53 protein-coding genes (2 of these 53 cut by a window edge) are annotated in these 56,796 nt (G+C 64.4%); 24 read left to right on the top strand and 29 right to left on the bottom strand.

Annotation, left to right across the window (positions count from 1 at the left end; all coding sequences use genetic code 11):
* A protein-coding gene (locus H3H39_RS22185) for a DUF2946 family protein (RefSeq protein WP_182156555.1) crosses the window boundary here: on the top strand, positions 1 to 182 show its 3' portion. It extends 424 nt beyond the left edge of the window; 182 of the gene's 606 nt are visible here — the last part of the coding sequence; the start codon falls outside the window, past its left edge; the stop codon is at positions 180 to 182.
* On the opposite strand, the gene H3H39_RS22180 is transcribed toward H3H39_RS22185, so the two are convergent.
* Positions 152 to 1,732 carry a M48 family metallopeptidase gene (locus H3H39_RS22180; RefSeq protein ID WP_182156615.1) on the bottom strand — a complete coding sequence of 527 codons (1,581 nt, stop codon included), beginning with the start codon at positions 1,730 to 1,732 and terminating at the stop codon, positions 152 to 154. The two genes, H3H39_RS22185 and H3H39_RS22180, sit on opposite strands and share 31 nt — an antisense overlap.
* A 170-nt stretch (positions 1,733 to 1,902) precedes the next feature.
* On the opposite strand from H3H39_RS22180, the gene moaC reads away from it, so the two are divergent.
* Positions 1,903 to 2,409 (top strand): cyclic pyranopterin monophosphate synthase MoaC, encoded by a 507-nt coding sequence (gene moaC, locus H3H39_RS22175; protein WP_182156554.1) that lies wholly within the window; start codon positions 1,903 to 1,905, stop codon positions 2,407 to 2,409.
* Between the two features lie 141 nt (positions 2,410 to 2,550).
* Here moaC and H3H39_RS22170 read toward each other — a convergent pair whose 3' ends face one another.
* Genes H3H39_RS22170 through H3H39_RS22160 form a run of 3 tightly spaced genes read right to left on the bottom strand, consistent with a single transcriptional unit; the run spans position 2,551 to position 5,672 of the window.
* On the bottom strand, positions 2,551 to 4,005 hold the full coding sequence (locus H3H39_RS22170; RefSeq protein ID WP_182156553.1) for an ATPase domain-containing protein: 1,455 nt from the start codon (positions 4,003 to 4,005) through the stop codon (positions 2,551 to 2,553).
* On the bottom strand, positions 4,002 to 4,589 hold the full coding sequence (locus H3H39_RS22165) for a hypothetical protein (protein WP_182156552.1): 588 nt from the start codon (positions 4,587 to 4,589) through the stop codon (positions 4,002 to 4,004). Before H3H39_RS22165 ends, H3H39_RS22170 begins: the two co-directional genes overlap by 4 nt.
* An 18-nt stretch (positions 4,590 to 4,607) precedes the next feature.
* Positions 4,608 to 5,672, bottom strand: coding sequence for a sensor histidine kinase (locus tag H3H39_RS22160; protein WP_182156551.1), 1,065 nt, complete (start codon positions 5,670 to 5,672; stop codon positions 4,608 to 4,610).
* A gap of 380 nt (positions 5,673 to 6,052) precedes the next feature.
* Here H3H39_RS22160 and H3H39_RS22155 point away from each other — a divergent pair, with 380 nt between their 5' ends.
* On the top strand, positions 6,053 to 7,672 hold the full coding sequence (locus tag H3H39_RS22155) for a putative bifunctional diguanylate cyclase/phosphodiesterase (protein ID WP_182156550.1): 1,620 nt from the start codon (positions 6,053 to 6,055) through the stop codon (positions 7,670 to 7,672).
* Positions 7,673 to 7,833: 161 nt separating this feature from the next.
* Entirely contained in the window at positions 7,834 to 8,544 is a 711-nt protein-coding gene (locus H3H39_RS22150) for a flagellar brake protein (protein WP_182156549.1), read from the top strand.
* Positions 8,545 to 8,646: 102 nt separating this feature from the next.
* Here H3H39_RS22150 and H3H39_RS22145 read toward each other — a convergent pair whose 3' ends face one another.
* The 7 genes from H3H39_RS22145 to recA form a co-directional block, all read right to left on the bottom strand.
* A complete protein-coding gene (locus H3H39_RS22145; protein ID WP_182156548.1) occupies positions 8,647 to 9,111 on the bottom strand; it encodes a pilin in 465 nt (154 codons plus the stop codon).
* Positions 9,112 to 9,312: 201 nt separating this feature from the next.
* The gene (locus H3H39_RS22140) at positions 9,313 to 9,909 is read right to left on the bottom strand and encodes an FHA domain-containing protein (RefSeq protein ID WP_182156547.1); all 597 of its coding nucleotides are present in this window, start codon (positions 9,907 to 9,909) and stop codon (positions 9,313 to 9,315) included.
* Between the two features lie 95 nt (positions 9,910 to 10,004).
* Entirely contained in the window at positions 10,005 to 10,886 is an 882-nt protein-coding gene (gene sucD / locus H3H39_RS22135) for a succinate--CoA ligase subunit alpha (protein ID WP_182156546.1), read from the bottom strand.
* A 13-nt stretch (positions 10,887 to 10,899) separates the two neighbouring features.
* Positions 10,900 to 12,069, bottom strand: coding sequence for an ADP-forming succinate--CoA ligase subunit beta (gene sucC / locus H3H39_RS22130; RefSeq protein WP_182156545.1), 1,170 nt, complete (start codon positions 12,067 to 12,069; stop codon positions 10,900 to 10,902).
* Between the two features lie 94 nt (positions 12,070 to 12,163).
* Entirely contained in the window at positions 12,164 to 12,739 is a 576-nt protein-coding gene (locus H3H39_RS22125; protein WP_182156544.1) for a DUF2889 domain-containing protein, read from the bottom strand.
* A 276-nt stretch (positions 12,740 to 13,015) separates the two neighbouring features.
* Positions 13,016 to 13,474, bottom strand: coding sequence for a recombination regulator RecX (gene recX / locus H3H39_RS22120; RefSeq protein WP_182156543.1), 459 nt, complete (start codon positions 13,472 to 13,474; stop codon positions 13,016 to 13,018).
* A gap of 167 nt (positions 13,475 to 13,641) precedes the next feature.
* The gene (recA, locus tag H3H39_RS22115; RefSeq protein ID WP_182156542.1) at positions 13,642 to 14,739 is read right to left on the bottom strand and encodes a recombinase RecA; all 1,098 of its coding nucleotides are present in this window, start codon (positions 14,737 to 14,739) and stop codon (positions 13,642 to 13,644) included.
* A gap of 203 nt (positions 14,740 to 14,942) precedes the next feature.
* On the opposite strand from recA, the gene H3H39_RS22110 reads away from it, so the two are divergent.
* From H3H39_RS22110 to H3H39_RS22075, 8 genes are all read left to right on the top strand, one after another.
* Complete coding sequence (locus tag H3H39_RS22110) at positions 14,943 to 15,650, top strand: response regulator (RefSeq protein ID WP_182156541.1); 708 nt, start codon at positions 14,943 to 14,945, stop codon at positions 15,648 to 15,650.
* The gene (locus tag H3H39_RS22105; RefSeq protein ID WP_311196958.1) at positions 15,647 to 17,173 is read left to right on the top strand and encodes a sensor histidine kinase; all 1,527 of its coding nucleotides are present in this window, start codon (positions 15,647 to 15,649) and stop codon (positions 17,171 to 17,173) included. Before H3H39_RS22110 ends, H3H39_RS22105 begins: the two co-directional genes overlap by 4 nt.
* On the top strand, positions 17,166 to 17,435 hold the full coding sequence (locus tag H3H39_RS22100) for a DUF4212 domain-containing protein (protein ID WP_182156540.1): 270 nt from the start codon (positions 17,166 to 17,168) through the stop codon (positions 17,433 to 17,435). The genes H3H39_RS22105 and H3H39_RS22100 overlap by 8 nt, the downstream gene beginning before the upstream one ends.
* Complete coding sequence (locus H3H39_RS22095) at positions 17,432 to 19,468, top strand: sodium:solute symporter family protein (protein WP_182156539.1); 2,037 nt, start codon at positions 17,432 to 17,434, stop codon at positions 19,466 to 19,468. Before H3H39_RS22100 ends, H3H39_RS22095 begins: the two co-directional genes overlap by 4 nt.
* 75 nt (positions 19,469 to 19,543) lie before the next feature.
* Entirely contained in the window at positions 19,544 to 21,535 is a 1,992-nt protein-coding gene (locus H3H39_RS22090; RefSeq protein ID WP_182156538.1) for a S9 family peptidase, read from the top strand.
* A gap of 72 nt (positions 21,536 to 21,607) precedes the next feature.
* On the top strand, positions 21,608 to 22,822 hold the full coding sequence (locus H3H39_RS22085; protein ID WP_182156537.1) for a 6-phosphofructokinase: 1,215 nt from the start codon (positions 21,608 to 21,610) through the stop codon (positions 22,820 to 22,822).
* A 126-nt stretch (positions 22,823 to 22,948) separates the two neighbouring features.
* Positions 22,949 to 23,227, top strand: a complete 279-nt coding sequence (locus H3H39_RS22080; RefSeq protein ID WP_182156536.1) for a hypothetical protein — start codon at positions 22,949 to 22,951, stop codon at positions 23,225 to 23,227.
* Positions 23,228 to 23,231: 4 nt separating this feature from the next.
* Positions 23,232 to 23,507 (top strand): type II toxin-antitoxin system RelE/ParE family toxin, encoded by a 276-nt coding sequence (locus H3H39_RS22075; RefSeq protein WP_182156535.1) that lies wholly within the window; start codon positions 23,232 to 23,234, stop codon positions 23,505 to 23,507.
* 95 nt (positions 23,508 to 23,602) lie between these two features.
* Here H3H39_RS22075 and purM read toward each other — a convergent pair whose 3' ends face one another.
* Positions 23,603 to 24,646: a phosphoribosylformylglycinamidine cyclo-ligase gene (gene purM / locus H3H39_RS22070; RefSeq protein ID WP_182156534.1), complete on the bottom strand. Its 1,044-nt coding sequence runs from the start codon at positions 24,644 to 24,646 to the stop codon at positions 23,603 to 23,605.
* Between the two features lie 181 nt (positions 24,647 to 24,827).
* On the opposite strand from purM, the gene H3H39_RS22065 reads away from it, so the two are divergent.
* From H3H39_RS22065 to H3H39_RS22035, 7 genes are all read left to right on the top strand, one after another.
* Positions 24,828 to 25,910, top strand: coding sequence for an AI-2E family transporter (locus H3H39_RS22065; RefSeq protein WP_182156533.1), 1,083 nt, complete (start codon positions 24,828 to 24,830; stop codon positions 25,908 to 25,910).
* A 48-nt stretch (positions 25,911 to 25,958) separates the two neighbouring features.
* Entirely contained in the window at positions 25,959 to 26,627 is a 669-nt protein-coding gene (hda, locus tag H3H39_RS22060) for a DnaA regulatory inactivator Hda (protein ID WP_182156532.1), read from the top strand.
* Positions 26,627 to 27,298: a histidinol-phosphatase gene (locus tag H3H39_RS22055; protein WP_182156531.1), complete on the top strand. Its 672-nt coding sequence runs from the start codon at positions 26,627 to 26,629 to the stop codon at positions 27,296 to 27,298. The genes hda and H3H39_RS22055 overlap by 1 nt, the downstream gene beginning before the upstream one ends.
* Positions 27,291 to 28,694 (top strand): polynucleotide adenylyltransferase PcnB, encoded by a 1,404-nt coding sequence (gene pcnB / locus H3H39_RS22050; RefSeq protein WP_182156530.1) that lies wholly within the window; start codon positions 27,291 to 27,293, stop codon positions 28,692 to 28,694. The genes H3H39_RS22055 and pcnB overlap by 8 nt, the downstream gene beginning before the upstream one ends.
* Before the next feature lie 84 nt (positions 28,695 to 28,778).
* Positions 28,779 to 29,258 carry a 2-amino-4-hydroxy-6-hydroxymethyldihydropteridine diphosphokinase gene (gene folK / locus H3H39_RS22045; RefSeq protein ID WP_182156529.1) on the top strand — a complete coding sequence of 160 codons (480 nt, stop codon included), beginning with the start codon at positions 28,779 to 28,781 and terminating at the stop codon, positions 29,256 to 29,258.
* Positions 29,259 to 29,429: 171 nt separating this feature from the next.
* Positions 29,430 to 30,302 carry a 3-methyl-2-oxobutanoate hydroxymethyltransferase gene (gene panB, locus H3H39_RS22040; RefSeq protein ID WP_182156528.1) on the top strand — a complete coding sequence of 291 codons (873 nt, stop codon included), beginning with the start codon at positions 29,430 to 29,432 and terminating at the stop codon, positions 30,300 to 30,302.
* Between the two features lie 392 nt (positions 30,303 to 30,694).
* Positions 30,695 to 30,850: a hypothetical protein gene (locus H3H39_RS22035; RefSeq protein ID WP_182156527.1), complete on the top strand. Its 156-nt coding sequence runs from the start codon at positions 30,695 to 30,697 to the stop codon at positions 30,848 to 30,850.
* Positions 30,851 to 30,886: 36 nt separating this feature from the next.
* On the opposite strand, the gene H3H39_RS22030 is transcribed toward H3H39_RS22035, so the two are convergent.
* The 12 genes from H3H39_RS22030 to H3H39_RS21975 all read right to left on the bottom strand — a co-directional run bounded on the left by H3H39_RS22030 (position 30,887) and on the right by H3H39_RS21975 (position 46,024).
* Positions 30,887 to 32,254, bottom strand: a complete 1,368-nt coding sequence (locus H3H39_RS22030; RefSeq protein WP_182156526.1) for an aspartate aminotransferase family protein — start codon at positions 32,252 to 32,254, stop codon at positions 30,887 to 30,889.
* Positions 32,255 to 32,264: 10 nt separating this feature from the next.
* The gene (locus tag H3H39_RS22025) at positions 32,265 to 33,602 is read right to left on the bottom strand and encodes a glutamine synthetase family protein (RefSeq protein ID WP_182156525.1); all 1,338 of its coding nucleotides are present in this window, start codon (positions 33,600 to 33,602) and stop codon (positions 32,265 to 32,267) included.
* Between the two features lie 24 nt (positions 33,603 to 33,626).
* Entirely contained in the window at positions 33,627 to 34,961 is a 1,335-nt protein-coding gene (locus H3H39_RS22020; protein WP_182156524.1) for an NAD(P)/FAD-dependent oxidoreductase, read from the bottom strand.
* 4 nt (positions 34,962 to 34,965) lie between these two features.
* The gene (locus H3H39_RS22015; protein ID WP_182156523.1) at positions 34,966 to 36,453 is read right to left on the bottom strand and encodes an aldehyde dehydrogenase; all 1,488 of its coding nucleotides are present in this window, start codon (positions 36,451 to 36,453) and stop codon (positions 34,966 to 34,968) included.
* Between the two features lie 16 nt (positions 36,454 to 36,469).
* The gene (locus H3H39_RS22010; RefSeq protein WP_182156522.1) at positions 36,470 to 37,942 is read right to left on the bottom strand and encodes a DUF3138 family protein; all 1,473 of its coding nucleotides are present in this window, start codon (positions 37,940 to 37,942) and stop codon (positions 36,470 to 36,472) included.
* A gap of 35 nt (positions 37,943 to 37,977) precedes the next feature.
* Positions 37,978 to 38,829, bottom strand: coding sequence for an ABC transporter permease (locus H3H39_RS22005; protein ID WP_182156521.1), 852 nt, complete (start codon positions 38,827 to 38,829; stop codon positions 37,978 to 37,980).
* Positions 38,826 to 39,746 carry an ABC transporter permease subunit gene (locus H3H39_RS22000; RefSeq protein WP_182156520.1) on the bottom strand — a complete coding sequence of 307 codons (921 nt, stop codon included), beginning with the start codon at positions 39,744 to 39,746 and terminating at the stop codon, positions 38,826 to 38,828. Before H3H39_RS22000 ends, H3H39_RS22005 begins: the two co-directional genes overlap by 4 nt.
* A gap of 9 nt (positions 39,747 to 39,755) precedes the next feature.
* Positions 39,756 to 40,904 (bottom strand): ABC transporter ATP-binding protein, encoded by a 1,149-nt coding sequence (locus H3H39_RS21995; protein WP_182156519.1) that lies wholly within the window; start codon positions 40,902 to 40,904, stop codon positions 39,756 to 39,758.
* A gap of 84 nt (positions 40,905 to 40,988) precedes the next feature.
* A complete protein-coding gene (locus H3H39_RS21990) occupies positions 40,989 to 42,077 on the bottom strand; it encodes a polyamine ABC transporter substrate-binding protein (RefSeq protein WP_182156613.1) in 1,089 nt (362 codons plus the stop codon).
* A gap of 143 nt (positions 42,078 to 42,220) precedes the next feature.
* Complete coding sequence (locus tag H3H39_RS21985) at positions 42,221 to 43,675, bottom strand: aspartate aminotransferase family protein (protein WP_182156518.1); 1,455 nt, start codon at positions 43,673 to 43,675, stop codon at positions 42,221 to 42,223.
* A gap of 99 nt (positions 43,676 to 43,774) precedes the next feature.
* Positions 43,775 to 45,145 (bottom strand): glutamine synthetase family protein, encoded by a 1,371-nt coding sequence (locus H3H39_RS21980; RefSeq protein ID WP_182156517.1) that lies wholly within the window; start codon positions 45,143 to 45,145, stop codon positions 43,775 to 43,777.
* 114 nt (positions 45,146 to 45,259) lie between these two features.
* Positions 45,260 to 46,024, bottom strand: coding sequence for a gamma-glutamyl-gamma-aminobutyrate hydrolase family protein (locus tag H3H39_RS21975; RefSeq protein WP_182156516.1), 765 nt, complete (start codon positions 46,022 to 46,024; stop codon positions 45,260 to 45,262).
* Between the two features lie 246 nt (positions 46,025 to 46,270).
* Here H3H39_RS21975 and pdxR point away from each other — a divergent pair, with 246 nt between their 5' ends.
* The 3 genes from pdxR to gabD all read left to right on the top strand — a co-directional run bounded on the left by pdxR (position 46,271) and on the right by gabD (position 50,644).
* Positions 46,271 to 47,776: a MocR-like pyridoxine biosynthesis transcription factor PdxR gene (gene pdxR, locus H3H39_RS21970; protein ID WP_182156515.1), complete on the top strand. Its 1,506-nt coding sequence runs from the start codon at positions 46,271 to 46,273 to the stop codon at positions 47,774 to 47,776.
* A 129-nt stretch (positions 47,777 to 47,905) separates the two neighbouring features.
* Positions 47,906 to 49,180, top strand: a complete 1,275-nt coding sequence (locus H3H39_RS21965) for a 4-aminobutyrate--2-oxoglutarate transaminase (RefSeq protein WP_182156514.1) — start codon at positions 47,906 to 47,908, stop codon at positions 49,178 to 49,180.
* A gap of 9 nt (positions 49,181 to 49,189) precedes the next feature.
* Positions 49,190 to 50,644 (top strand): NADP-dependent succinate-semialdehyde dehydrogenase, encoded by a 1,455-nt coding sequence (gene gabD, locus H3H39_RS21960; RefSeq protein ID WP_182156513.1) that lies wholly within the window; start codon positions 49,190 to 49,192, stop codon positions 50,642 to 50,644.
* 72 nt (positions 50,645 to 50,716) lie between these two features.
* On the opposite strand, the gene H3H39_RS21955 is transcribed toward gabD, so the two are convergent.
* From H3H39_RS21955 to H3H39_RS21940, 4 genes are all read right to left on the bottom strand, one after another.
* Positions 50,717 to 51,562: an ABC transporter permease gene (locus tag H3H39_RS21955; protein ID WP_182156512.1), complete on the bottom strand. Its 846-nt coding sequence runs from the start codon at positions 51,560 to 51,562 to the stop codon at positions 50,717 to 50,719.
* A complete protein-coding gene (locus H3H39_RS21950; protein ID WP_182156511.1) occupies positions 51,559 to 52,485 on the bottom strand; it encodes an ABC transporter permease subunit in 927 nt (308 codons plus the stop codon). The genes H3H39_RS21955 and H3H39_RS21950 overlap by 4 nt, the downstream gene beginning before the upstream one ends.
* 12 nt (positions 52,486 to 52,497) lie before the next feature.
* Positions 52,498 to 53,646, bottom strand: a complete 1,149-nt coding sequence (locus H3H39_RS21945) for an ABC transporter ATP-binding protein (protein ID WP_182156510.1) — start codon at positions 53,644 to 53,646, stop codon at positions 52,498 to 52,500.
* Positions 53,647 to 53,760: 114 nt separating this feature from the next.
* Positions 53,761 to 55,131, bottom strand: a complete 1,371-nt coding sequence (locus tag H3H39_RS21940; protein WP_182156509.1) for a glutamine synthetase family protein — start codon at positions 55,129 to 55,131, stop codon at positions 53,761 to 53,763.
* A gap of 107 nt (positions 55,132 to 55,238) precedes the next feature.
* On the opposite strand from H3H39_RS21940, the gene H3H39_RS21935 reads away from it, so the two are divergent.
* Both H3H39_RS21935 and H3H39_RS21930 read left to right on the top strand, forming a co-directional pair.
* Entirely contained in the window at positions 55,239 to 55,526 is a 288-nt protein-coding gene (locus H3H39_RS21935) for a ribbon-helix-helix protein, CopG family (protein WP_182156508.1), read from the top strand.
* Between the two features lie 2 nt (positions 55,527 to 55,528).
* Entirely contained in the window at positions 55,529 to 55,825 is a 297-nt protein-coding gene (locus H3H39_RS21930; RefSeq protein WP_182156507.1) for a type II toxin-antitoxin system RelE/ParE family toxin, read from the top strand.
* A 94-nt stretch (positions 55,826 to 55,919) separates the two neighbouring features.
* On the opposite strand, the gene H3H39_RS21925 is transcribed toward H3H39_RS21930, so the two are convergent.
* Positions 55,920 to 56,796: the end of a nitrate reductase gene (locus H3H39_RS21925; RefSeq protein WP_182156506.1), read on the bottom strand. Its footprint extends 1,850 nt past the window's final position; only the last 877 of its 2,727 coding nucleotides appear in the window; its start codon lies off the right edge, out of view; it ends in the stop codon at positions 55,920 to 55,922.

Genomic DNA, 56,796 nt, shown 5'->3' with positions numbered 1-56,796 from the left:
AATGGCCAGACCACACGACCGACGACGACGCGCTGCTGGCCTGGCTGGAGCAGCCCGCCGACGCGGCCGGCACCGTCACCGGGCCCGCCTTGCGCGACCGTGGCCAGCTGCTGCCTGTGCAGCGTGTGGCGCGCGCGGCGCTGGCGCAGCGCTACGGCTTCGTACCCGTGCCTATGCCCTGACGGACCGCGGCCTTCGATTCCTTCTTGCCCTTCTCGCCCAGCTCCTCGCGCCGGCGCGCCTGCAGCTCGCGTTCGCGCGCATCGATCACGGCCTGTTCGTAGAACGAGGCGTCGGGCGCCTTGCGGGCGATACCCAACTGGTCCAGCGCCGACAGCACCCCGCCCTGCAACACATACGATTCGGCCAGCGCCATGTGCTGCAAGGCCAGCTTGCCCTGCTTCGCGTAGGTGCTGGCCAGCAAATCGTACAAGGCCGGCTCTTCGCGGTAGAGCTGGACCTGATCGCGCAGGTAGACGGCGGCCGGCTCCAGCTTGCCCGCCGCGATCATGGCTTGCGCGTACTGGCGCGCGATGCCGCGCGACAGCGGGAACTGCTGGTGCGCCGCGTCCGCCTCGGCCAGCGCTTGGGCGATCACGGCCGGGTTCTTGTCCTGCGCCAGCTTGATTTCCAGCGCCGTGCTGACAAAGATAACGTTCGGCGCCGTCGACGGCAGCGCGCCATACACACCGGCCGGCGGCGCTTTGCGCATGGCGCCGCGGGCCTCGTCCAGCAGGCGCTGGGCCGTGGCCGTATCCCCGCGCTTGAGGGCGACGAAGGCCAGGCCATACTTGGCCGCCGCCACCTGCTGGCGGTTCTCCTGCTGGAGCTGGGTGTCGAAGTAGTCGGTGGCGGCGGCCAGCCCTTGGGCCGACTCGTCCTGCAGCACGCGGGCGCGGGCCCGCACCAGCTGGAAGTCCAGGCTGTCGAGCCGCTGCTTGTAGGGCTGCTCGCGGATACGGGCCTGGATATCGGCGATGCGCTCGCTGGTGAGCGGGTGGGTTTGCAGGTAGGCCGGCGTCACGTCGCTGTAGTTGCGGGTGGCCGCCTGCAGGCGCTGGAAGAACGCCACCATGCCGCTGGTGTCGAAACCGGCCGCGCCCATGATCTGGAAGCCGATGCGGTCCGCCTCGCGCTCGGCGTCGCGGCTGAAATTGAGTTGACGCTGGATGGCCAGCCCCTGTCCGCCCATGAACACGCCGATGGCCGCGTCGCCACCGGCCTTGGACGCCAGCGCGGCCAGAATGATGGCGGCCAGCGGGATCAGCGCATCCTGGCGCTGCTGGCCCAGCGAGCGGGCGATGTGGCGCTGCACGACGTGGCCGATCTCGTGGCTCAGCACGGAGGCCAGTTCCGCCTCGCTCTGGGCCGCCAGCAGCAGGGCCGAGTGGACGGCGATGAAACCGCCCGGCAGCGCGAACGCGTTCAACTGGGGATCGCGCACGGCGAAGAAGTAATAGTCGAAGCTCGCTTCGCCGCGCGCGCCGGGACGCGCTTCCACCAGCGCATTGCCGAAACTGTTCAGGTATTCGAGGATGGGCGCGTCGTCCAGGAAATCGTGGTCGCGCCGGATATCGCGCATGATTTCCTCACCCAGTTTGCGCTCCATCAGCGGCGACAAGTCTTCCCGCTCGGTGTCGCCCAGATTGGGCAGGTTGGGGATTTTCGCCGGTGGCAAAGCCGTTTGCGCCATGCTCAAGGGCAGCACACACAACAGCGCGACGGCCAGCATGCGCAAGCGCGGCGCGCGGCGCGCCCGACGGTCCTGGGATGGGGGGGAGATTCGATCTGCGTTCACGGTGCTATCATACCCGCACTTGGCGTGCGCACGCAGCGGGCCAACCACCAATTCACCCTATCCGGGCCGCGCCGCGCGTGGCCACCAAACCAAGCATCCTATCCATGACGACCAGCAAAACTACGCCGCCCGCCGACGGGCTGACCCACTTCGACGCCACCGGCCAGGCCCACATGGTCGACGTGGGCGACAAGCAGGAAACCCACCGCATCGCCGTGGCCAGCGGCCACATCCGCATGAAGCCGGAGACGCTGGCCATCATCGTGTCGGGCAGCGCCAAGAAGGGCGACGTGCTGGGCATTGCCCGCATCGCCGCCATCATGGGCGCCAAGCGCACCAGCGACCTGGTGCCCCTGTGCCACCCGCTGGCCCTGACCCGGGTGGCGGTGGATTTCGAGACGGACGAGGCCACGTCGACCGTGCACTGCCGGGCCCAGGTGGAAACCTTCGGCAAGACGGGCGTGGAAATGGAGGCGCTGACGGCCGTGCAGGTCGGCCTGCTGACCGTGTACGACATGTGCAAAGCCGTCGACCGGGGCATGGTGATGGGCGAGATCCGCGTGATGGAAAAGCACGGCGGCAAGTCGGGCGACTGGAGCGTAACGAGCTAAGTCACTGATTTTCAATAAATTATTGCCAACGCGACCAAGCAGTCCGTCGCCCTCGTTCCCGGCGCGAGGTTCGACGTCAACGGCCTGGCCCCGCCAGGCGATGGGCTGTTGTGGGGAGGCGCGCAGTTGCGCCGTTCCCGTTCAGCTCCGCGTTGCTTGCTTCCCCACTTCCGGCTGGCCCGACAGTATTCCCTGGTAATCGCTGAGTGTCGCGCCGATGGTGATCTGGTCGGCGCCGATGTCGAAGAAGCGGATATCCTTGCTGTGGTCGCTGCCGCGTACCTTGACCACCGCCATGACACGCTTGAGTTGCCCCGCCAGTTCCACATAGCGGTGCATGACGATGGCGTCGGCCAGGAAGGCGTTGCCGTAAGTGCTGAAACGCAGCGCCGAATACTGGTCTTCCAGCTCGGCCGTCATCAGCACGGTGACGCCCATGCCCGTCAGCACAGCCACCAGCCGGTACAGCGATTCACGGAAGTCTTCGCGGAACACCGAGGCCAGCGTCAACTCGAAACCGGCCAGCGAATCGATCACCACGCGGGTGGCCTTGGTGCGCTCGATCAGGCAGACCAGGTCGTTCAGGATTTCGTCGAGCGACAGATCAAGCGTGCGGGTGTTGATCACGCCCACCATGCCGCTGGCGACCAGCGCGCTGAGCTGGCGGCTCAACAACTGGTTCGGGCTTTTCTCGAAGGCGGCGATCACGCCCCGTTCGCCTAGGCGTGCGCCTTCGGCCAGGAACTGGGTCGCCATCACGGTCTTGCCGGAGCCGGACGGCCCCACCACCAGCATCGAATAGCCGGCCGGCAGGCCGCCGCCCATCATCTCGTCCAGCGCCGGCACGCCGGTCGACAGGCGGGCTTCGCCGACGATGCTGATGTCCGCGCCGGCCTTGACCACGGCGCGCGAGAAGATCTCGATGCCGCTGTCGCCGATGCGAAAGGTATGCACGCCCAGGCTCTGGGCCTGGCCGCGCATCTTCACCACCTGGATCTTGCGCACCATGGCGTCGCGGTGCACCTGCTGGGACAGCCACATGATGCCGTCGGCCACGGTAAACACGGGGCTGGACTCGGCCTCCGGCGCCAGGTACTCGCCGATCAGGAAGGTGGTGGCCAGCCAGCTGGTCATCTGCATGCCCAGCTGCTGCACGAAGTGTTGCAGGCCGTCGGCCCGGCCATCGGTCGCGCCCGACTGCACCACGGAACGGAACGAATCGACGAACACCAGGCTGGGACTGAAGGCTTGCACTTCCGCCATGATGCGCGCCAGCACCCGGTCAAAGTCGCCGTCCAGCAGCTCGCTGGCCAGGTTGACGAACTTGATCGACTGGTTGATCTTGGCGGCATCAAAGAACGGGAACTGCTGCTGGTAGCGCAGCATCTTCAGGGGCGGTTCGCCCAGCACGGTAAAGAACAGCGCACGGCGCTCGGGGCTGGCCAGCGAGAACATGATCTGGTGTGCCATCGTCGTCTTGCCGCTGCCTGGCGTTCCCGCCAGCAGGTTGAACGAGTACTCCGGAATGCCGCCGCCCAGCAAGGCGTCCAGGCCAGGTACGCCGGTGGGCAGACGTCGTATGTCGACTTTTTTCATGCTTGAGACTCCGATACAGCGGGGTTTACCGTGTCATCCCCCCAAGCCGCACGCAGGATGCTGGACGTGACGAGTTCGCCGATGAGTAAGGTTAAGGTGTCGATGAAAGTGCACAGCAGTGCACTGCTGGCCTCTCCTGCGGCGGGCATGGATTGTTGCTGCAAGCGGTGCTGCAGCTGCGAGAAGGTCACATGCTCCTCGGCGGGATCGATCCCGGCCAGCCAAGGATAGGTCGCGCTGACCTGGTGCAGGCTGCGGGCGTACAGCGCATCGAAACCGCGCTCGCCGATGATGGCGGTGAGATGCTCGGCCAGCCCGCGCCACAGCACTGCGCTGGTCTCGGGCACGCGCGCAGGATCGCGCGACACCGCGATCCGGATCATCCTGTGCCAACGCTTTTCGATCAAGGCCATCATCCCGTTATGTTCGTCGATACCGCGCTTCGCATGCCGCTCGCGTTCGCCCGTTACCGCACCTGACGACGACGCACCGCCGGCATGGCGGTGCGCGCTGGCGCTACCGGCCAACTGTGCGCTATGGATGAGATAATATTTTGTCAAACCGCTGCCGCAGCGTACGCGCAATTAAATCTCCGGTCAAGCTCATGCATTTTGCACGAGCTGCATCGGCCGCAATCCCTTCGCATGGTGGGGCGGCCAATATACCTCCCCTCCCAAGGCGGCCGGTGACGGGGCCAGCGGCAGGTAGACACTGAATACGCTGCCCTTGCCGCTGCCCTCGCTGTACACCCTGACCGAGCCGCCATGCAACTCGGCGATCCGGCGCACCAGCGACAGTCCGATGCCCAGGCCGCCGACGGCCCGATGCAGCGGACGCGGACCCTGCGTAAATAAATCGAAGATCAGTGGCTGGAGCTCGGGCGCGATGCCGGCGCCGTCATCGCTGACGGTGACGATGGCATTGTTGCCTTCGGCCCTGACGCGGATGGCGATGTGGCCGTATTGCGGCGTGAATTTACTGGCGTTGAGCAGCAGATTGGACAGCGCCTGGGTCAGCCGTTCCAGATCGCCCTCCACGTACAACGGTTCCGCAGGCCCATCGAGCTGCAATCGCTGGCCGCGCTCGGTCAACAGGGACTGGCCGATCTCGACCGCCCCCTGGACCGCGTCCATCAGCGGCACGCGGCAGCGGGTGATGGTGATCTTGTCCATGCTGGCGCGCGATGCATCCATTAAGTCGTCCACCAGCCGCACCAGCAGCGCCACCTGGCGTTCGATGATGTCATGCAGGACGGTCAGGTCGGGATGGCGCGTGGCGATGTCGCCGATCAGGTGATTGGCCATGATGATCGGATGCAAGGGATTGCGCAACTCATGCGCCAGCATGGCGAAGAATTCCATCTGCTGCCGGTTCACCGCTTCGGCCGCCTGCTGCAGGTCGCGCGCACCGAAGATCGCCAGTACCAGTTGCTCGTTGGCCGCCTGCAACTGGGGCACCAGTTTGAGGTAGGCTTCATGGCGCGCCTTCAGGGCGTCATATCGTTCCGTCAGCTGCAGCAGATCGCTGATCGTGCGGCGCAGCTGGCGCACCTCCAGTTGGCGGAACGTCTGCCACCCAGCCGGCTCCGCGGCGGAACGGACCGTCGCGTCGGGCGCTACCGCCGCAGTGGGCGCGGGTGCCGGCCCATCGCGTGTCTCTTTATGCATGATATCTCACTGACCTCACGGCCAATCCATGAATCTCTACGCACCTCAACGATTGGTCTACCATCGCGCACGACAGCGCGGGTGCTGTATGCAGAGTTGATACTCACTTCACCTTACCTGAAATTGTTATCCATGTAAGCGTATAAATTTAAATAGCATTTAGAGCATTCGTTCATGAAAGCTATCGAGCCCCCCCTCATCTATGGGGCACCAGTAGTCGGTCTGGCTTTCCTGAAAATCCGCGCAGTCCTCTTTGCGCTCGGCGCGCTGCGATGCCACCTTGGCTAGCCGCAATGTGCGATGACGCACGGTGACGACCACGCGAGCGTGGCATTGTGCAAGATAGCGTTAGACAGTCGTCAGGCGAGAGGAGTGGGTTCATGCGCGCAAAGCGTACGATCAGCGGCATGCAACATGAGCAGCGGCGCCTGGCGGCCAAACTGCGCCACGCGGCCTTGACGCGGCAAGATAGCGCCCTGCCCAGCGCGCGCGAACAAGTGTTGTTGGCGCGCGAGCAATTGGTGCAGGCGCGCGAGTTGGCAGCTAACGTGAGCGAGCGCGGCGGAGGGTGGCGGCGCCGGATGCGCGGTGTCGCCGCCAGCCACATCACCATGCTGCGCCAAGCCAACTCCCACCTGGTAGTGGCATCGATGGCTGCCGTCATGCTGGCGGAACAGGTCCAGCAAGCCAAGCTTGAGCTGGACCATCTGGCCAACCACGACGTGCTGACCAAACTACCCAATCGCGCGTTGTTGGGTGACCGGCTGGCGCAGGCGATCGAGTTGGCGCGTCGCCGGGATGGCCAACTGGCTGTCATGTTCATCGACCTGGACCGTTTCAAGCACATTAACGATTCCCTGGGTCATGCCGTGGGCGACCTGTTGCTGCAAGAAGTGGCCCGTTGCCTGGCGCACTGCGTACGCAGCTCGGACACGGTCAGCCGCCAGGGTGGCGATGAATTCATACTGCTGTTGCCGGAAATCGAGCACGCCGAGGATGCCGCCGCCATCGCGCAGAAAATCCTGCAGGCCATGCTGCTGCCGCACCGGATCGAGCGTCATGCATTGCATATTGGTCTGAGCATGGGCATCAGCCTGTACCCGGCCGACGGCCAGGACGCCGACACGCTGCTGCGCAACGCGGACCTTGCCATGTATCACGCCAAGCAGACGGGGCGCAATAACTGCACCTTCTACGAACCGGCCATGAACGCGCGCGCCAAACTGCGCCTGTCAACCGAGGCGGGGCTGCGACTGGCGCTGGTGCGGAAGGAATTCGTGCTGCATTACCAGCCCAAGATCGCCCTCGCCAGCGGCAAGCTGGTGGGGGTGGAAGCGCTGGTGCGCTGGCAGCATCCGCAGCTTGGCCTGCTGTTGCCCAATCATTTTGTCGCCGTCGCGGAGGAGTGCGGCATGATCGTGCCTTTGGGGCGCTGGGTACTTCGCCAGGCCTGCGAGCAGGCGCAGGCCTGGCGGCGCCAGGGCTTGCCGCCGCTGTTAATGGCCGTCAACACGTCGCCCCTGGAATTTCGCAGCGCCGGTTTCCTTGCCTACCTGCGCCAGACGCTGGCCGAGACGGGGTTGTGGCCCGCCTGTCTCGAGCTGGAACTGACGGAAAACATGCTGATGCACGATGGCACGTCGAGCGACAATCTGCTGCAGGAGATCGCCCGGCTGGGCGTGAAGCTGGCCATCGACGACTTCGGTACCGGCTATTCCAGTCTGAGCTATCTCACCCGGTTTCCCATTCATACGCTCAAGATCGACCAGTCCTTCGTCAGCCAGATGAGTAGCAGCGCGGATGATGCCACCATCGTCAGCGCGGTGATCAACATGGGCAAGAGCCTGCACAAGCAAGTGATCGCGGAAGGAGTGGAAACGCAGCAGCAGCACGACTTCCTGACGGCGCAGGGCTGCGACGAAGGACAGGGCCATTTCTTCAGCCGGGCGCTGGATGCAGCCGCGTTCACCCGCCTGTTCGGCCCGGCGGCTGGAGCGTGAGCAGCTGGCGCCGCCCCGCCCCTCTTGTTGTTGGAGCAAGTTGTCCGGTATATAATCAAAAAAATAAGCAATAACAACCGACAATATTTCCTGTCGGCGGACAATAAGTACCGGCGGCGGACAGGGGACGGGACATCCATGCAGGCAAAGAGGGCGCAAGAATGAGCAGCACGGCACCGCCGAGCGAAGCCAGGACGCAGGAATACGAATTCGAGCAGATGAATTTGCAGGTCGGTGGCAGGATACAGTTCATCACCCACCGTACCATCAAGCCGATCCAGCATTTCTCCACGCTGATCGGCTGGGTCAAGGACGAGTACATGATCGTCAAGATCCCGATGGAGAACGGCGCGCCCATCGCCCTCAACGATGGCGACAAGCTGACCATCCGCGTGTTTTCCGGCGTGAACGTGTGCTCGTTCGCCTGCACCGTGCAGCGCGTGTTCCTGCGGCCGCTGTACTACGCCCACCTGTCGTTCCCCTCCACCATCCAGGGCACCAGCTTACGTACGGCGATGCGGGTCAAGGTCGATATTCCGGCCCAGGTCACCACGCCGGACGGCCACACTTCCGTGTTCCTCGTCAACCTGAGCGTGTCGGGCGCGCTGATCGAATCGACCAAGCCGCTGCCCGAGGATTTGCCGACCGTGGGCCTGTCGTTCTACCTGATCGCCCAGCCCGGCAACCGCCAGGTGCGCATCGATCCCAACGCCACCATCCGCAACATCAACGTGGTCAAGCCGGCCGTGGCCGGCAAGGAAGAAGTGTTCACCTACGGCGTGCAGTTCGTCGACCTCGATCCCGTGCACTACACCATGCTGCAAAACCTCACTTACGAAGCGCTGATCGCGGACCGCCAGAAGATCGTGTGACGCCGGCGGTCGCGGCGCCCGTCGCGCGCCCGGCTTTGAATGCAAAAAACCGGTGCAGCCTCGCGGCTGCACCGGTTTTTTTCTATCCTTCAGCTGAGGTTATCAGACCTTAGGAATGAACTTGGCTGGCACCGAGCTCGCTGCGTCAACCGTGGTTACGCAAGCCGCGCCGGCGGTGCAGGTGATCAGGTAGACGACGGTCTTGGTGTCGATGGTCGCATCGTTGGTGTTTTGCATCGTCACGGTCACGGTGCCGGTGGTGGCGCTGGTACCGACGGCGTCCACTTGCTTCACGTATTTGCTGGTGATGGTGGTGTTGGCCGGCAGGTTCAGGGTGGCGTTGGTGCTGGTGGCGGCCAGGCTGCCTTCGTTAAACGCCTGGGCGATGGCCAGACGGGCTGGCGCCGAGATGGAGGCCGCTTCGCTGACCTTGGCCTTCATCGTGTAGTCGCTGTAGGCAGGAATAGCAACGGCGGCCAGGATACCGATAATTGCCACCACGATCATCAGTTCGATCAGGGTGAAGCCGGCTTGTGCTTGTTTCTTGATCATTTTCATCGATTTCATTTTGCTACTCCCGAGTGAGGTAAAAAGTTTGGTGCCACGCTTCAGTATGAGCAAAGGCCGTGCCAACCCTTTTTCGGGCCTTTTTGCGTCGAAAACAGGGATTAAGCGCCAATTATTGTCCAAGGGAGTGACTATTTTTGTCAGTTCGCTTGCCGAAATCTGTCATCCGGGCCAAAAACGGCGCTGGGCTGACAAATTTTGTCAGCTGACAGGGTTGGTCAGGCGGAACGTCATCTGGGTGCCGCTCAGGTCGATCACGTCGCCATGCCTGAGCCGCAGCGGTTGCTGGCCCACGGCCGCGCCATTGACCAGCGGCGGCTGCGCCCCTTCCGCGTGGGCGATGGTATAGCCATCCGTACCGCGATTGATCACCACCACCTGTACACCGGGGCGGCCCAGCGTGGTGAGCGGCTTGGTCAGGGCCATCTGCTTGCCCGCGTTGTTGCCATTGATGACTTCGATCTGGCCCAGCGGCGGTTCGGCTGCCGCCGCGGCAGCCAGCGGGCGCACGCCATCGGCGATGAACTCGACCTGGAACTTGGCGATCTTGATCATGTCCAGGTGCTGCAGGAAATGCTTGCCGATGCGGTGGCCGTTGACGAAGGTACCGTTAGTGCTTTGCAAATCTTCCAGGAAGGAGTCATCCAGGATGGTGACGATCACCGCATGCTCGCCGCTCACGGAGGGATGGGACAGCACGATATCGTTATGCCGGTGACGGCCTATCGTCATGCGCTCCTTGCTGAGCTGCACTTGCTGTTCCACCACGCCTTCGCGCGAGATGATAATTTTCGCCAATCTTAGTCTCCGGCCAATACGGTTGCTGTGCGACAGGCACAAAAAAAACGGGGAGCACCAGGCTCCCCGTCATTATTCACCAACTCATTGCCAAATTACAGCATGGCCTTCAGCAGGCGTGCCATTTCGGATGGGTTCTTGGTGACTTTGATGCCGCACGCTTCCATGATTTCCAGCTTGGCTTGCGCGGTGTCGGCGCCGCCCGAGATCAGCGCGCCGGCGTGGCCCATGCGCTTGCCTGGAGGAGCCGTCACGCCGGCGATGAAGCCGACCACTGGTTTCTTCATGTTGTCCTTGATCCAGTAAGCCGCGTTGGCTTCGTCTGGACCGCCGATTTCGCCGATCATGATGACGGCGTCGGTGTCAGGATCGTCGTTGAACATCTTCATCACGTCGATGTGCTTCAGACCGTTGATCGGGTCGCCACCGATACCGACGGCGCTCGACTGGCCCAGACCCAGGGCGGTCAGCTGGCCCACGGCTTCATAGGTCAGGGTGCCCGAACGGGACACGACGCCGATGCGGCCTTTCTTGTGGATGTGGCCAGGCATGATGCCGATCTTGATTTCGTCAGGCGTGATCAGGCCAGGGCAGTTAGGACCCAGCAGCAGGGTCTTGGAGCCGGCTTTGGCCATGCGGTCCTTCAGGGCCATCATGTCACGGACAGGAATGCCTTCGGTGATGCAGATGGCCAGGTCCATTTCCGCTTCCACGGCTTCCCAGATGGCGGCAGCGGCACCGGCTGGCGGCACGTAGATCACCGACACGTTGGCGCCGGTTTCTTTTTTCGCTTCCGTGACATTGGCGAAAATTGGGATGCCTTCGAAGTCTTCGCCGGCTTTCTTCGGGTTCACGCCAGCGACGAAGCAGTTCTTGCCGTTCGCGTAGTCGCGGCAGCCGCGGGTGTGGAACTGGCCGGTCTTGCCGGTGATGCCTTGGGTTACAACTTTGGTGTCTTTATTGATCAGGATGGACATGTTGATTCCTTAATTAAGCTTGACCGGCAGCGGCGGCGACAACGCTCTTGGCTGCGTCTTCCATGGTGTCGGCCGCGATGATGGGCAGACCGGATTCGGCCAGCATCTTCTTGCCCAGATCTTCGTTGGTGCCCTTCATGCGCACCACCAGCGGCACTTGCAGGGAAACGGCTTTCGATGCCGCGATCACGCCTTCGGCGATCACGTCGCAACGCATGATGCCGCCGAAGATGTTCACCAGGATGGCTTTCAGGCCAGGGTTCTTCAGCATGATCTTGAACGCTTCGGTCACTTTCTCAGCCGTCGCGCCGCCGCCCACGTCCAGGAAGTTGGCCGGCTCGCCGCCGAACAGCTTGATGGTGTCCATGGTGGCCATGGCCAGGCCGGCGCCGTTCACCAGGCAGCCGATGTTGCCGTCGAGCGAAATGTAGGCCAGGTCGAATTTCGACGCTTCCACTTCAGCTGGATCTTCTTCGTCCAGGTCGCGGTAGGCGACGATTTCAGGTTGACGGAACAGGGCGTTGGCGTCGAAGTTGAACTTGGCGTCCAGTGCGATGACCTTGCCGTCGCCGGTCAGGATCAGTGGGTTGATTTCGGCCAGCGAAGCGTCCGTTTCCCAGTAGGCTTTGTACAGGCCTTGCAGGTTGGCGCGCGATTGCGGCAGCGAAGCGGCGGGCACGCCGATCTTGGTGGCGATGGCATCGGCATCGGCGTCGGTCAGGCCGACGGATGGGTCGATGGCGATCGAGTGGATCAGCTCAGGGTGCTTTTCAGCCACTTCTTCGATGTCCATGCCGCCTTCGGACGAAGCCATCAGCACGACGCGCTGGGTGACGCGGTCGGTGACCAGCGACACGTACAGTTCTTTCTTGATGTCGGCGCCTTCTTCGATCAGCAGGCGGCGTACTTTCTGGCCTTCAGGACCGGTCTGGTGCGTGACCAGTTGCATGCCCATGATTTGCTCGGAGTATTCTTTGACTTGTTCCAGCGACTTGGCCACTTTCACGCCGCCGCCTTTGCCGCGGCCACCAGCGTGGATCTGCGCCTTGACCACCCAGACTGGGCCGCCCAGGGTTTCAGCAGCTTTGACTGCCTCTTCCACGGACATGCACGGAATACCGCGCGGTACCGTCACTCCGAATTTTCGGAGGATTTCTTTGCCTTGATACTCATGGATTTTCATGCTGGCTTCCCTTCTGATGCTGATGTGTAAAGATCGGTTGAGATCGGTTGATACTGCGGAAAATAACTCTTGAAAAAGCAGGTGAAGCTACACGCTATCCTGGTGCTGCTTTGACCACCCAGCGCGGGTAAAACTCGGCCACGGCCCCGCCATCGGTACGCAGGGCATGGCAATTATCCAGTTGGAACGGTTTGTGGTGCGGCAGGTCGGCGTCGGGACTGGCGGCATCATTGGTCGACCACACGTCGTTGGCGAACGCTTGCACGGCGGCCGTGGGCAGGATCTGCGCCAGTTCCGTCAAATGGGTGCAACCGGCGATGCCGGCCAGGCGTTGCTTGAGTTCGTGCCGGAAACCTTTTAACAGGTTCAAGCCCACCAGCTGCTGGTAGGCATGGCCATTGGTGTCGCAGTAACCGGGATAGGGCACAGCGTCGGAGACGGCTTCGACCGCCACGACATTGAGTTTCAGGTCCACGGTCAGACGCAGGGAGAGGTCATGCAGATGGGTGCCACCAGGGCGCGGGCCGGAGGCCAGCTTGGTGTCCATGGCTTTGATATCGGTGATACGGGCGTCAAGGTCCCACAGACCGTCGTCGCGTTTGAACGCTTGGACGTCGATGGCGCGCGTGTGCCGTAGCGCACGTCGGGAAACGGGAGTTGACAGGGACATATACCGATGCCGCTTGCGCGGCGGAAATTAATAGCAGCCATGTGCTTGACGCACGTTGCCGCAGCTTCTACGGACAACCACCGCACCCGCGGTGCTGCAAAACCACAAAAGTGTAGCACACCATGCCCGCGGTTGCGCTAAATCATGCGGTTTGCGGCAAAAAACGGGGGTAAAACGGTGGCTTTGTAGCCTTTATTGTAAGGATTTGACGCGCTGGGAGTGGCCAGTCCAGCAATTTTTTTGGGGGAAATGTTGAATGCAGCAGACAGGAATAGCTCAGATTTCGTCGTCGGGATCGCTGCCGCCCAAAGCGGCCAGCACGGCGCGCTGGGAAAAACCCCGTTGCAGCAGGAAGCGCATCTGCTTGTTGCGTTCCAGGCGGTCGGCGGCCACGGTGCCGAATTTGCGGCGCCACACTTCACAGGCGCGGGCCGTCTCATCCTCGGCCAGCGTGCTCTTGAGTTCCTGCAGGGCCTCCCCCGCCACACCATGACTTTGCAGTTCGGCCACGATGCGGCTGTTGCCGTAGCGGGCCGCGCGGCGATGGATCAGGGCTTCGGAAAAGCGCTCCTGCGACAGCCATTTATTTTGTTCCAGCCAGTCCAGCAGGGCGTTCACATCTTCGCCCTCCTCCGCGTGGCGGGCCAGCTTGCGGCCCAGTTCCAGACGGCTGTGCTCGCGCATGGACAGGTAGCGCAGGGCGCGCGCTTTCAGGCTGGGTTGTTGTGCTGCCATAAGACCCTCTGCACTCTCGGCAAATTCCGCGGACCCGGCACGGCCCGCACGATCCGCGCAAAGAACAAACCACCGGCCGCGCTGCGGTCCGGTGGTCGCTCGGTCTTGCGCTCATCTGTCATCGCTCCCGCCGGCCAGCCATGCCGGACGGGGAAGCGACGCCTTCGTTACGCCGCGTCAGCCTTGTTGTCGACGGCCTTGAGCTTGCCGGCCGCTGGCCCCCCCTGTTCCTCGGTCAGCGGCGGCAGCGCGCGCACGCCCAGCGATTCGCGCACCTTGTTTTCGATTTCCCATGCCAGTTGCGGACGCTCCTGCAGGAAGGCGCGGGCGTTGTCCTTGCCCTGGCCGATGCGTTCGCCGTTGTAGCTGTACCAGGAACCGGATTTTTCGACGATCTTCGCGTCCGCGCCCAGGTCCAGGATCTCGCCTTCGCGCGAGGTGCCGGCGCCGTACAGGATGTCGAAGTGGGCTTCCTTGAACGGTGGCGCGATCTTGTTCTTGACCACTTTGACCTTGGTTTCGTTACCGATCACTTCGTCGCCGGACTTGATGGAGCCGGTGCGGCGGATGTCCAGGCGCACGGAGGCGTAGAACTTGAGCGCGTTGCCGCCCGTGGTGGTTTCCGGGCTGCCGAACATGACGCCGATCTTCATGCGGATCTGGTTGATGAAGATCACCAGCGTGTTGGTGCGGTTGATGGAGCCGGTCAGCTTGCGCAGCGCCTGCGACATCAATCGCGCCTGCAGGCCGGGCAGGGAGTCGCCCATGTCGCCTTCGATCTCGGCGCGCGGGGTCAGGGCCGCCACCGAGTCCACCACCACCATGTCCACACTGCCCGAACGGACCAGGGCGTCGCAGATTTCCAGCGCCTGTTCGCCCGTGTCCGGTTGCGAGATCAGCAGTTCGTGCAGGTTCACGCCCAGTTTCTGCGCGTAGCCCACGTCCAGCGCGTGCTCGGCGTCGATGAAGGCGCAGGTGCCGCCCAGTTTTTGCATCTCGGCGATGGTCTGCAGCGTCAGCGTCGTCTTACCCGACGATTCAGGGCCGTAGATTTCCACCACGCGGCCGCGCGGCAAGCCGCCCACGCCCAGCGCGATATCCAGGCCCAGCGAGCCGGTCGACACCACCTGGACTTCCTCGATGGGGGCGCTGGCGTCCATGCGCATCACGGAACCCTTGCCGAACTGCTTTTCGATCTGCGCCAGCGCGGCGGCCAGGGCCTTGGCTTTTTCAGATGCGGGTACTGCGCCTTTTTTGTCGTCCATAATGTTCTTTCAGCCTGATGCGCAAGGGAACGCGCGGGTTGGTGTGTCGGTACAAGCGATACTGTATAAAAAAACAGTGCTTATTGCAAGCGCGATTTTACAGGAGGTTTGAAACTGATCAAATCTTGATGGCGTCCGACACAAAAACTCGCTTCGCCGGGGGAAATGTCACACAATACAGGCTTCTGCAGCCGGAGTGACTCATGCGTATTTTACTTGCCGAAGACGATAGCGTGCTGGCCGATGGACTGACCCGCTCGCTACGCCAGTCCGGTTATGCCATCGATTGTGTGAAAAACGGCCAGGATGCCGACACTGCCCTGTCGACCCAGGAATTCGATCTGCTGATCCTGGACCTGGGCTTGCCCAAGCTGTCCGGGCTGGAAGTGCTGCGCCGGCTGCGCGCGCGCGCCTCGCTGCTGCCGGTGCTGATTTTGACGGCGGCCGACTCGATCGAACAACGCGTCAACGGCCTCGACCTGGGCGCCGACGATTACATGGCCAAGCCGTTCGCGCTGTCGGAACTGGAAGCGCGGGTGCGGGCCCTGACCCGGCGCGGCGCCGGCGGCGGCGCCACCGTGGTGCGCCACGGCCCGCTCAGCTACGACCAGGTGGGCCGCAGCGCCTACATCAACGAGCAGATGCTGGAATTGTCGGCCCGTGAGCTGGGCTTGCTGGAAATCCTGCTGGCCCGTACCGGCCGCCTGGTGTCCAAGGAACAGCTGGTGGACCACTTGTGCGAATGGGGCGAGGAAGTGAGCAACAACGCCATCGAAGTGTATGTGCACCGGCTGCGCAAGAAGATCGAAGTGGGCGGCATCCGCATCGCCACCGTGCGCGGGCTCGGCTATTGCCTGGAAAAATACACTGAACCGGCCGCCACCGAGGCCGGCAAGCCCGAGGCCAAGTGAGTCCGGCCGAGGCGCCAGGGGCCGTCCAGGCCACCGACGACTACCAGCCGCCGGCCGCCGAGCGCGACGAGGAAATCCAGCATTCGCTGTTCGGGGAAATCCTGGACTGGATGCTGGCGCCGCTGCTGCTGCTGTGGCCCATGAGCATCGCCATCACTTACCTGGTGGCCAAATCGATCGCCAATCAACCGTTCGACCATGCGCTGGAGGACAGCGTGACCATGCTGGCCCAGCAGGTGCACGCCGTCAACGGCGCCGTCATCAAGCGCCTGCCCGGCACGGCGCGCGATATGCTGCGGGCCGACGACGTGGACAACGTCTACTACCAGGTGCTGGGCCCCGGTGGCGTGTACGTGGACGGCGACCGCGACCTGCCGCCGCCCCAGGAGGAGGATTATTTCCGCGCCGGCACGGTCCACTTCCGCAACGATACCATGCACGGCACCCAGGTGCGGGTGGCCTATTCCTACGTCAAGCTGGACCATGAAGACCCGGACGACACCCACCAGGCGCTGGTGCAGGTGGCCGAGACGCTGGAAAAGCGCGCCAAGCTGGCCAATGAAATCATCAAGGGCGTGATCCTGCCGCAGTTCATCATCCTGCCCATCGTGCTGGCCCTGGTCTGGTTCGCGCTGGCGCGCGGGCTGTCGCCGCTGGCCCAGTTACAGGAGCGGATACGGGCCCGCAATCCGGACGACCTCAGCCCCATCGAGGCGCGCCAGGTGCCCGAGGAAATCTCGCCGCTGGTCAACTCGCTCAACGACATGCTGGGCCGGCTGTCGCAATCGATCGCCATGCAAAAGCGCTTCATCGCCGACGCCGCGCACCAGATGAAAACGCCGCTGGCCGGCATGCGCACCCAATCCGAGCTGGCGCTGCGCCAGACCGACCATGATGAAGTGCACCGTTCGCTGGAACAACTGGCCAAGAGTTCGGAGGCCGCCACCCGCCTGGTGAACCAGTTGCTGGCCCTGGCCCGCACGGAAAACCAGCCGCAGGCCGGCGTCGCCTTCGCGCCGCTGGACCTGGGCGAACTGGCGCGCCATGTGGTGCAGGACTGGGTACCGGCCTCGTTCACCAACCGGATCGACCTGGGCCTGGAGCCGCCGCCGGAGCCGGTGCAGATCGCCGGCGACGCCACCATGTTGCGCGAAATGCTGTCCAACCTGATCGACAACGCGCTGCGCTACACGCCGGCCGGCGGCAGCGTCACCGTGCGCGTGCATGCCACCGCCGAGCACGCATTTCTGGAGGTGGAGGACACGGGACCGGGCATCGCGCCGGCCGAACGCGAGCGCGTGTTCGAGCGCTTCTACCGCATCCTGGGCAGCAATGTGGAAGGCAGCGGCCTGGGGCTGGCCATCGTGCGCGAAGTGGCCCAGCAGCACGGCGCCGAGGTCGATATCTACGCCAACCCGCGCAGCCAGTCGGCCAAGCTGCCCGGCAGCCTGTTCCGCCTGACCTTCCCGCTGCTGCCGCCACCGGCGCCCGCCACCATGGACGAGACGATTTACTATGGATGAACAGACCCCGCCTTCCGCCCACTGGCAACGCACGCGCCGCCTGAGCGGCCAGTTGTTGCTGCTGTGGCTGCTGACCACGTTTTGCGCCGCCTTCTTCGCCCGTGAACTGTCGGGCCTGAACCTGTTCGGCTGGCCGCTGTCGTTTTACCTGGCGGCCCAGGGCGGCTGCCTGGTCTACCTGGCCATCCTGGGCGCCTACGCGTGGCGCATGCGGCGGCTGGACCGGCAATGGCGCCGCCAGCATGGCGAGGAGCGCGCATGAGCCGTTCCCTGTACCGCCGCCTGCGCAGCACCTACCTGGGGTTCACAGCCGGCTTCGGCTGCTTCCTGGTGGCGCTGGCCGTGCTGGAGCAGGAAGGCATGCCGCGCCAGTGGATAGGCTATCTGTTCATGTTCGGCACCATCGTGCTGTACGCCACCATCGGCGTGCTGAGCCGCACTTCCAATGTGCTCGAATATTATGTGGCGGGGCGGCGCGTGCCGGCCCTGTTCAACGGCATGGCCACGGCGGCCGACTGGATCTCGGCGGCCAGCTTCATCAGCCTGGTCGGCGGCCTGTATATCCGGGGCTTCGACGGCCTGGCCTACATCATGGGCTGGACCGGCGGCTACGTACTGGTGGCGCTGCTGATCGCGCCCTATTTGCGCAAGTTCGCCCAGTACACCATCCCGGACTTCCTGGCCGCCCGCTACGACGGCGGCGACGGCGGCCGCGCCGTGCGCCTGCTGGCCGTGACGGCCACCATCGCCGTCTCCTTCATCTACGTGGTGGCGCAGATCTACGCGGTGGGCCTGATCGCGTCGCGCTTCACAGGGGTCGATTTCTCGGTCGGTATCTTCCTGGGCCTGGCCAGCATCCTGGTGTGCTCGTTCCTGGGCGGCATGCGCGCCATCACCTGGACCCAGGTGGCGCAATACATCATCATCGTGGTGGCGTTCCTGATTCCCGCCATGTGGCTGGCCGTCAAGCACAGCGACAATCCGGTGCCGCAACTGGCCTACGGCAAGCTGCTGTCGCGCCTGAGCGCGCGCGAAGCCGTGCTGCAGCAAGACCCCAAGGAAGCCCAGGTGCGCGCCACCTTCCGCCAGCGCGCCGCCGAGTACGATGAACGCTTGCGGCAACTGCCCGTGTCGTGGGAAGTGGGCCGCATCGAAGCGCAGCGCCACCTGGACCGCATCAAGCAGCGCAACGCTTCGCTGCTGGAGATCCGCGCCGCCGAGCGGGCCCTGATCGCCTATCCGAAGAACGTGGACGAGGCCAACCGCGAGTGGAGCGATGCGCGCGACCAATGCCTGGCGCGTGCCGAGCCCATCATGCCCCACGCCCAGCCCTATCCGGGCCCGCAACCCCAGTCCGACATCAAGCGCAACAACTTCCTGGCGCTCGTGTTCTGCCTGATGGTGGGCACGGCCGGCCTGCCCCACATCCTGATGCGCTCCTACACCACGCCGTCGGTGGACGAGACGCGGGTGTCCGTGTTCTGGACCCTGTTCTTCATCCTGCTGATCTATCTCACCATTCCAGCGCTGGCGGTGCTGGTCAAGTACGACATCTACCACGCGCTGGTGGGCAGCGACTACGCCCACCTGCCCAACTGGGTGTCGTACTGGGCCAATGTGGACAAGGTCAACCCGCTGCTCAGCATCACCGACATCAACCACGACGGCGTGGTGCAACTGGCCGAGATCGGCATCGATGGCGACATGCTGGTGCTGGCCACGCCCGAGATCGCCGGCCTGCCCTATGTGATTTCCGGGCTGGTGGCGGCCGGCGGGCTGGCCGCCGCCCTGTCCACGGCCGACGGCTTGCTGCTGGCCATCTCCAACGCCCTGTCGCACGACGTCTACTACAAGCTGGTCGACCCGATCGCCTCGACCCAGAAGCGGGTCACCATTTCCAAGCTGCTGCTGCTGGCCGTGGCCTTCATCGCCGCCTACGCCGCCTCGCAAAAGCCGGCCGACATCCTGTCGCTGGTGGGCGCGGCGTTCTCGCTGGCCGGCTCGACCCTGGTGCCGGCGCTGGTGCTGGGGGTGTTCTGGAAGCGCGCCAACCACTACGGCGCGCTGGCCGGCATGGCCACCGGTTTCTGCGTCTGCGTCTACTACATGGTGCACACCAACCCCGTGCTGGGCGGCAGCGCGGCCGGCCAGTGGCTGCACATCGCGCCCATCTCGGCCGGCATCTTCGGCGTGCCGGCCGGGCTGCTGACCATGGCCGTCGTCAGCCTGGCCACCCCGGCGCCCGCGCACCGCATCGCCTCCATGGTGGACTATATTAGAGCGCCCGAACCATAGCCGTTTTGGCAAGTTGATGTTATTCTGTGGAAATTGTTATTATTACAAATTAGCTTGCCGGACAATTTCCACACTATGCGACTTTCTCACCTCAAACTGGCCACGCTGGCACTGGGCTGCGCCATGCTGGCGCGCGTGGCGAGCGCCGCCGCCCCACTGCCCCCATTGGCAAGTTTCTTTGAAAATCCCGCCTTCACGGGCGCCAGGCTCTCGCCCAGCGGTCAATTCCTGGCGGCCAAGGTCGCCATCGCCGGCCAGCGCGACCGGCTGGCCGTGGTTGACCTGAGCAACAACGAGGCGCAGATCGCCGCCAGCTTTTCCGACGCCGACATTGGCCAGTTCATGTGGGTCAACGACGAACGCCTGGCGTTCACGGCCAGCGACCGCAACGTGGGTCCGGGTGACAGGCGCTTCGCGCCCGGCCTGTACGCGGTCAACCGCGACGGCCAGCGCTACCGCCAGTTGGCCGCGCGCGGCAACGCCTTCATCAGCGACAGCATGGCGCACCGCATGCTGCCGTGGAACACCTATCTGCTGGACCAGGACGGCGCCCAGGATTCCGAGTTCATCTACGTGCTCAATCCCAGCATCGCCGGGCCGGGACAGCTGGGCGATTACCATTTGCAACGCCTCAACACGATAACGGGACGCGCGAAATCAATCGACGCACCCGCCGACAACACGCACTGGCTGCTGGACCAGCACGGCGAGCCACGCCTCACTGTGACCATGGAAAAAGGCACGTCCACCATCCAGTATCTGGACCCGGCCACCAACCAGTGGCGCGCGCTGTCGGCCTTCAATCCCTACACGGGCAAAGGGCAGCGTTTCAGCCCGCTGGGCTTCGCGCCGGACGGCAAGCTGTACGTGAGCGCCTGGGGCCCGGGCCAGGATAAGTCGGCGCTGTACCTGTTCGACCCGGCCACCGGCAAGCTGGGCGAACAAGCGGTGCTGCGGGTGCAGGGCTATGACTTCCAGGGCCATGTGATCCAGGACCAGCACAAGCTGCTGGGCGTACGCTACGACGGCGACGCCAGGGACACCCGCTGGCTGGACCCGGAGATGCAGGCGCTGCAGGATGCGGTGGACGCCAAGCTGAGCGCCACCATCAATGTGCTGAGCCTGCCCGCGCGGCCCGCCACGCCGTGGGTGCTGGTGGAGGCCTATTCGGACCGCCAGCCGCACACCTACCTGCTGTACAACCGCGACAGCAAAGCCTTGCAGCTGGTGGGCGAGACCTTCGCCCACATCACGCCGGCCGACCTGGGGCCGCAGACCGTGGTGCACTACCCCGCGCGTGATGGGCTCGACATTCCCGCCCTGCTCACCCTCCCCAAGGACCAGCACAGCAAGCTGCCCCTGGTGGTACTGGTGCATGGCGGCCCCTACGTGCGCGGCAACCACTGGGGCTTCAACCCGGAATCGCAGTTCCTCGCCTCGCGCGGCTACGCGGTGCTGGAACCGGAATACCGCGGCAGCACCGGCTACGGCAGCCGCCATTTCCGGGCCGGCTGGAAGCAATGGGGCTTGAAGATGCAGGACGATATCGCCGACGGCGCGCGCTGGGCCATCGACCACGGGTATGCGGACGCGGGCCGCATCTGCATCGCCGGCGCCAGCTACGGCGGCTACGCCACGCTGATGGGGCTGGTGAACAATCCCGAACTGTTCAAGTGCGGCGTGGACTGGGTGGGGGTGACGGACATCAACCTCATGTACGACGGTAACTGGCGCTTCCAGTCCGACTTGCCCGACTCCTTCAAGCAGTTCGGCATGCCGCAGCTGGTGGGCGATCAGGTCAAGGACGCAGCCCAGCTGGAGGCCACCTCGCCGCTCAAGCAGGCGGCCCGCATCAAGCAGCCGCTGCTGCTCGCCTACGGCGGCGCCGACATGCGCGTGCCGCTGTACCACGGCACCAAGTTCTATGACGCCGTCAAGGCCGGCAACAGCCAGGTGGAATGGGTGGAATACCCGGAGGAAGGCCACGGCTGGACCCTGCCCAAGAACCGCATCGATTTCTGGGGCCGGGTCGAGAAATTCCTGGACCGCAATATCGGCCAGCACTGAGCCGGTGGCCGTGAACGGCCATTCCGGAGTAAGCTAGCGGCTGGCCGTTGATCCACTCACTAGGAGCTGCGCATGTCGTCGGGAAAAATTCTGGTCGCACAGGGAGGCGGTCCCACCGCCGTCATCAACCAGTCGCTGGCGGGGGTGGCGCTGGAAGCGCGCCGCTTCCACAACGTCACCCGCGTGTATGGCGCCCTGCACGGGGTGCGCGGCATCGTCAACGAGGATTTCGTCGACCTGACCCAGGAAACCAGCCACAACCTGGAACTGGTGGCCGCCACGCCCTCGTCGGCCCTCGGTTCCACCCGCGACAAGCCGGACCTGGCCTATTGCCAGGAGATTTTCCAGGTGCTCAAGGCGCACCAGATCGAACACTTCTTCTACATCGGCGGCAACGATTCGTCCGACACGGTGCGCATCGTCAGCGAGCAGGCGCGGCTGGCCGGCTATCCGCTGCGCAGCGTGCACATCCCCAAGACCATCGACAACGACCTGGTGGGCAACGACCACACGCCCGGCTTCCCGTCGGCGGCCCGCTTCGTGGCCCAGGCCTTCGCCGGCGCCAACCTGGACAACGCTTCGCTGCCGGGCGTGTACGTGGGTGTGGTGATGGGCCGCCATGCCGGCTTCCTCACAGCCGCCTCGGCGCTGGGCAAGAAGTTTCCCGACGATGGCCCGCACCTGATCTACCTGCCCGAGCGCACTTTTGTGCTGGAACAGTTCCTGGCCGACGTCAAGGCCACTTACGCGCGCTATGGGCGCTGCGTGATCGCCGTGTCCGAAGGCATCCATGACGCCTCGGGCGAGCCGATCGCCGCGCTGCTGGCCAAGGATATCGAGCGCGACGCGCACGGCAACGTGCAGTTGTCGGGCACGGGCGCGCTGGCCGACCTGCTGTGCGAGGAGATCAAGGCCAAGCTGGGCATCAAGCGGGTGCGGGGCGACACGTTTGGCTATCTGCAGCGCTCCTTCATCGGCTGCGTGTCGGACGTGGACCAGCGCGAGGCGCGCGAAGTGGGCGAGAAGGCGGTCCAGTTCGCCATGTGGGGCGACCGCGACGGTTCGGTGGCCATCAAGCGCACCGGCTTCTATTCCGTCGATTACGAATTGCTGCCGCTGGACGCCGTGGCCGGCAAGACGCGGGTAATGGAGGACGAGTTCATCAGCGCCAGCGGCACCGATGTGACGGACGCGTTCCGGCTCTACCTGCGCCCGCTGCTGGGCTCGGGCATGCCGGACGCGTTCCGGCTGCGGCCGGCGTCGGTGGAGAAAATCCTCAAGAAATAGGAGGCCAGATGCGGTGCGACATCATGGCAACCGTCCAGGGGCTAACCGCCATTGCGCCGCCTCAAGCGCTCAACCGTTCGGCTTGCGTTATCATGGTGTTTTCCCCGCCCGAAGGCAGAAACGATCATGAATTCGCGTGCACAGCGGATGTCTGAGGCTCTCGAGGCCTTGTCGACTGACGATCGGGATCGGCTGGAACGCCTGGCCGCGTTGGCGGGAATGCGTGCGGAGGAAATTTGGCCCGATGTCTGGCGATATGGCTTCGATGACACGGAAGAAAGCGTTCAAGCCACCATCGAAGCCGATGCCGATATCGCGGCGGGCCGCACGATCCCAAATAAAAAAGTCATGGCTGATATGTGGCGTATTGTGAATTCGGGTCAGCAGAAGAAAAAAGCCGGTTAGATACATGGTCCGCTGGTCATTGGCAGCGGCAAAGTTACTGGCTCAAACGCTTGAGCACATCGACACGCAAGATCCGGGGACAGCGCTGATTATCATGCAGCGCGTTCAATCCGCCCTGGACTTGATCGTTTTGCACCCGGCATTAGGCACGCCAACGACCAGGCCTGGCATCCGCTGGTTTGCCATACCGAAAACCGGGCATCTGATCGAATACAGGGCTGGCAAAACTGGCATTACCGTTACCCGCTGGGCGCGGCAAGCCCGGCGGCGCAAAGGGTGACGGAAACGGACATGTTACCCCATGAAAAAAGCGGACGATGCCAGGGCACGGTCCGCTTTTTTAGCATTTTGCGCCAACACTGGCGCGCGGCGTGATTACACGACGATGGTCTGGTGCTCGTCGCCCACGCGGGCGCGGATCACGCCGATGCGCGAAACGGTCTCGCCAGCCGCCTGCAATTGGGCAAAGGCGGCGTCCGCGTTCTCTTTTGACACGATCACGGCCATGCCGATACCGCAGTTGAACACGCGGTGCATTTCCGCGTCGGCCACGCCGCCGTGCTGTTGCAGCCACTGGAACAGCGGTGGCATGGTCCACGATTTCGCGTCCAGCTCGGCCACCAGGCCATCCTGCAGCACGCGCGGGATGTTTTCCACCAGGCCGCCACCGGTGATGTGCACCATGCCCTTCACTTCCATCGCGTCCATCAGCGCCAGCAGCGGCTTGACGTAGATGCGGGTTGGCTCCATCAGCACGTCGGCCAGCTTGCGGCCGTGGAAGTCCGCTTCCAGGTCAGGTTTTGCCACTTCGATAATCTTGCGCACCAGCGAATAGCCGTTCGAGTGGGCGCCCGACGAAGCCAGGCCCAGTACCACGTCGCCGGGGCAGATCTTGGTGCCGTCGATGATTTTCGACTTTTCCACCGCGCCCACGGCGAAACCGGCCAGGTCGTACTCACCGGCCGGGTACATGCTGGGCATTTCCGCCGTTTCGCCGCCGATCAGGGCGCAACCGGACAGTTCGCAGCCCTTGGCCACGCCTTTGATGACGTCGGTGGCGGTGGGCACGTCCAGCTTGCCGCAAGCGAAGTAGTCGAGGAAGAACAGCGGTTCGGCACCCTGCACCAGGATGTCATTGACGCTCATGGCCACCAGGTCGATGCCGACCGTGTCGTGGCGGTTCAGTTCAAAGGCCAGCTTGAGCTTGGTGCCCACGCCGTCGGTGCCGGACACCAGCACTGGCTCCTTGTACTTCTTGCTGATCTCGAATAATGCGCCGAAGCCGCCAATGCCGCCCATCACGCCTTCGCGCATGGTGCGCTTGGCAAAGGGCTTGATCGCTTCGACTAAGGCGTCGCCCGCGTCGATATCGACGCCGGCGTCACGGTAGGACAGGGAAACATTAGAAGTTTGGCTCATGGTGTATTTCGCAGCGAAGGCGGTAAAATAGAAGGCGGAGACTAAATTTGCATGTTTTTTGCCACGCTTTTTCCACATTATGGCAAAAAGGTCATCGAAGCCCGTGCAAATCCGGTGAATCCGCTATTTTATCAAAATGCCCCGTCCAACAGCCCTTTTTTCGCGCAGACCATCTGAATCCATGCCATTTCCCCTCTCGGTAGAGCAAAAGCAAACGGCTTTCTGGATCGCGGTCTGGCTCGCATTCGTGCTGTTACTGGTGGCGCTGGGCCCGGTGCTGACGCCCTTCATCGCCGCCGCCATCCTCGCTTACGCCCTCAATCCGGGCGTCGATTACCTGGACCGGCTGCACGTGGGCCGCTTCGGCGTGCCGCGCGCGCTGGCCGTGGTGGTGGTATTGCTGCTGTTTTTCGCCGCCATCGGCGCCCTGATCCTGATCGTGGTGCCGGTGCTGCAAAAGGAAATCCCCCTGCTGCAGGCCCAGATTCCCGCCTTCCTCGACAAATTGAACGACGTGCTGGCGCCGCGCCTGCGCGAGATGGGGGTCAAGGTCCAGCTCGACGGGGCCGGCATCCGCAAGCTGATTTCCCAGCAACTGGCCGGCGGCGGCGACGAGATCCTGGCCGCCGTGCTGGCCTCGGCCAAGGTGGGCGGCACGGCCGTGCTGGGCTGGATCGCCACCGTGGTCCTGATTCCCGTGCTGCTGTTCTACCTGCTGCTGGACTGGCACGCGCTGCTGGCGCGCGTGGCCGGCGCCGTGCCGCGCCGCTACATCGAGCGCACGCTGGCCATGGCCGGCGAAGTGGACGAGCTGCTGGCCCAGTACCTGCGGGGCCAGTTGCTGGTGATGCTGGTGCTGGCCGTGTACTATTCGAGCGGTTTGATCATCGCCGGCTTCGACGTGGCGCTGCCGGTCGGCATCATCACCGGCCTGCTGGTGTTCATCCCCTACCTGGGCTTCGGCCTGGGCCTGATGCTGGCCCTGATCGCGGCCGTGCTGCAATTTCCCGGCTGGAACGGGCTGGTGGCGGTGGCCATCATCTACGGCTGCGGCCAGGTGCTGGAAGGTTTCTTCCTCACGCCGCGGCTGGTGGGCGAGCGCATCGGCCTCAATCCGCTGGCCGTGATCTTCGCCCTGCTGGCGTTCGGCCAGCTGTTCGGCTTCGTCGGCGTGCTGCTGGCGCTACCCGCGTCGGCCGTGCTGATGGTGGCCTTCAAGCACTTGCGCCGCCACTACCTGGACAGCAGCTTTTATAATGCGTAACGTGATGCAGACAACGTGGACGCAAATGACAGGAACTGGGCGTAAGCCATGAAGCAATTGGTGCTCGATTTAGGCGCGGAACAGGCGCACAGCCTTGAGTCGTTCGAGGTGGGACAGAACGCCGAGGCGGCGCAGCTGATGACGCAGTTCGCCGCCCGGACCTCGCGCGAGCACTTCGCCTACCTGTGGGGCGAGTGCGGCGTGGGCAAGAGCCATCTGCTCAAGGCCCTGGCCAGCACCGACAAGGCGCGCTATATCTCGCCATTCTCGATCGAATCGGAGTTCGTCTATTCGCCCGAGGTGGACCTGTATCTGCTGGACGACTGCGAAAAGCTGTCGCCGGTGGCGCAGATCGACGCCTTCGCCCTGTTCAACGAAATCCGCGCCAACCACGCCTTCATGGTGTGCAGCGGCGCGGTGGCGCCGGCCGTACTGCCGGTGCGCGAGGATTTGCGCACCCGCATGGGCTGGGGCTTGATCTACCAGATCCACGGCCTGACGGACGACGAGAAGGTGGCGGCATTGAGCGCGGCCGCCGCCGCCCGCGGCTTGACGCTCTCGCCGGGCGTGTTACCCTACCTGCTGTCGCACTTCCAGCGCGACATGCGCTCGCTGTCGACCATGCTCGATTCGCTCGACCAGTATTCCCTTGAAACCCAACGCCCGATCACCTTGCCGCTGTTGCGCGAGTGGTTGCAGGCGGAAGCGAAAGAATAATGAATCTCGCCCTGTTTGACTTAGACCACACCCTGCTGCCGCTGGACTCCGACTACGAGTGGGGCCAGTTCCTGGTGCGCACCGGCGCCGTGGACGCGGCCGAATTCGACGCCCGCAACAAGGAATTTTTCGCCCAGTACCAGGCCGGTACGCTCGATCCGGTGCAATACCTGGAGTTCGCGCTCGGCACGCTGGCGCGCTTCCCGCGTCCGCAACTGGACGCCATGCACCGCCAGTTCATGGCCGAAGTGATCCAGCCGGCCATCCGCCCCTCGGCGCTGGCCCTGCTGCGCCGCCACCAGGACGCGGGCGACCTGACGGCCATCGTCACCGCCACCAACCAGTACGTGACGGCGCCCATCGCCCGCGCGCTGGGCGTGGAGCACCTGATCGCGGCCATGCCCGAGACGGACGCCGCCGGCAACCTGACGGGCAAGCTGCTGGGCACCCCGACCCAGGGCGCGGGCAAGGTCACGCACACGCGGGCCTGGCTGGAAAAGCTGGGCCACACGCTGGAAGGCTTCGAGCGCAGTCATTTCTACAGCGATTCGCACAACGACATTCCGCTCTTGTCCGTCGTCACCCATCCCGTCGCGACCAACCCCAACGCGACGCTGAAAACGCACGCCGCCGCCCACGGCTGGCCATCACTCGACCTATTCAATGATTAAGAAATTCATCCGCAAAATTTTGGGTACCAAGACTAAAGGAAAACGCGACGCCGACACGCCCGTCGTACTGGGGGCGCAGGAGCATGGCATCGATCCGCGCCTGCTGTCGTCCAATGCCATCCGCGTCACCAGCACGCTGCAGGACGCGGGCTACGAGGCGTTCGTGGTGGGTGGCGCCGTGCGCGACCTGCTGCTGGGCGTGAAGCCGAAAGACTTCGACATCGCCACCAACGCCACGCCCGAACAGGTGCGCAAGCTGTTCCGGCGCGCCTTCATCATCGGCAAGCGCTTCCAGATCGTGCACGTGATGTTCGGCCAGGACCTGCTGGAGGTGACCACCTTCCGCGGCACCGCCTCGGCCTCCGCACCCAAGGACGAACATGGCCGCGTGCTGCGCGATAACACCTTCGGCTCGCAGGCCGAGGATGCCGTGCGGCGCGACTTCACCATCAACGCCATGTACTACAACCCGGCCACCGAGCAGGTGCTGGACTACCATGGCGGCATCGAGGATATCCGCGCCAAGACGCTGCGCATCATCGGCCAGCCCGAGGCGCGCTACCGCGAAGACCCGGTGCGCATGCTGCGCGTGGTGCGCTTCGCGGCCAAGCTGCGCTTCCATATCGAACCGGCGACGGGCGCGCCGATCCGCGCCATGGCGCCGCTGATCGACAACGTGCCGGCGCCCCGTGTGTTCGACGAGATGCTCAAGCTGCTCATGAGCGGCCAGGCCCTGGCCTGCCTGCAGCAACTGCGCAAGGAAGGCCTGCACCACGGCCTGCTGCCGCTGCTGGACGTGGTGCTGGAACAGCCGCTGGGCGTGAAGTTCGTGACCCTGGCGCTCGATTCGACCGACGCCCGCATCCACGCCGGCAAGACCGTCTCGCCCGGCTTCCTGTTCGCCTCGCTGCTGTGGCACCAGGTGCTGGAGAAGTGGACCGCTTACCGCACGGCCGGCGAAATGTCCGTCCCCGCGCTGCACCTGGCGGCCGACGACGTGCTCGAATCGCAAACGGAAAAACTGGCCCTGCAACGCAAGATCGGTTCCGACATGCGCGATATCTGGGCCATGCAGCCGCGCTTCGAGCGCCGCACCGGCAAGACCCCGTACAAGCTGCTGGAACACCCGCGCTTCCGCGCCGGCTACGACTTCCTGCTGCTGCGCTGCGCCTCCGGCGAGATCGAAGGCGACATCGGCCAGTGGTGGACCGCGTTCTATGAAGGCGACGAGACGGAGCGCGAGGAGCTGGTGGCCAGCGCCGGCCGCGGCCCGGCCGCTGGCGCCGGTGGCGCCAAACGCAAACGCCCGCCACGCCGTGGCCCGCGCAATCGCGGCGGCCAGGAAGGCGGCAGCGAGGACGGCGGCGCCCGTGTCGTGGAAAGCAGCGGCGAGTAAGGCGCGCCAAGCGCCAGCGCACCGCACAAACACCGAACGGGTAATGACCGGGTAACGACAGCATGACCGTATGAGCACCATCGCATGAATATCATCGCCTTTGTCGGCATCGGCGCCAACCTGGGCGACGCGCGCGCCAACGTGGCCGACGCCATCGAACGCCTGCGCCGCCTGCCCGGCTGCACTGTGCTGGGCGTGTCGGGCCAGTACCGCACCGCGCCCATCGACTCCAGCGGCGACGACTACGTCAACGCCGTGGCCAGCGTCAGCACCACGCTGGATGCGGAGGCGTTGCTGCAAGCGCTGCACGGCATCGAGCAGGCGCACGGGCGCGAGCGCCCCTACCGCAACGCGCCGCGCACACTGGACCTGGACCTGCTGCTGTACGGCGACCAATTGATCGCCAGCCCCACGCTGACCGTGCCCCACCCACGCATGACGGAACGGGCCTTCGTGCTGGTGCCGCTGCTGGCGCTGGCGCCGGAGGTGGTCATTCCCGGCCGAGGCCCGGCGCGCGATTACGCGGCGGCCGTGGCTGATCAGGGCATCAGCCTTCTGAGCTGAGGGGCTGATGCAAACACCCGTCATCGTGCAGGCCGTCGGCCTGCTGGCACTGTCGAACCTGGTCGACTTCATGTTCCGCGGCTGACACCCCTAAAATTTTCGCGCGCCCAGCGCGCTCACCGGCAAAGGTCTACACTAGCGCCGATGTCACTCTCACTTTCGAGGAACTCCATGTCTGGATATTTGCAAGGAACCGAAATGACGACGGGCCAAAAGCCTGCCGCCACGCCCGCGCCGTCCAAGCCGGTCGCTACCAAGGCCGTCACCATCCCCTCGCTCAACGCGCTGCGCGCGGCCGGCGAGAAGATCACCATGCTGACCTGCTACGACGCCAGCTTCGCCGCGCTGATGGACCGCTGCGGCGTGGAAGTGCTGCTGATCGGTGATTCGCTGGGCATGGTCTGCAACGGCCACAGCTCCACCCTGCCCGTCACGGTGGACGAAATCGCGTACCACACGGCAGCCGTGGCGCGCGGCAGCAAGTCGGCCATGGTGCTGGCCGATATGCCGTTCGGCAGCTACGCCACGCCGGAGTCGGCGTTCAACAACGCCGTCAAGCTGATGCAGGCTGGCGCCCACATGGTCAAGATCGAAGGCGGCGCCTGGCTGGCTGACACCGTGCGCTTCCTGACCGACCGCGCCGTGCCCGTGTGCGCCCACTTGGGCCTGACGCCGCAATCCGTGCATCAACTGGGCGGCTACAAGGTGCAGGGCAAGACGACCGAAAGCGCCGACCTGCTCAAGGCCGACGCGCTCAAGCTGCAGGCGGCCGGCGCGGCCATGGTGGTGCTGGAAGCCATCCCCACCCAGCTGGGCAAGGAAGTGACGGACTTGCTGGCCATGCCCACCATCGGCATCGGCGCCGGTCCCGATTGCGCCGGCCAGGTGCTGGTGATGCACGACCTGCTGGGCGTGTTTCCCGGGCGCAAGGCGCGCTTCGTGAAGAATTTCATGGACGGCCAGACCAGCATCGACGCGGCCGTCAGCGCCTATGTGCAGGCCGTCAAGGATGGCAGCTTCCCGGCCATCGAACACTGCTTCTGATGTCGCAGCGGACCTGTTCATTTGTCGCACAAGCGAACAGGTCCGGCATCGTCCTCGATATCGGGCACGTGACACGGTTTTCCCGTGTGCCACGCCCGGAATCCGTCCCAATTTCCCGTTGTCCATGACAGCGCTGTTCCGCCGTCCCGCCGGCGCTGTTCGCGTTGTTGCGTCCTGCAACAGCCGGAATAAATCGTGCCAACCCGCTTCCCCGGGACACATCTTTTTTCATCCCCCTCCCGCCCCTGCGCCACAGGGCACACGAACACAGGCATGAACCTTGCTCCCTTTGATGGTAATCAATCAAACCAGGGCGTGGGTTCACTCTGCCGCCCAGCCTGGTTCCTCTCTATCGTTACTGTTGGCAGGATGGCGCAAGCCGGGAGAGCATCATGGACAAGGTCAAGCAACCCAGCAAGGAACAGGTTCGGCAATACATGGAACAGCGCCGCGCGGCCAACGATCCACCGCCGTCGATGGACGAGATCCGCCGCCAGCTGGGCTGGCAGATGATCGTGCTGCCGCTGCCGGACTGGAAGGTGGCATGAGCCGCCAGCGTCCCAGCCCGGCCGCTGCGCGCGCCGTTACACCAGCGCGGACAGGCAGCGGTCGAAACCGTCCAGCAGCCGCGCCACATCCCGTGCCGTCGTCTGCGGGCAGACCAGCAGCATGTTGTGAAATGGCGTGATCAGCAGTCCCCGGTTGAGCAAGTACAGGTGAATGATCTGTTCCAGCTCGCCGTCGAGGATGGCCCCGGCCTCGCTGCCATTGCGCGGTGCCTGCGGGGCGAACTGGAATTCCGTGCGCGCCCCCACCTGCGTCACGCACCAGGGCAGTCCGTGGCGCGCGATGGCGCCGCGCAGGCCGGCCGCCAGCTGGTCCGCCAGCGCGAACATGGCCTGATACGCTTCCTCCGTCATCACCTGTTCCAGGTTGGCGCGCATGGCCGCCATAGCGAACATATTGGCGCTCAGCGTCGTCCCCACGCCTGAATGACCGGGCGGTGCGTCGCGCTTGGCCTGCTCCACCCGCCGTGCCACGTCGGCCGTGAAACCATACACGGCGCACGGTACGCCACCGCCTATCGGCTTGCCGACCACCAGCGCATCGGGCGCCATGCCGTGCGCGCGGGCGTAGCCGCCAGGGCCACTGCTGATGGTGTGGGTTTCATCGATCACCAGCAGCGTGCCGTGGCGGCGCAGGATGCGCTGCGCTTCTTCCCAGTAGCCGGGCTGCGGCAGCACCATGCCGATGTTGGTCATCACCGGCTCAGCCAGCACGCAGGCCACGTCGCCGTACGCCAGCGCCGCCTCCAGCGCGGCCAGGTCGTTGAACTCGACCACCACCGTCTGCTGCGTCAGCGGGTAGACCTGGCCCAGCAGGCTGTCGCGCTGCACGGGTGCGCCGTCCACCAGGTCCACGAACACATCGTCCACCGTGCCGTGGTAGCAGCCGTTGAACACGAGGATCTTGCTGCGGCCCGTGGCCGCGCGCAGCCAGCGCAGCACGAAGCGGTTGGCGTCCGACGCTGACAGGGCGAACTGCCAGTACGGCAGGCCGAAGCGGCGCGCCAGTTCTTCGGCCACCGGGGCCGCATCCTCGGACGGCAGCATGGCCGTGTAACCTCGGGCGGCCTGGTGCGCGATGGCGTGCGCCACCGGCGGCGGCGCATGACCGAACATGGCGCCCGTGTCGCCCAGGCAGAAGTCGGTGTAGGCGTGGCCGTCGGCGTCGGTGAAGCTGGCGCCGCTCGCTTCGCGCACGGTCAGCGCGAACGGTGTGGACCAGTCATTCATCCAGTGCATGGGCACACCGAACAGCATGTGCTCTCCCGCGCGCGCGGCCAGCGCCTGCGAGATGGGATTGCGGGCCATATAGTCGGCCCGTTCGGCCGCCGCCAGCGCTTGCGCCCTGGCCCAGTTCACGCCGTGGCGGGTGGTGTTGTCCTGCATGGGGTTCTCCTCACACCAGCAGCATCAGGTGTTCGCGCTCCCAGGAGCTGATCACGCGGCTGTAGGTGGCAAATTCCAGTTCCTTCACTTCGCAGAACGCCTGCACGAACAGTTCGCCCAGCACGTCGCCCAGCGCCTTGCACTCGCGCAGGCGCACGATGGCGTCTTCCAGATTGCGCGGCAGTTCGTCGTGCACGTGTTCGGCGCTGTCGGCCGTGGGCGCCGATGGCGTCAGCTGCTCCACCATGCCCAGGTAGCCGCAGGCCAGCGTAGCGGCCATGGCCAGGTAGGGATTGACGTCCACCCCCGGCACGCGATTCTCCAGCCGCCGGTTGACGGGCGCGGAGTTGGGCACGCGGATGCCGCAGGTACGGTTGTCGTAACCCCAGCGCACATTGGTCGGCGCCGACATGAAGCGCGACAGGCGGCGGTAGGAATTGACGTGCGGCGCCAGCAGCAGCGTGGCCGGCGCCGTGTATTTTTCCAGCCCGGCGATATAGTGGAAGAACAGCGCGCTGGCGCCGCCGTCGTCGTTGCTGAAGATGTTCTTGCCCGTCTCCACATCGAGCACGCTCTGGTGGATGTGCATGGCGCTGCCCGGCTCCGTCTCCATCGGCTTGGCCATGAAGGTGGCGAAGATGCCGTGCCGTAGCGCCGTCTCGCGCACGGCGCGCTTGAACAGGAACACCCGGTCGGCAAGTTCCAGCGCGTCGCCGTGGGTGAAGTTGATTTCCATCTGGCCGGCGCCCGCCTCGTGGATCAGGGTTTCCACGCCCAGTCCGTGCAGCTTGCAGAAACTTGATAACTCAAGGAAAAACGGATCGAAGTCATTCACCGCGTCGATGGAATAGGACTGGCGGCCCGATTCCGTCTTGCCGCTGCGTCCCAGCGGCGGCACCAGCGGTTCGTGCGGGTTGCTGCTGCGGGCGACGAGATAAAACTCCATCTCCGGCGCCACCACCGGCTGCCAGCCGCGTGCCGCGTACAACTGCAGCACCTTGCGCAGCACGGCCCGTGGCGACAGGCCGACCGGGGTGCCGTCGAAGTTCTGGCAATCGTGGATCACCAGCGCCACGTTCTCGGCGGCCCACGGCACCTGGCGCAGCGTGGCCAGGTCCGGCACGCAGATCATGTCCGGGTCGGTGGCGCCAGTGTAGGGCATGTTGTTGGGCTGTTCGCCATTGACGGTGTTGAGCAGCACGCTTTTCGGCAGCCGCATCTCGCCTTCGCTCAGGAACAGGTCCTTGGGCAGGATTTTCCCGCGGGCGATGCCGGTCATGTCGGCGATCACGCATTCCACCTCGTGGATATTGCGATCGCGCAGAAAGTCGCGCATGGCTTGGGTCATCTCATTCTCCTGTCGTTGGATGGATTACAGCAGGTCGCGCAAGCGGTGGTACAAGGTGCCCAGCACCAGCGCGGGCGTGCGCATGGCCGCGCCGCCGGGGAAGTCGCGGTGGCGCAGTTGGGACAGCAGGTCGAAGCGGCCCGCCTGGCCTGCGATGGCCTCGGCCGCCAGCAGGCCCGCCATGCCCGTCAGCGCCAGGCCATGGCCGGAAAAGCCCTGCAGGTAGTACAGGTTGCCGTCCACCCGGCCGAAGTCCGGGCCCCGGTTCATGGTGATGTCAACGAAGCCGCCCCACGCATGGGGCACCTTCAGGTCGGCCAGTTGCGGGAACACGGCCAGCATGCGGCGCCGCATCGCTTCGCGCAGGTTGGCCGGGGTGGCGCCGCTGTAGCTCACGCCGCCACCGAACAGCAGGCGGTTGTCGGCCGTGAGGCGGAAGTAATCGAGCACGAAATTGGTGTCGCACACGGCGGCGCGTTGGCGGATCAGCGCCTCGGCCCGTTCCGCCTCCATCTGCGCGGTGGCGATGATGTAGGTCCCCACCGGCATGATGCGCGCCCCCACGTCTGGCGCTACGGCCTTGCCGTATTCGTTCAGGTAGACGTTGCCGGCCATGACCACGAAGTCGCACGCCACTTCGCCGCTGGCCGTGCGCACCACGGGCTTGACGCCGCGCTGCACCTGCACCACGGGCGAATGTTCGTAGATGCGCGCACCCGCCGCGCGCACCGCCCCGGCCAGGCCCAGGCAGTACTTGAGCGGATGCAGATGGCCCGATTGCGGGTCATACACGCCGGAGTGAAAGCGTTCGCTGTCTATCCACGCGCACACGTCTTGCGGCGCGATGGGCTGCATGGTGTAGCCGTAGTCCCGTTCCAGCTGTTCCGTGTAGGCGCGCAGCGCTTCCCCCTTGCGGGCGTTGACGGCCATGCTCAAATAGCCGTCCACGAAATCGCAATCGATGTCGTGCTCGGCGATGCGCCGGCGCAGCAGCGTCAACGCGTCCACCGTCACCTGCCAGGCCTGGCGCGCCTGCTCCGGCGCCAGTTGCTGTTCCACCGCGTCGTCGCTGGCGTAACCCGCAAGCGCCTGGCCGCCGTTGCGCCCGGACGCGCCCCAGCCCACCGTTTGCGCTTCCAGCACCACCACCGACAGGCCGCGCGCGCGCAACTCCAGCGCGGCCGACAGGCCAGCCAGGCCGGCGCCGATCACGCACACATCGGCCGTGGTGCGGCCCGCCAATGGCGCCTCCGGCGGCGGCCGCCGGACGCTGGCCTCGTAGTAGGAACCTTGGGTCAGTTCCTGCTCGCGCCGCAGCAGCGCCGTCGGTTTTTTTGCATGCAGGGCGACGTTCTCCATGCGCTCAACCAATCTGGATCCAGGTGGTCTTGAGCTCCGTGTACTTGTCGAACGCGTGCAGCGACTTGTCGCGCCCGTTGCCGGACTGCTTGTAGCCGCCGAACGGCACCGTGATGTCGTCGCCGTCATACTGGTTCACGTGCACGGTGCCGGCCCGCAGCGCGCGCGCCGTCTGGATCGCCTTGCTCATGTTGGCCGTCCACACGGCCGCCTGCAAGCCGTAAGGCGTGGCGTTGGCCTGGCGCACGGCGTCGTGGATGTCGGTGAAGCTCAGTACCGACAACACGGGGCCGAAGATCTCCTCGCGGGCGATCTTCATGTCGCTGTTCACCTGGTCGAACAGCGTGGGCTGCACGTAGAAGCCGCCGCTGGCCGTGCGCGCCTGCGCACCGCCCGCCAGCAACTTGGCACCGTCCGCCTTGCCGGCGTCGATGTAACCGAGCACCGTCTTGAGCTGGGTGGCATCGACAATGGCGCCCATCACGGTGGCTTCGTCCAGCGGGTCGCCCGGCTGGAAGTCGGGCATCATGGCCAGCGCTTTTTCCAGGAAGCGGTCGCGGATCGACGCTTCCACGAACAGGCGCGACGGCGCGTTGCAGCTCTCGCCCTGGTTGAAGTAGATGGAGCCGATGGCCGAGGCCACGGCAGCGTCCAGGTCCGGGCAATCAGCGCACACGATGTTGGCCGACTTGCCGCCCAGTTCAGTCCAGGCCCGCTTCAGGTTGGACTGGCCAGCCATCTGCATGATCTGCTTGCCGATTTTGGTGGAGCCGGTGAAGCCGATGCAATCCACGTCCATATGCAGCGCCAGCGCGGCGCCGGCCTCGTGGCCGTAACCGGGCAGCACGTTGAACACGCCGGCCGGGATGCCCGCCTCCAGCGCCAGTTCGGCCAGCCGCAGCGCCGTCAGCGGCGACTTCTCGGATGGCTTGAGCACCACGCTGTTGCCTGCCGCCAGCGCCGGTGCGATCTTCCAGGCCGCCATGATCATCGGGTAATTCCACGGCACGATGGCCGCCACCACACCGACCGCCTCGCGCGTGATCAGGGCCAGGCTGGAATCGGCCGTGGGGGCGATCTCGTCGTATATCTTGTCGATCGCCTCGCCGTACCAGCGCAGGGTGTTGGCCGTGGCGCCCACGTCCACGCTCTGGCTGTACTTGATGGGTTTGCCCATGTCCAGCGTTTCGAGCAGGGCCAGTTCGGACCCATGCTGCTGCACCAGGTCGGCGAAGCGGATCAGTACCCGCTTGCGCTGGGCGGGCGACTTGCCGGCCCAGCGGCGGTCCTCGAACGCGGCGCGCGCGGCCGCCACGGCCAGGTCCACGTCGGCGCCGTCACAGCGCGCCACCTGGCCCAGGTTGCGGCCGTCCACGGGCGACAGGTTGTCGAAGCGCTGCTCCGATTTGGCCCAGACGCGCTGGCCGCCGATGAAGGCGCGGCCATCGATGCTGAGCGCGGCGGCGCGCTCGTGCCAAAGTGTGCTGCTCATCTGTGTTCCTCCTGACTTAGAAGCTGATCAGCGTTGACACGCCGATCACATGGTTGTCGCGACGGTATTGGTCATCCGCAGTCTTGAACACGTTGCCGGTGGAACGGTCGTAACGGTATTCGCCCTTCAAATTCACGCCCGGCATCAGTGCATAGTTTAACCCCAGCGACAAGGCGGAGCGGTTGGTGCCCTGGGTGGGATCGGCCACCACCCAGTTGCTGCCGTCGAAGCTCATGCTGGAGCCGAAACCGTTGCGGCCATCCGGGCAGTTGGCGTCGGCGCCGGTGGCGTCCAGGCAGGTGCCGCCGTAAGTGGAACCGAACACGCCGCCGCCGTTACGCTTGTTGTTGATGTAGTCGAAACGGGCGATGGATTCCAGGCGCGGCGTGATCTTGTACGACACCAGGCCGGACAAGCCCCACCAGTGCATAGCATCGGCCGTGTAGCCGTTGGTGGCGGTGGCCTTCTGGCGGCCGTAGCCCAGCTGACCCTGCAGGTTCCAGTCGCCGCGCGTGAAGTAGCCGTCCACTTCCATCAGGTCCAGGCGGCCGAACTGGGTATGGTCGTCGAAGCCGGCGTGGATGCCGGAGAAGCCGAAACCATTGAACTCGCCCTTGGCGTAGTCGACGCGGTAGAACAGGCCGGGCGTGTTGCGGCGGGCCACGTCGATCTTGGCGCTGTTGAGGTTACCGACGATGAATTTGGAATCCCACTGGCCGCGCACCACTTCCATGCCGGCGCCCGTGTAGAAGTTGGCGGCCGAGAAGTCGAACAGCAGGTTGTGCGTAATCAGCTTGTTCAGGTTGGACGGGATCATTTCATAGCCGGTCCAGTCGGGAATCTGGCCGCCGATGAAGCGCGTGTTCAAGTCGCCCAGCGGTACCATGAATGAGGCCTCGTGTACCAGGCTGCCGAAGTTGTAGCCGGCGCCCGCGCTCTTGCTGGGCATCATGGTCAGTTTCAGCTTGGTGCCGCCCTCCAGTTCCTTCTCGAAGTTCAGCATGCCGCTGCCGAAGAAGGTGTTGTCGTAGCCGAAGCTCTCGCCGGAACCGTTGACCGAGCTGTTATTGTTAAAGAACATGAAGCTCGACGTCTTGGCGTTGCGGTTGTACAGGTAGGTCGGATCGACGTAGCCCGAGATCTTGACGGCCTTGAAGCCGTTCGCTTCCTGGGCGTCCTCCATGGCCTCCGTCTTGATGCGGATGCGGTTGAATTCGGCCACATCGACCGTGTTCTCGGCCGCCTTGCCGGCGCTGGCCGCGGCCTGCTCGGCCTTGCTGCTGGCCTGCGCCGCCTGCGCGCTCGCTTCCTTGGCCTGGGTGTTGGCCTGGACCGTCTGCGTGCTCACCTTCTCGATCATCGCCTCCAGCTGCTTCACGTGGGCCTTGAGCGCCTCCAGCTCCGCCTTCAAGTCCTTGGTGCTGTCGGCCATGGCGATGGCCGGATAGGCGACGGCGATGGCGACGACGATTTTTTTCATCAAGTGCATGACTACTCCCCTTTGTTATCGATTGTTGTAGGCGACTACTCGTTATCTGCCTTGAAGGCAGCGGAAATCTGTTTCTGGCGCAGGCGTTCGGCGCGCGCCATCCAGAGGCTGGATGCGACCACGGCCACCGACACCACCAAGATGGTCAGCGCCGCCACGGCGTTCACGCGCGGATCGAGGCCCAGACGGGCACGCGAAAAGATCACGATCGGCATGGTCGAGGAACCGGGGCCGGACAGGAAGGCCGACAGCACCACGTCGTCGAGCGACAAGGTGAACGTGAGCAGCCACGCCGATCCCAGCGCCTGCGTGATGTTGGGCAAGGTGACGAGGAAAAACACCTGGTGCGGCTTGCAGCCCAAATCCATGGCCGCCTCCTCCAGCGACTTGCTCATCTCCTGCAAGCGCGACTGCACCACCACGGCCGCATAGGCCATGCCCAGCAGCGTGTGGCCCAGCCAGATCGTCATCAGGCCCCGCTCCGGGAAGCCGAACATCTTCTGCACCGACACCAGCATCAGCAGCAGCGACAGGCCGATAATCACTTCCGGCATCACCAGCGGCGCGCTGACCATGCCCGTGAACAGGGTACGGCCATGGAAGCGCTGGTAGCGGTCCATCACGAACGCGGCAAACGTGCCCAGGATGACGGAGGCGAACGCCGTCAGCACGGCGATCTTGAGCGACAGGCCGAAGCCGGAGATGATCTCCGTGTCGTTCATCAATTCGCCATACCACTTGGTCGAAAAACCACTCCACACCATGTCCTGGCGCGAGCTGTTAAATGAGAACACCACCAGCACCACGATGGGCAAATACAGGAACACATAGCCCAGCGACAGCCAGCCGCGTCCGAACCAGCGTTGAATCAAATTCTGTCCGTTCATGCGCGCCCCGCCATCTGTTGTTCCGCCTTGTATTTGTTGAAGACCGCCATCGGCACCAGGATCAGCAGGATCACCACCACCGTCACGGACGACGCCATCGGCCAGTCGTTATTGGTGAAGAATTCGTCCCACAGCACGTGGCCGATCATCAGCGTTTCCGGTCCGCCCAGCAGCTCAGGAATCACGTATTCGCCCACGGCCGGGATGAACACCAGCATGGAGCCGGCGATGATGCCCGACTTCGACAGCGGCACCGTGATGCGCCAGAAAGTCTGCATGGGCGTGGCGCCCAGGTCGGCCGCCGCTTCCAGGAAGCGCACATCCATCTTCACCAGGTTGGCGTACAGCGGCAGGATCATGAACGGCAGGTAGGCGTACACCATGCCGATAATGAGCGAGAACTGGGTGTTCATCAGGTGCAGCGGTTCCGTGATGGCGCCCACGCTGATCAGAAAGTGATTGAGGATGCCGTTGTTGGCCAGGATGCCCTTCCAGGCGTAGATACGCAGCAGGAAGGAAGTCCAGAACGGCAGCATCACCATCATCATCAACACCGGCCGCACGGTCGGCTTGGCACGCGCCATGAAGTAGGCGAACGGGTAGCCGATCAGCAGGCACAGGGCGGTGGTGATGGCGGCGAACTTGATCGAGCTCAGATACGTCAAGCTGTACAAGTCGTCCTGCGCGATGAACAGGTAGTTCGACACCTTGAGCTTGAAGGTGACGATGCCGTCGATCAGCGTCATCAGGGTGCCGAACGGGTTGGCGGCGTCCGGTTCCGTGAAGCTGATGCGCATCACGATCAGAAACGGCACCAGGAAGGCGCACGCCAGCCAGACGAACGGCACGGCGATCACCAGCCGGCGGCCCGTGATCCAGCGCAGCGTGAGCGCGTGGGTGAGTGTGGAGGTTCTCATGGGCGCTCCTTAGCTGGTCAGCGCCACGATGTCGGCGCCATCCCACCACGCGTGCACGCGCTGCTCGCGCTGCAAACGGCCGCTGTCGTGGCGGGCCGCGTTGGTGCGCGACACTTTGAGCAGCATGCCGCTGTCGAGCTTCACGTGGTAATGGGTGTCGTTGCCGAAGTAGGCCATGGCCGTAATCGTTCCCTGCACGCAGTTGAAGCCATGCTCGTCGGCGTGCGCGCGCTGCTCGCCAGTGGGCGCTTCCGTTTGCAGGCAGATCTTCTCGGGCCGCACGGCCACCGACACATCCATGCCCTTGGTGCCGGTGATGCCGTGGTTGATGTAGTGCCGGCCTTCGGGCGAGTCGACGATCACGTGGTCCGGCTCATCCACCACCACGTTGCCATTGAACAGATTGACGCTGCCGATGAAGTCGGCCACGAAACGGCAGTTGGGCGTCTCATAGATTTCGCCCGGTTTGCCCACCTGGAGGATGCGGCCTTCGCTCATGACGGCGATGCGGGTGGCCATGCTCATGGCTTCGTCCTGGTCGTGGGTCACCATCACGCAGGTCACGCCGACCTGCTCGATGATGTTGACCAGTTCCATCTGGGTGCGTTCACGCAGCTTTTTATCGAGCGCGCCCAAGGGTTCGTCCAGCAGCAGCAACTGGGGACGCTTGGCCAGGCTGCGCGCCAGCGCCACACGCTGCTGCTGGCCGCCCGACAGCTGGTGCGGCTTGCGGCGGCCGTAGGCCTTGAGCTGGACCAGGGCCAGCATCTGTTCCACGCGGGTCGCCACTTCCTCGGCCGGCAGGCCATCGCGGCGCAGGCCGAAGGCGATGTTGTCCCACACGGTCAGGTGCGGGAACAGCGCATACGACTGGAACATCATGTTGATGGGACGCTGGTACGGCGGCACGCTGACGATGTCCTGCCCGGCCAGTGTGATCTGGCCTTCGGTCGGCGTTTCGAAACCGGCCAGCATGCGCAGCAAGGTGGACTTGCCGCAGCCGGAGCTGCCCAGCAGGGCGAAAATCTCGCCCTTGTTGATGGTGACGGAAATGTCGTCCACGGCGCGCACCCCGTCGAACGATTTGACGAGGTTGCGGATGAACAGGTACGGCTGGCCGGCGTCGACCGCCGGCTTGGCGGATGGTGCTGGATTCATGATGGCTCAATACAAAAATATGTGAAACGGACATGCGGCGGCCACACCCGGCCCCTGCCGGGTGTGCAAATGACGCGGTGTTGCTTACAGTCCGGTTTTGAACTTGGTGTAGACGCGGGTCATGATGCGTCGGATGTCGGAGCTGTACGGCTCGGGGACGGTCATGCGTTTCTTGTCGTCGTCCGACAGGTAGACCGTCTTATTGTCCGCGATGTCCTTCTTGACGTATTTGATGGCGGCGGCGTTCGGGTTGGCGTAGAAGACTTTGTTGGTCAGGCTGGCATGGACTTCAGGACGCATGATGTAGTTCATCCACATCAGCGCGTTGTTGGGGTGCGGCGCGTCGGCCGGGATGGCCATGGTATCGAACAGCAGGGTGGCAGTGGTCTTCGGGATCAGGGCTTCGATGTGATTGCCGTTCTTGGCGTCGATCGCGCGCTGGCGCGCGATGTTGATGTCGCCCGACCAGCCCAGCGCCAGGCACAGCGAGCCGTTGGCCATGTCGTTGACGTAGCCCGAGGAGCTGAACAGGGTGACGTAGGGGCGGATGGAGTTGAGCAGGCGGCCCGCGTCCTGATAGTCGGAACTGTTTTTGGAGAAGGCGGGCTTGCCCAGGTATTGCAGGGCTGGCGGCAGGATTTCGGAGGGCGAATCGAGCACCGAGATGCCGCAGGACTTGAGCTTGGAGGCGTACTTCGGATCGAAGATCAGGTCCCACGCGTTTTCCGGCATCGGCATGCTGCCCAGCGTGGCCTTGACCTTGTCGACATTGATGCCCAGCGTGGTGTAACCCCACAGCCAGATCACCAGGTGCTTGTTGCCCGGATCGAGGCTGCGGCCGATCAGCGATTGCAGTTGCGGGTCCATGTTGGCCAGGTTGGGCAGCTTGCTCTTGTCCAGTTCCTTGAGCAGGCCGCCGTCGATCTGCAGGCGGGCCCAGTTGGAGGACGGCACCACGATGTCGTAGCCCGTCTTGCCGGCCGTGAGCTTGGCGTGCAGCACTTCGTTACTGTCGAACAGGTCGTAGCGGACCTTGATGCCGGTTTCCTTCTCGAAGTTCTTGATGGTGTCGTCGGCGATATAGTCCGACCAGTTGTAGATGTTGAGGACCTTCTCTTCCTGCGCCATGGCCGGCGTGGCCACGGCCGCCGCCACCGCGGTGGCGGCGAACATACACGACAGGCCGCGCGCGAGGTTGTGCTTCATGCGCTTCAAGTGCTTCAGGTGCTGGGCTGGTGCTGGCATCATCATTCTTCTCTCCCGATCTTTTTACAGTTGGACTGCGTCTCGTGTGACTGCTCTTGTGCGATTAGTTGTTATACCCAGCCGCGCTGCTTGATGTCCTCGTACGTCAGGTCGAGGCAATGGCGGATCAGCGCCACCATCTCGTCGATCTGCGCGCGTGTCATCACCAGCGGTGGCGCGATGATCATGCGGTCGCCCACGGCGCGCATGATCATGCCGTTGTTGAACATGTAGCCGCGACACACCATGCCCACGCTGAGCGCTTCGTCGAACGCCACGTTCTCGTGCACGGTGGCGCCCTTGCTGCGCACCAGGTTCAGGCCCGCCACGAAGCCGCAGCTGCTGGTGTAGCCCACCAGCGGATGGTCGCCCAGCGTGGCGAAACGCTGCTTGAGATAAGGGCCGGTGTCCTCGTCCACGCGCTGCACCAGCTGCTCCGCTTCGATGATGCGGATGTTCTCCAGCGCGGCGGCGCACGCCACCGGGTGGCCCGAGTAGGTGAAGCCGTGGTTGAAATCGCCGCCCTTCTCGATCAGCACCTTGGCCACGCGGTCGCCCACCAGCACCCCGCCCAGCGGCACGTAGCCGGAGGTGACGCCCTTGGCGAAGGTGATCAGGTCGGGACGGATGCCGAACAGCTCGGAGGCGAACCACTTGCCCAGCCGGCCGAAGCCGCAGATCACTTCATCGGCGATCAGCAGGATGCCGTACTTGTCGCAGATGCGCTGAATCTCGGGCCAGTAGGTGGCGGGCGGGATGATCACGCCGCCGGCGCCCTGCACCGGTTCGCCGATGAAGGCGGCCACCTTGTCGGCGCCCACTTCCAGGATCTTGTCCTCCAGCCAGGAGGCGGCCTTGAGGCCGAATTCGTCCTCCGTCATGCCTTGGCCTGCCTCCAGGTAGTTGGGCTGGCCGATGTGGACGATGCCGGGAATCGGCAGGCCGCCCTGGGCGTGCATGCCATCCATGCCGCCCAGCGAGGCGCCGGCCACGGTGCTGCCGTGGTAGGCGTTGTGACGGCTGATGATGGTGTGGCGTTCCTGGTAGCCCATCAGGTCCCAGTAGCGGCGCACCATGCGCAAGTTGGTGTCGTTGCCTTCCGAGCCGGATCCCGTGAAGAACACGTGCTGGAAGCCGGGCGGCGCGATCTCGGCCAGCTTGGTGGCCAGCTGCACGGCCGGCACGTTGGTGGTGTTGAAGAAGCTGTTATAGAACGGCAGCGTCTCCATCTGGCGATAGACGGCTTCCGAGATGCTGGTGCGGCCGTAGCCGACATTGACGCACCACAGGCCGGACATGCCGTCCAAGACCTTCTTGCCCTGCGAGTCCCACAGGTAGATGCCCTCGCCGCGTACCATCACGCGGGCGCCGTTCTCGTTCAATTGCTTGAAGTCGGTGAACGGGTGCAGGTAGTGGGCCGAGTCCAATTTCTGGATCGCCGCCGTGTCGAACAGTTCGTTGCGGGTGGCGGCCGATTTCACCGATGCCACCAGTGCGGCGCTGGGCGCCAGTGGATTTGAAGACATGATGATCCCTATCTCAAGTACGTTTGAATGAGAGTGTCGTTGTACGGCCGTGTTCCGCACGGCCGCGTACTGCTAATCATTTTTGTTGCGAACGACCGCTTACACGTGCAGCAGCAAGTGCTCGCGTTCCCAGGGGCTGATGACGGTCATGAACTCCTGGTGTTCCAGGTCCTTGATGGCCGCATACACGTCGATGAAACGGTCGCCCAGCACGGTGCGCAGCTTGTCCTCGGCGCGCAGCGCGTGCAGCGCTTCGGGCAGGCCTTGCGGCAGCTCGAATTTCAGGTCGTAGGCGCTGCCCTCGGTGATCGGAGTCGGCTCCAGCGCATCGACCATGCCCAGGTAGCCGCAGGCTAGCGTGACGGCCAGCGCCAGGTAAGGGTTGGCGTCGGCGCCGATGATGCGGTTTTCCACGCGGCGGTCCTGCACGCCCGACTCGGGGATGCGGAAGCCCACGGTGCGGTTGTCCATGCCCCACTGGATGTTGATCGGCGCGGCCGTGTGGCGCACGATGCGGCGGTAGGAATTCACATACGGCGCCACGATCGCCATCGCCGACGGCATATAGCGCTGCAGGCCGCCGATGTAGTGCTTGAAGATGGGCGCGGCCGAACCGTCGGGCGCGCTGAAGATGTTCTGGCCGGTCTTGATGTCGACCACGCTCTGGTGCACGTGCATGGCCGAACCGGGTTCGCCCGCCATCGGCTTGGCCATGAAGGTGGCGTACATGTCGTGCTTGAGGGCCGCCTCGCGCAGCGTGCGCTTGAAGAAGAACACCTTGTCGGCCAGGCCCAATGGGTCGCCGTGCAGGAAGTTGATCTCCATCTGGCCCGCGCCGATCTCGTGAATCAGCGTGTCCACGTCCAGGTTCATCATGTCGCAGTAGTCGTAGATGTCCTCGAACAGGGGATCGAACTCGTTCACCGCGTCGATGCTGTAGACCTGGCGCGTGGTTTCAGCGCGGCCGCTGCGGCCGATGGGCGGTTTCAAAGGCAGGTCGGGATCGCTGTTCTTGGCCGTCAGGTAGAACTCCAGTTCCGGCGCCACCACAGGCTTCCAGCCACGGTCGGCGTACAGCTTGAGCACGCGGCGCAGCACGGAACGGGGCGCGAAGTCGACCAGGCGGCCATCGGCGAAATAACAGTCGTGGATCACCTGCGCCGTGGGGTCGGTGGCCCAGGGCACCATGGTGATGGTGGTGGGGTCCGCCTTCAGGATCATGTCGCGATCGGTGCTGGAGATGGCGCGGTCGTAGGCCGTGTCCTCGGTCGGGTAGTTGCCCGTCACGGTCATGCCCAGCACGGCCTCGGGGATGCGCATGCCGCGCTCCTGGGTGAATTTACCGCGCGGCAGGATCTTGCCGCGGGCCACGCCCGTCAAATCGGGGACCAGGCATTCAATTTCCGTTACCCGTTTCTCGTTGAGCCACAGGTCCATGTCGGTGTAGGTGAAGTTCTCGCGTATTGCCATTTGCATCTCTCGTCAGTCTTGATCTTGCGCGGCGCCGTACCGCCCTCCGCGCGCTTATGGTCGTGCGTGGACTGGGGCACTAAGGAACCCGCCGCGCCCACAGTTCGTAGGTCCTCATGCGCCTCTCCCTGCTTTGCTTTGATAGATACGGCATGCCTGGCCAAACGCCAGGAACATTTTCTGGGAATCGGGGTTGTGCTCGAGGCGCCACTCCGGGTGCCATTGCAGCGCCAGCGAGAAACCGGGGGCGTCGGCCACGCTGTAGGCTTCCACCAGGCCGTCCTCGGCGCGCGCTTCCACTTGCAGGCCGGGCGCCAGCGTGGCGATGCCCTGGCCGTGCAGCGAATTGACCTCGATCTCGGTGGCGCCTTCCAGGATGCGCGACAGATGGCCGCCCTGTTCCAGACGCACGCGGTGCGATGGCGCGTATTGTTCTTCCAGCGACAGGTGCTTGGGTTCGCGGTGGTCGCGCATGCCGTCCACTTCGTGCACGGCCTGGTGCAGCGTGCCGCCCAGTGCCACGTTCACTTCCTGGAAGCCGCGGCAGATGGCCAGCAGCGGCAGGCCGCGCGCCAGTGCCGCGCGGATCAGCGGCAGCGTGGTGGCATCACGCGATGGATCCAGCGGCAGGCTGGGGTCACGCAGTTCCTGGCCATACAGGCTGGCGTGCACATTGGAGGGGGAACCGGTCAGCATGATGCCGTCGGCCAGCGCCAGCACGGCTTGCAGGTCGGTGGCCTCGCCCAGTGCGGGCAGGATCAGCGGCTGGCAGCCGGCACCGGCGGCCACGGCATCAACGTATTTGCGTTGCGCCGTGTGGTTGGGATGGACGCCTATCTGGTTGATACAGGCGGGTACGATCACGATGGGGCGATGCATATTGTCTTGTCTCGTTGGTTGTCTTCACATTGGTGGCGTTTCCGCCACCGAATGCCCGAATGAACTGGGACCACTCTGTCGCAACAACTTGTTCATATAGTACTTGTTGCGCCACGCCTACTGGACGCTTGGCGAAAATTTCTCGCTTTTGCTTCCGTTTGCATGAATTTTGATTAATCATAGGCGGAAGTTGGACTCATTGTGAGTGCCACTTGTTGAATTCAGTTGGAACCACTTTAAAAAACTATGTCACCCGCATCCGATCTGCTGGCGCACACCCTGGCCCAGCCCGAGTTCCATCCGCGCCTGCCGCAGCAGCGCCGCCTGTACGAGGCGGCCAAGGCCGCCATCCACCAGCAGCTGCTGGGCGCCGGCAACAAATTGCCGTCCAGCCGCGACCTGGCGCGCGACCTGGGGATTGCGCGCAACACCGTGATCGCCGCGTTCGAACAACTGGCGGCGGAAGGTTATGTCATCAGTGCACTGGGCAGCGGCACCTACGTGGCCGACCTGCAGGCGCACAGCGCCAGCATGCGCGGCGGCTTCCATCCACCGCAGGATGGCGATGACGCGGGCGGCGCGGAAGTGGCGCCGCTGTCGCGCCGGGGCCAGGAACTGACGGCCTTCGCGGCCGGGCCGCGCTACGAGATCCAGCCTTTTGCACCAGGCGACGCGGACTTTTCCTCGTTCCCGTTCAAGCTGTGGCAGCGGCTGCAGAACCGCGTATGGCGCGAGGCGCGCGCCGACCTGCTGGACTACGGCCAGTCCGGCGGCTACCTGCCGCTGCGCCAGGCCATCACGGAATACCTGCGCATTTCGCGCTCGGTCAAGGTGTCGGTGGAACAGGTGATGGTCACGGCCGGAACCCAGCACTCGCTGGACCTGTGCGCCCAATTACTGGCCGATCCCGGCGATACAGCCTGGGTGGAAGACCCGTGCTACTGGGGCGCGCGCCGCGTGTTCCAGGCCAATGACCTGCTGCTGCACCCGATCACGGTAGACGGCGACGGCATGGCGCTGGAGCCGGCCGATCTGGCCACCAACCCGCGCCTGATCTACGTGACGCCGTCGCACCAGTATCCAACGGGCGCCGTGATGAGCCTCGCGCGCCGGCGCGAACTGCTGGACGTGGCGCTGACCAAGAACGCCTGGATCCTGGAGGACGACTACGACAGCGAATTCCGCTACACGGGCCGGCCACTGGCGGCCCTGCAGGGGCTGGACACGGGCGAACGGGTGGTCTACATGGGCACCTTCTCCAAGGTGCTCTACCCCGGCATCAAGATCGGCTATGTGGTGGCGCCGCCACAACTGGTGGATGCCTTCAAGAGCGCGCTGTACGACCTGCAGCGCCCCGGCCAGCTGATGGTGCAGGCGGCGCTGGCCGACTTCATCGCGCTGGGCCACTTCACCACCCACATCCGCAAGATCCGCCAGATCTACGGCGCGCGCCGTGAAATGCTGCGCCGCACGCTGGTGCACCAGATGGGCACGCACGCGCACGGGGTCAGCATCTCGAGCGAGGAATCGGGCCTGCATCTGGTGGTGGAACTGCCCGACCACGTGGACGACGTGGCGCTGGAAAAGCTGGCGGCCGAATCGGGCATCCAGGTCAAGGCGCTGTCGAACTACTACCTGGCGCCGCCCGTGCGGCGCGGCCTGCTGGTCGGCTACGCCTACTGCACGCCCGAGAAAATCAGCTATTACGGCCGGCTGCTGGCGGCCGTGATCCTGTCCGGCGTGCGGCGTTGACAGCGGTTTTGCAAAAGTGGTTCCATCGTTTTTAATATTGTGGCACTAGGCCAGGCTCCGATCCCGGAGGTAGTATCGGGCATTGCAGCTTGACCAACACTACCACCATAACGAGACAGTGAGCAGACCATGAGCAATGCCGAACTCCAGCAACGAAAAGAAGCAGCCACCCCGCGCGGCGTGGGCGTGATGTGCCAGTTCTACGCCGAGCGCGCCCTTAACGCCGAGATCTGGGACGTGGAAGGCCGCCGCTACATCGATTTCGCAGCCGGCATCGCCGTGCTCAATACGGGCCACCGCCATCCCAAGATCATGGCCGCCATCGAGCAACAGATGGGCAAATTCACCCACACCTGCTACCAGGTGGTACCGCACGCCAGCTACGTGGAACTGGCCGAGCGCATCAACGCCATCACGCCCGGCAGCCACGCCAAGAAGACAGCCTTCTTCTCCAGCGGCGCCGAGGCGGTGGAAAACGCCATCAAGATCGCCCGCGCCGCCACCGGCCGCAGCGCCGTTATCGCCTTCGCCGGCGGTTTCCATGGCCGCACCATGATGGGCATGGCCCTGACGGGCAAAGTGGCCCCCTACAAAATCGGTTTCGGCCCCTTCCCGGCCGAGATCTTCCACGCGCCCTACCCCGTGCCGCTGCACGGCGTGAGCGTGGACGACGCGCTCAAGGCGCTGTCGACCCTGTTCAAAGCCGACGTCGATCCGGCCCGCGTGGCCGCCATCATCCTTGAACCGGTGCAGGGCGAAGGCGGCTTCTACACGGCGCCGCCCGAATTCCTGCGCGCGCTGCGCGCCATCTGCGACCAGCATGGCATCCTGCTGATCGCCGACGAGATCCAGACCGGCTTCGCCCGTACCGGCAAGATGTTCGCCATGGAGCACAGCGGCGTGGTGCCGGACCTGATGACCATCGCCAAGAGCCTGGCGGGCGGCATGCCGCTGTCGGCCGTGGTGGGCCGGGCCGAGATCATGGATGCGCCGGCACCTGGTGGCCTGGGCGGCACCTACGCCGGCAACCCGCTGGCCATTGCGGCGGCGCACGCCGTGCTGGGCATCATCGAGGAGGAACAGCTGTGCCAACGCGCCGCCGCGCTGGGCGAAAAACTGCAGGGCCGCCTGCGCGAGCTTCGCGCGGCCGTGCCGCAGATCGCCGATGTGCGCGGCCTCGGTGCGATGGTCGCGGTAGAATTCAATCAGCCGGGCAGCGACACGCCCGACCTGGACTACACCAAGCGCGTGCAGTCACTGGCGCTGCAGCGGGGCTTGATCCTGCTGACCTGCGGCGTGTACGGCAACGTGGTGCGCTTCCTGTTCCCACTGACCATCGGCGACGCGCTGTTTGACGAGGCTCTCGACATCCTGGAGTCGGCCATGCGCGCCGCCCAACACTGAAAGGCTGCCATGCTTACCTTGAAAGACCCGGCGCTGCTGCGCCAGCAATGCTATATCAACGGCGAATGGTGCGACGCGGACAACGGCGCCACCGTGAACGTCGTCAACCCGGCCACCGGACAGAAGGTCGGCACCATTCCCCACATGGGTGCGGCCGAAACGGCACGCGCCATCGAAGCGGCCAACCGCGCCTGGCCCGCCTGGCGCAAGAAGTCGGCCAAGGAACGGGCCGCTGTGCTGCGCAAGTGGCATGACCTGATGCTGGAACACGCCGACGACCTGGCCCTGATCATGACCACCGAACAGGGCAAACCGCTGGCCGAAGCCAAGGGCGAGATCGGCTACGCAGCCTCGTTCATCGAATGGTTCGCCGAGGAAGGCAAGCGTGTCAGCGGCGACACCATGCAGTCGCCATGGCCGGACCGGCGCATCGTCGTCACCAAGGAGCCGATCGGCGTGTGCGCCGCCATCACGCCGTGGAACTTCCCCTCCGCCATGATCACCCGCAAAGTAGGGCCGGCGCTGGCGGCCGGTTGCCCCATCATCGTCAAGCCGGCCGAGCTAACGCCGTTCTCGGCGCTGGCGCTGGCCGTGCTGGCCGAGCGGGCCGGCCTGCCGGCCGGCGTGTTCAGCGTGCTGACGGGCGACTCGCGCGCCATCGGCGGCGAGATGACCAGCAATCCCGTGGTGCGCAAATTGAGCTTTACCGGCTCGACGCAGGTGGGCCGTTTGCTGATGCAGCAATGCGCGCCCACCATCAAGAAGCTGTCGCTGGAACTGGGCGGTAACGCACCCTTCATCGTGTTCGACGACGCCGACCTGGATGCGGCGGTGGAAGGCGCCATCGCCTCCAAGTACCGCAACGCGGGCCAGACCTGCGTGTGCGCCAACCGCCTGTATGTGCAGGACGGGGTCTACGATGCGTTCGCCGCCAAGCTGGTGGCCGCTGTCGCCAAGCTCAAGGTGGGCAATGGCGTGGAAGCGGGCGTGACGCAGGGGCCGATGATCGAGGAAAAAGCCGTCGTCAAGGTCGAGGAACATGTGGCCGACGCCCTGTCCAAGGGCGGCCGGTTGCTGGCCGGCGGCCAGCGCCACGCGCTGGGCCACAGCTTCTTCCAGCCCACCGTGATCGCGGACGTGACGCCGGACATGCTGGTGGCGAAAGAAGAAACTTTCGGCCCGCTGGCGCCGCTGTTCCGCTTCAAGACGGACGAGGAAGTGCTGGCCATGGCCAACGACACCGAATTCGGCCTGGCCGCCTACTTCTACTCGCGCGACATCGGCCGCATCTGGCGCGTGGCCGAAGGGCTGGAGAGCGGCATGGTGGGGGTGAACACGGGACTGATCTCGAACGAGATCGCGCCATTCGGCGGGGTCAAGCAATCCGGCCTGGGGCGCGAAGGCTCCAAATACGGCATCGAGGACTACCTGGTCATCAAGTACATCTGCATGGGCGGCATCTAAACGCCCGGGGGACAGTGCCAACGACCGTACACGGACTGATGTACGAATGTTGGCACTGCTCCCAACAGCTCTTTATTCAGCCTTGGCGGCGGCAGCCACCTGCTTCTGGCGCTGGCGTTCCATACGGGCCATCCAGAGGCTGGATGCGACCACGGCCACCGATACCACCAGAATGGTCAGCGCCGCCACGGCGTTCACGCGCGGATCGAGGCCCAGACGGGCACGCGAGAAGATCACGATCGGCATGGTCGAGGAACCGGGGCCGGACAGGAAGGCCGACAGCACCACGTCGTCGAGCGACAAGGTGAACGTGAGCAGCCACGCCGATCCCAGCGCCTGCGTGATGTTGGGCAAGGTGACGAGGAAAAACACTTGGTGCGGCTTGCAGCCCAGGTCCATGGCCGCTTCCTCCAGCGACTTGCTCATCTCCTGCAAGCGCGACTGCACCACCACGGCCGCATAGGCCATGCCCAGCAGCGTGTGGCCCAGCCAGATCGTCATCAGGCCCCGCTCCGGGAAGCCGAACATCTTCTGCACCGACACCAGCATCAGCAGCAGCGACAGGCCGATAATCACTTCCGGCATCACCAGCGGCGCGCTGACCATGCCCGTGAACAGGGTACGGCCATGGAAGCGCTGGTAGCGGTCCATCACGAACGCGGCAAACGTGCCCAGGATGACGGAGGCGAACGCCGTCAGCACGGCGATCTTGAGCGACAGGCCGAAGCCGGAGATGATCTCCGTGTCGTTCATCAATTCGCCATACCACTTGGTCGAAAAACCGCTCCACACCATGTCCTGGCGCGAGCTGTTAAACGAGAACACCACCAGCACCACGATGGGCAAATACAGGAACACATAGCCCAGCGACAGCCAGCCGCGTCCGAACCAGCGTTGAATCAAATTCTGTCCGTTCATGCGCGCCCCGCCATCTGTTGTTCCGCCTTGTATTTGTTGAAGATCGCCATCGGCACCAGGATCAGCAGGATCACCACCACCGTCACGGACGACGCCATCGGCCAGTCGTTATTGGTGAAGAATTCGTCCCACAGCACGTGGCCGATCATCAGCGTTTCGGGACCACCCAGCAGCTCAGGAATCACGTATTCGCCCACGGCCGGGATGAACACCAGCATGGAGCCGGCGATGATGCCCGACTTCGACAGCGGCACCGTGATGCGCCAGAAAGTCTGCATGGGCGTGGCGCCCAGGTCGGCCGCCGCTTCCAGGAAGCGCACATCCATCTTCACCAGGTTGGCGTACAGCGGCAGGATCATGAATGGCAGGTAGGCGTACACCATGCCGATAATGAGCGAGAACTGGGTGTTCATCAGGTGCAGCGGTTCCGCGATGGCGCCCACGCTGATCAGAAAGTGATTGAGGATGCCGTTGTTGGCCAGGATGCCCTTCCAGGCGTAGATGCGCAGCAGGAAGGAAGTCCAGAACGGCAGCATCACCATCATCATCAGCACCGGCCGCACGGTCGGTTTGGCGCGCGCCATGAAGTAGGCGAACGGGTAGCCGATCAGCAGGCACAGGGCCGTGGTGATGGCGGCGAACTTGATCGAGCTCAGATACGTCAAGCCGTACAAGTCGTCCTGCGCGATGAACAGGTAGTTCGAGATCTTGAGCTTGAAGGTGATGACGCCATCCACCAGCGTCATCAAGGTGCCGAAGGGATTGGTCGCATCGGGTTCCGTGAAGCTGATGCGCATCACGATCAGGAACGGCACCAGAAAGGCGCACACCAGCCAGAAGAACGGCACGGCGATCACCAGCCGGCGGCCCGTGATCCAGCGCAGCGTGAACAGATGCAGCAGCTTGTCGAACAGAGTTTTCATGGCCGCTCCGCGTCAGCTGGTCAGCACGACGACGTCCGCGCCGTCCCACCACGCATACACGCGCTGGTCGCGGCGCAAAGCCGTATCGTCGTGGCGGGCCGCATTGGTGCGCGAGACTTTCAATTCCATGCCGCTTTCGAGTTTCACATGGTAGCGCGTCTCGTTGCCGAAATAGGCCATGGCCGTGACCACGCCCTGCACACTGTTGTAGCCATGCTCGCCCGCGTGGGCGCGCTGCTCCGCTGTCGGCGCCTCGGCTTGCAGGCAGATTTTTTCCGGCCGCACAGCCACTGACACGGCCATGTTGTCCGTTCCAGTGATGCCGTGGGTGACGTAATGCCGGCATTCCGGCGAGTCGATGACGACGTGGTCCGGCTGGTCGTCCTTCACGCGGCCGTCGAACAGATTGACGCTGCCGATGAAGTCGGCCACGAAGCGGCAGTTGGGCGTCTCGTAGATTTCGCCCGGCTTGCCCACCTGGAGAATGCGCCCTTCGCTCATCACGGCGATGCGGGTGGCCATGCTCATGGCCTCGTCCTGGTCGTGGGTGACCATCACGCAGGTCACGCCGACCTGCTCGATGATGTTGACCAGTTCCATCTGGGTACGTTCGCGCAGCTTCTTGTCCAGCGCGCCGAGCGGTTCATCCAGCAGCAGCAACTGCGGACGCTTGGCCAGGCTGCGCGCCAGCGCCACACGCTGCTGCTGTCCACCGGACAGCTGGTGCGGCTTGCGCTTGCCGTAGGCTTTCAACTGCACCAGGTCCAGCATCTGATCGACGCGCTGCGCCACCTCATCCTTGGGCAGGCCATCACGGCGCAGGCCGAAGGCAATGTTGTCCCACACGGTCAGGTGCGGGAACAGCGCGTAGGACTGGAACATCATGTTGATGGGGCGCTCATACGGCGGCACGTTGATGATGTCCTTGCCGGCCAGCGTGATCTGGCCCGCCGTGGGCGTCTCGAAGCCGGCCAGCATGCGCAGCAGGGTCGATTTGCCGCAACCGGAACTGCCCAGCAGGGCGAAGATCTCGCCCTTGTCGATCGCGACCGACACATCGTTGACGGCCCTCACGCCATCGAATTCCTTGACCAGGTTACGTATCAGCAGAAAAGGCTGGCCGGATGCACTCGTGCCGGTGGCAGGTCGGTCTAATGTCATAGTGTCGGAATATAAAAATTATAAGAAGGACAGCGTATGGCAGGCCGGTCGCGGGCCGCCGTTGTGGACAACCCGTGATTATAGATGGAGCGCCGGGGATGGGGAATCTGCCTGTCAGACATGCAGCAACAAATGCTCGCGCTCCCACGGGCTGATGACGGTCATGAATTCGCGGTGCTCCAGTTCCTTGATGGCCGCGTAGACGTCGATGAAGCGCTCGCCCAGCACGTCGCGCAAACGCTCCTGGGCGCGCAGCAGTTGCAGCGCCTCCGGCAAGCCCTGGGGCAGCTCCAGCGGATGGTTGTAGGCGCTGTCCACCGTCATCGGCGTCGGTTCGATCTGCTCGACCATGCCCAGGTAGCCGCAGGCCAGCGTGACGGCCATGGCCAGATAGGGATTGGCGTCGGCGCCGATGATGCGGTTTTCCACACGCCGCTCCTGCACGCCGGAGACGGGCACCCGGAAGCCCACGGTGCGGTTGTCCATGCCCCACTGGACGTTGATGGGCGCGGCCGTGTGGCGCACGATGCGGCGGTAGGAATTCACATACGGCGCCATGATGGCCATGCAGGCCGGCGTATAGCGCTGCAGGCCGCCGATATAGTGATGGAACAGGGACGACGGCGCACCGTCCGCGTCGCTGAAGATATTGCGGCAGGTGGCCGCGTCGGCCACGCTCTGGTGCACATGCATGGCCGAACCGGGCTCGCCGCCCATGGGTTTGGCCATGAAGGTGGCGTACATCTTGTGCTTGAGGGCCGCCTCGCGCAGCGTGCGCTTGAAGTAGAACACCTTGTCGGCCAGCGCCAGCGCGTCGCCGTGCTGGAAGTTCAGGCCCATCTGGCCGGCGCCCGTCTCGTGGATCAGGGTGTCCACGTCCAGGTTCATCATGTCGCAGTAATCGTAGATATCCTCGAACAGCGGATCGAATTCGTTCACGGCGTCGATGCTGTACACCTGGCGCGACGTTTCCGCGCGGCCGCTGCGGCCGATGGGGGCCTTGAGCGGCAGATCGGGATCGATATTCTGCTCGGTCAGGTAAAACTCCAGTTCCGGCGCCACCACCGGTTTCCAGCCACGGTCCGCGTACAGCTTGAGCACGCGGCGCAGCACGGAACGGGGTGCGAAATCGACCAGCGTGCCGTCGGAAAAATAGCAGTCGTGGATCACTTGCGCCGTGGGGTCGGTGGCCCAGGGCACGGTGGTGATGGTGGTGGGGTCGGCCCGCAGGATCATGTCGCGGTCGGTGCTGGAGATGGCGCGGTCGTAGGCCGCGTCCTCGGTCGGGTAGTTGCCCGTCACCGTCATGCCCAGCACGGCCTCCGGAATGCGCATGCCGCGCTCCTGCGTGAATTTGGCACGCGGCAGGATCTTCCCGCGCGCCACGCCCGTCAGGTCGGGCACCAGGCATTCTATTTCGGTGACGCGTTTATCGTTGAGCCACTGATCCATGTCGGCATCAGTGAAATTGTCGCGGATAGGCATGTTTGCTCTCGACAGGCATGATCTGATGATCGATGAGCTAATTTACCATATTTCAAAAAGCCTCATTTCGGGATTGTGCTACATTTGTCGTACTTACGGAGGTTCCCATGTCCACCACGACCACGATCCGTTTGCCGGCGGAATTGAAGGCGCGGATCGCCAGCGCGGCCGAGCGCACCGGCAAGACCACCCACAGCCTGATACTGGAGGCGATCACGGAAAAAGCTGAACAAGAGGAACTGCGGGCCGGCATGGACGTCGAGGCCGACGCGCGCTTTGCCAACATCATCGCCTCCGGCCAGACCATACCGTGGGCCGACATGCGGCGCTATCTTGAAGACCGCATTGCCGGCCAGCCGGTAACACCGCCCACTGCAAAGAAGCCGCCCGGCTGAACATGGCACAGGTAGAACTCGCACCTGAAATTGCCGAGGACTTCGACCGCATCCTTGCCTACCAGGCGCAGCATCAGGTCGTGGATGGCCCCGCCCGCATCATGGAAATCGTTCATGCTATCGATGTGCTGGCCCACAACCCACTGATCGGCAGACCGACTTCCAATGGCAAGCGCGAACTTGTGATCGGCCGCCGGGGGCATGGCTACCTGGCCCTCTACCGATATGTGGAAGCCATCGACACGGTGTTCGTACTCGCCGTGCGCAGCCAACGCGAAGCGGGCTACGCACGCCCATAATGCCGGTCATCTCAAATTCGACTTGATCTGCAGGATACGCATTTGAGGTCACAATTTGTGACCTCAAATGCGCGATGGAGTCGCGTCTTCTTTGTCAGGCCGCCCGTTCCTCCGCCACCGCCACCCGCGTTTCCACCAGCAGCTTCTTGATCTCGGGCACGCAGGAGCCGCAGTTGCCGCCCGCTTTCAGGCAGGCCGTCACTTGCGCCACCGTCTGCAAGTCCTGCTGCACGATGGCGCCGCAGATGGTGTTGCGGCCCACGCCGAAGCAGGAGCACACGGTCGGCCCCGTATCGGCGCCCTTCTCCACCGGCTGGCCCACCAGCAGGCCCACGCGGTCGATCTCGCTCAACTCCGGCTTGGAGAACAACCCGGCCAGCCACGCGCGCGAGGGCATGTCCTGGCGCGGCGACAGGAAGATGCATTGGTCGATCTGGTCGTCCACCAGGTGCACGGCGCGGTACACGCCGGCGCTGCGGTCTTCGTATTCCAGCCAGTCGGCCTGCTCGCCCTGCACGCCCAGCAGGTCGCGCGCCCAGCTGGCGAAATCGGCGATGTTCTGGCGTCCGGCCAGTTCATAGCGGGCGAAATCGCGGCCCTGGATGCGGGTCCAGTGGGCCACGCTGTCGAGGTTCAGTTCACGGCGGCTCAGGATAAAGCCGTGCCAGTTCAGGCGGAACTGCTCCACCCGCACCGGCGTGTGCTTGAATTCCGGTTCGCCCGAGACGGGATCGACCACCGGATTCACCAGCGCGCCCACGCGCGCGTCCGACGCCGTCTGGCCGTTCCAGTGGATGGGGATGAACACGCTGCCGCGCGCGATGCCGCCGCCGTGCTGCACGCGCGCCACCATCGAGCCCCAGGCGGTGCTGATGCGCGCCAGTTCGCCGGCCCGCACGCCGTGCAGCAGCGCGTCCTGCGGATGCATGTCGACGAACGATTCGGCCACGTGGTCGGCCAGCTTGGGCGCC

The sequence above is a fragment of the Rugamonas apoptosis genome (genome assembly GCF_014042355.1).
GTDB lineage: Bacteria > Pseudomonadota > Gammaproteobacteria > Burkholderiales > Burkholderiaceae_D > Rugamonas > Rugamonas apoptosis.
The sequence above is the reverse complement of the archived record's forward strand: the minus strand, read 5'-3'. Positions and strand labels throughout refer to the sequence as shown.

Coding starts and splice junctions, on each gene's coding strand:
- H3H39_RS21975 (WP_182156516.1), bottom strand. CDS start 46,024: ATGCATCGCCCCATCGTGATCGTACCCGCCTGTATCAACCAGATAGGC.
- H3H39_RS22075 (WP_182156535.1), top strand. CDS start 23,232: ATGGTCCGCTGGTCATTGGCAGCGGCAAAGTTACTGGCTCAAACGCTT.
- purM (WP_182156534.1), bottom strand. CDS start 24,646: ATGAGCCAAACTTCTAATGTTTCCCTGTCCTACCGTGACGCCGGCGTC.
- H3H39_RS22090 (WP_182156538.1), top strand. CDS start 19,544: ATGCGACTTTCTCACCTCAAACTGGCCACGCTGGCACTGGGCTGCGCC.
- H3H39_RS21930 (WP_182156507.1), top strand. CDS start 55,529: ATGGCACAGGTAGAACTCGCACCTGAAATTGCCGAGGACTTCGACCGC.
- sucD (WP_182156546.1), bottom strand. CDS start 10,886: ATGTCCATCCTGATCAATAAAGACACCAAAGTTGTAACCCAAGGCATC.
- H3H39_RS21935 (WP_182156508.1), top strand. CDS start 55,239: ATGTCCACCACGACCACGATCCGTTTGCCGGCGGAATTGAAGGCGCGG.
- moaC (WP_182156554.1), top strand. CDS start 1,903: ATGACGACCAGCAAAACTACGCCGCCCGCCGACGGGCTGACCCACTTC.
- H3H39_RS21980 (WP_182156517.1), bottom strand. CDS start 45,145: ATGGCAATACGCGAGAACTTCACCTACACCGACATGGACCTGTGGCTC.
- H3H39_RS22010 (WP_182156522.1), bottom strand. CDS start 37,942: ATGCACTTGATGAAAAAAATCGTCGTCGCCATCGCCGTCGCCTATCCG.
- hda (WP_182156532.1), top strand. CDS start 25,959: ATGAAGCAATTGGTGCTCGATTTAGGCGCGGAACAGGCGCACAGCCTT.
- sucC (WP_182156545.1), bottom strand. CDS start 12,069: ATGAAAATCCATGAGTATCAAGGCAAAGAAATCCTCCGAAAATTCGGA.
- recX (WP_182156543.1), bottom strand. CDS start 13,474: ATGGCAGCACAACAACCCAGCCTGAAAGCGCGCGCCCTGCGCTACCTG.
- H3H39_RS22160 (WP_182156551.1), bottom strand. CDS start 5,672: ATGCATAAAGAGACACGCGATGGGCCGGCACCCGCGCCCACTGCGGCG.
- H3H39_RS22055 (WP_182156531.1), top strand. CDS start 26,627: ATGAATCTCGCCCTGTTTGACTTAGACCACACCCTGCTGCCGCTGGAC.
- H3H39_RS21955 (WP_182156512.1), bottom strand. CDS start 51,562: ATGAACGGACAGAATTTGATTCAACGCTGGTTCGGACGCGGCTGGCTG.
- recA (WP_182156542.1), bottom strand. CDS start 14,739: ATGGACGACAAAAAAGGCGCAGTACCCGCATCTGAAAAAGCCAAGGCC.
- folK (WP_182156529.1), top strand. CDS start 28,779: ATGAATATCATCGCCTTTGTCGGCATCGGCGCCAACCTGGGCGACGCG.
- H3H39_RS22100 (WP_182156540.1), top strand. CDS start 17,166: ATGGATGAACAGACCCCGCCTTCCGCCCACTGGCAACGCACGCGCCGC.
- H3H39_RS21940 (WP_182156509.1), bottom strand. CDS start 55,131: ATGCCTATCCGCGACAATTTCACTGATGCCGACATGGATCAGTGGCTC.
- H3H39_RS22125 (WP_182156544.1), bottom strand. CDS start 12,739: ATGTCCCTGTCAACTCCCGTTTCCCGACGTGCGCTACGGCACACGCGC.
- H3H39_RS22150 (WP_182156549.1), top strand. CDS start 7,834: ATGAGCAGCACGGCACCGCCGAGCGAAGCCAGGACGCAGGAATACGAA.
- H3H39_RS22085 (WP_182156537.1), top strand. CDS start 21,608: ATGTCGTCGGGAAAAATTCTGGTCGCACAGGGAGGCGGTCCCACCGCC.
- H3H39_RS22110 (WP_182156541.1), top strand. CDS start 14,943: ATGCGTATTTTACTTGCCGAAGACGATAGCGTGCTGGCCGATGGACTG.
- H3H39_RS21965 (WP_182156514.1), top strand. CDS start 47,906: ATGAGCAATGCCGAACTCCAGCAACGAAAAGAAGCAGCCACCCCGCGC.
- pcnB (WP_182156530.1), top strand. CDS start 27,291: ATGATTAAGAAATTCATCCGCAAAATTTTGGGTACCAAGACTAAAGGA.
- H3H39_RS21945 (WP_182156510.1), bottom strand. CDS start 53,646: ATGACATTAGACCGACCTGCCACCGGCACGAGTGCATCCGGCCAGCCT.
- H3H39_RS21995 (WP_182156519.1), bottom strand. CDS start 40,904: ATGAATCCAGCACCATCCGCCAAGCCGGCGGTCGACGCCGGCCAGCCG.
- H3H39_RS22025 (WP_182156525.1), bottom strand. CDS start 33,602: ATGACCCAAGCCATGCGCGACTTTCTGCGCGATCGCAATATCCACGAG.
- H3H39_RS22180 (WP_182156615.1), bottom strand. CDS start 1,732: ATGCTGGCCGTCGCGCTGTTGTGTGTGCTGCCCTTGAGCATGGCGCAA.
- H3H39_RS22095 (WP_182156539.1), top strand. CDS start 17,432: ATGAGCCGTTCCCTGTACCGCCGCCTGCGCAGCACCTACCTGGGGTTC.
- H3H39_RS22155 (WP_182156550.1), top strand. CDS start 6,053: ATGCGCGCAAAGCGTACGATCAGCGGCATGCAACATGAGCAGCGGCGC.
- H3H39_RS22005 (WP_182156521.1), bottom strand. CDS start 38,829: ATGAACGGACAGAATTTGATTCAACGCTGGTTCGGACGCGGCTGGCTG.
- H3H39_RS22020 (WP_182156524.1), bottom strand. CDS start 34,961: ATGGAGAACGTCGCCCTGCATGCAAAAAAACCGACGGCGCTGCTGCGG.
- H3H39_RS22170 (WP_182156553.1), bottom strand. CDS start 4,005: ATGAAAAAAGTCGACATACGACGTCTGCCCACCGGCGTACCTGGCCTG.
- H3H39_RS21990 (WP_182156613.1), bottom strand. CDS start 42,077: ATGTTCGCCGCCACCGCGGTGGCGGCGGCCGTGGCCACGCCGGCCATG.
- H3H39_RS21950 (WP_182156511.1), bottom strand. CDS start 52,485: ATGAAAACTCTGTTCGACAAGCTGCTGCATCTGTTCACGCTGCGCTGG.
- H3H39_RS22035 (WP_182156527.1), top strand. CDS start 30,695: ATGGACAAGGTCAAGCAACCCAGCAAGGAACAGGTTCGGCAATACATG.
- H3H39_RS22145 (WP_182156548.1), bottom strand. CDS start 9,111: ATGAAATCGATGAAAATGATCAAGAAACAAGCACAAGCCGGCTTCACC.
- H3H39_RS22000 (WP_182156520.1), bottom strand. CDS start 39,746: ATGAGAACCTCCACACTCACCCACGCGCTCACGCTGCGCTGGATCACG.
- pdxR (WP_182156515.1), top strand. CDS start 46,271: ATGTCACCCGCATCCGATCTGCTGGCGCACACCCTGGCCCAGCCCGAG.
- H3H39_RS22080 (WP_182156536.1), top strand. CDS start 22,949: ATGAATTCGCGTGCACAGCGGATGTCTGAGGCTCTCGAGGCCTTGTCG.
- H3H39_RS22015 (WP_182156523.1), bottom strand. CDS start 36,453: ATGAGCAGCACACTTTGGCACGAGCGCGCCGCCGCGCTCAGCATCGAT.
- H3H39_RS22065 (WP_182156533.1), top strand. CDS start 24,828: ATGCCATTTCCCCTCTCGGTAGAGCAAAAGCAAACGGCTTTCTGGATC.
- panB (WP_182156528.1), top strand. CDS start 29,430: ATGTCTGGATATTTGCAAGGAACCGAAATGACGACGGGCCAAAAGCCT.
- gabD (WP_182156513.1), top strand. CDS start 49,190: ATGCTTACCTTGAAAGACCCGGCGCTGCTGCGCCAGCAATGCTATATC.
- H3H39_RS21985 (WP_182156518.1), bottom strand. CDS start 43,675: ATGTCTTCAAATCCACTGGCGCCCAGCGCCGCACTGGTGGCATCGGTG.
- H3H39_RS22030 (WP_182156526.1), bottom strand. CDS start 32,254: ATGCAGGACAACACCACCCGCCACGGCGTGAACTGGGCCAGGGCGCAA.